The following is a 57,398-nucleotide window of genomic DNA, read 5'->3' as shown; positions in this document are numbered from 1 at the left end:
TTTTTGCTTTAGTTTCATGTTCATCAGATGATTCATCAACTTCAACAGAAGTAACACCTACTCCAACTACAGTTGATTGGATTCCAGGTCAGATTAGCTTAATGAGTGGTTCGACAGCTTTGTTTTCAGAATCTTATCCACACGCAGAAGGATGTGATAAAGATTATATTCGACTTGAAAATAATACATCTGCAACTTTATTTGAACACGAACCTGGAACTTGTGCTATTACGGAAACGGATCAACCTTGGAATCGTAATGGAAATCAAATTTCATTAGTTATTTTTGACATGCCTGTTACTGGGACAATTATATCTGAAACAGCTACTCAGTTAACAGTTGAGAGTGATGTAAGTCAATATTCAGCAATGATTTCGCTTTTATATCCAGAAATTGCAGATTATCTAGACCTAATTCAAGGAGCGAAAGTGCGATTAGTTCTTGATAAAAAATAAAAAACACAGACTCTTAACATATTATGCTTAAGAGTTTTTTTTATTTCTTTTTTTATTGTATTTTCAGCATTAATTTTAAAATAAAAAATGCTATGATTCCTTATTATGTAATAATTGCGATTTTTATAATCCTGTTTTTAAGTGCCTTTTTTACAGTTAAGCAACAAAGTGCTGTTATTGTAGAACGTTTTGGAAAATATAATTCCATTCGTCAATCAGGTTTACAATTAAAAATTCCGATTATAGATCGTATTGCTGGTCGAGTTAATTTACGTATCCAACAATTAGATGTCATTATCGAAACTAAAACTAAAGATAATGTTTTCGTAAAACTAAAAGTTTCTGTTCAATTTAAAGTAGTTCAAGATCGTGTTTACGAGGCTTTCTATAAATTAGAATATCCACATGATCAGATAACTTCTTACGTTTTTGATGTTGTTCGTGCCGAAGTTCCGAAATTAAAATTAGATGATGTTTTTGAACGTAAAGATGACGTTGCGGTTGCAGTGAAACGTGAATTGAACGAAGCGATGATTGCTTACGGATATGATATCATCAATACTTTGATTACTGATATTGATCCAGATATTCAAGTGAAAAACGCAATGAACCGTATCAATGCTGCAGATCGTGAAAAAACGGCTGCTGAATACGAAGCTGAAGCAAGTAGAATTAGAATTGTTGCAAAAGCAAAAGCAGAAGCAGAATCTAAACGTTTACAGGGTCAAGGTATTGCAGATCAACGTAGAGAAATTGCTCGTGGATTAGTAGAAAGTGTTGATGTTTTAAATAGAGTTGGAATCAATTCTCAAGAAGCATCTGCCTTGATTGTTGTAACTCAACATTATGATACACTACAAGCAATTGGTGCAGAAAACAATTCCAATTTAATTTTATTACCAAATTCGCCTCAAGCTGGTAGCGACATGTTAAATAATATGGTTGCTTCATTTACAGCGAGTAATCAGGTTGGAGAGGCAATGAAAAGCGCTGGTTCAGCTAAGCGAAAAGATAGTAGAATTGATGATTTCGAAAAACCTTCTCAAGATACTTATTCAGATGATATTTAATTTAAAACAAAATCCACCTTTTAAGGGTGGATTTTTGTTTTTGATATGTTGTCTTTAAAGATTAGGATAAACTCTTTAAATTAAGTTTATTTTCTTTTAAAAAGCTTTCTAATTAAGAATTTTAAAACAGTTGTAAAAAGAAAAACTTTTAATTGCTTTGATTGACCTAAAGAACTACTAATTGTTGTACCTATCGTACCTAATCCCATTTTTATAAGATTTGGAGCGGTCAAACTTTTAGAAATTGATGAAGTTGATTGCATCAATCTATGAAAACTAATTTCACGTTCAATTTTTAAAATCTCTAAATGTCTGTTGATTTCTTCATACGAATTATATGATTGTTTCATAACTAAAATTTTAAAAATTAATTTTCATAAAAAATATTCGATAATTTTTTAATTACCGGAATGTCAATAAGTGCTTTTCTATTAAAATAGAAGATTAAGCATAATATTAAATAAAAAGCTCCGATAATTAAAAAGCCTAAGGTATAACTTTTTAATAAAGCACCTAAAGCAAAAGCGCATGCAACTGAAATAAACAATAACGCAATTGAAAGAAAAAGAGCTAAAAGAAAAATCTTTAGTAATAAACTAAAGGCTTTTGAGCTTATTTTCAACCCTAAAAGTTGATAATATTCAACGTTTTGGTCAATAAAAGCTTTGGCATCTACTTTGATTTTCTCAAAGTCTTCTTTTAAATCTTTATTTAAATCCATTTCAATTATTTTGTGTTAATTGCTTTTGCTTCTTTTTTTAATTCAGCTAATTTTTTTTCTAAAACTTCAATTACGTTTTCTGTTTTATCACCAGCTTTTTCTACGTATGAATTGATTGTAGATTCTAAATCAACTTTTTTAGAATTCATTAATGATCTTACTTGATCTTTTAAATCATCAAATTTATGAGCAATTTCATCGCCTCCAGATTTGATTCCTCTTCCTAATCTTTTGCGAGTTTTAGAACCTTGATCTGGTGCTAATAAGATTCCTGCTACTGCTCCTACTGCAGCTCCAGCTAATATTGCTACGATTGTTCCGCCTGTTCTTCCCATAATTTTTATATTTATAGTTTAATATTCACTAAAGTTAATAAAAAAAAGATTTTTTAGCAATTTTAAATTCTAAAAAATCTTTTTTAAATCTATTTGGTTTCTAATTTTGCCCAAGTATCTTTTAATCCTACGGTTTTATTAAAAACTAATTTGTCGTTTGTAGAATCTTTATCAACAGCAAAATAACCTAAACGTTGGAATTGAAATTTATCTCCGTCTTTAGCTGTTCTCAAGCTAGGTTCTAAATAACCTGTAATCACTTTTAAAGAATCAGGATTGATAAATTCTTTGAAATCAACTTCTTTATTACCATCTGGATTTTCGTTTGTGAATAAACGATCGTATAAACGAATTTCAGCAGCAATTGCATGCGGAATAGAAACCCAATGAATCGTACCTTTTACTTTTCGTTTAGAAGCTTCACTTCCACTACCCGATCTCGAATCTGGATCGTAAGTTACATGAATCTCGATGATGTTTCCGTTTTCGTCTTTAACTACGCTTTCACCTTTGATGATATAGGCGTTTTTTAAACGAACTTCTTTTCCTAAAGTTAAACGGAAGTATTTACTGTTAGCTTCTTCTAAGAAATCATCTCTTTCGATGTATAATTCTCTTGAGAAAGGTACTTTTCTGTAAGTTACTTCTTCTGCTTCCGGATTATTTTCTGCATCTAACCATTCTTCATGTCCTTCAGGATAATTTGTAATTACTAATTTAATCGGATCAAGAACTGCCATTACTCGATCAGTAATTTTATTTAAATCTTCACGAACGCAGAATTCTAATAACGAAACATCAATTAAATTATCGCGTTTAGCAATACCAATCGTGTCAGCAAAATTACGAATTGCAGCCGCTGTATAACCTCTTCTGCGCATTCCAGAAATGGTTGACATACGTGGGTCATCCCAACCATTTACATGTTTCTCTTGTACCAATTGTAATAATTTACGCTTAGAAACTACTGTGTGAGATAAATTTCTACGAGCAAATTCACGTTGTTTTGGACGAACTTTGTTTTCATCATAAACTTGATTTAAGAACCAATCGTATAATTCTCTGTGAGGCAAAAATTCTAACGTACAGAATGAATGTGAAATTTGTTCTACATAATCACTTTCACCATGAGCCCAATCGTACATTGGATAAATACACCATTTATCTCCTGTTCTATGATGCGATGCATTAATAATTCGATACATAATCGGGTCACGCATTAACATGTTTGTAGAAGCCATGTCAATTTTTGCACGTAAAATATGTTCACCTTCTTTGAATTCACCATTTTTCATTCTTTCGAATAAATCTAAGTTTTCTTCAACTGAACGGTTTCTGTATGGAGAATCTTCACCAGCTTGAGTTGGTGTTCCTTTTTGTTTTGCTATTTCTTCTGAAGATTGGCTATCCACGTAAGCTTTACCTTTTTTGATAAATTCTACCGCCCAATCATATAATTGTTGGAAATAATCAGAAGCATAAACTTCTTTATCCCATTTAAATCCTAACCATTCTACGTCTTTCTTAATCGCATCAACAAATTCTTGCTCTTCTTTTGCAGGATTTGTATCGTCGAAACGTAAGTTTACTGGCGCATCATAATCAATTCCTAAACCGAAGTTTAAACATATTGATGAAGCATGACCAACGTGTAAATAGCCGTTTGGTTCTGGTGGAAAACGAAAACGTAATTTATCTTGTGACAAACCATTTTTAAGATCTTCTTCAATGATTTGTTCTATGAAATTCAATGATTTTTCTTTTGTTGACATATTCTTGAATTAAGGCTACAAATTTACCAAATTTTGTTGATTTATTTGGTATTGATTTTTGCTAGTTTTGATTCAAATATACTAACTTTGAGTTTATAAATTATAGAAATGGGAATTATCAGATTAAAAAACATTCGTACGTTTTCGTATCACGGTTGTTTAGTTGAAGAAAGTAAAATTGGATCCGATTATCGAGTAGATTTAGAAATTAAAGCTGATTTAAGAAAATCTTCAGTTTCAGACGAACTTGCAGATACGGTTGATTATGTTCATTTAAACAAGATTGTTGTCGAAGAAATGGCAATTCGATCTAAGTTGCTAGAGCATGTGGCAAAACGCATTATAACTAGAATTTTTAAAGAAATCCCTGAAGTTTCAAGAATTGTTTTAGAAGTTTCAAAAATTAATCCTCCGATTGGTGGTGATGTTGAACAAGTTACGATTGTGATGGAAGAATACCGTGCATAATTTTACAAAAACGTTTTGATATTAAAAAAAATGTAGTAGATTTGCACTCGTAATACACAAGGCATCGTGGCCGAGAGGCTAGGCAGCGGTCTGCAAAACCGTCCACAGCGGTTCGAATCCGCTCGATGCCTCAAAGTAAAAGCTCCTAAGAAATTAGGAGTTTTTTTTATGGCTTTTGTCAATAAAAAAGTCTTAGTAAAAACTAAGACTTTCTAATGTATTGTATCTTTTTGTTTATTTTCTGTTGAAAGAATAGTATCATTTATAAATTTTGAATCGTTTGGAATGATTGATTTCGACATAATTGCAATTCCAAAAATTATCAATAAAAGCGAACTAATTTTTTTTACTTTTAATATATTTTTTGGTGTTAGCTTACTTTGTAATTGTTTAGCTAAAAATATCTTGAAAATATCTGTTATCAAATAAGCTAGAATAACATAAGAAAAAAACAAAAACAATCTATCAGGAACCATATCCATCTCTGGTCCCATTGTTATGATTATTGCTAACCAGAAACCTAAAACACCAATGTTTATAAAGTTTAATAAATAACCTTTAGCAAAAAGAGAAAAGTAATTATTTTTATAATTAGATGTTTCAATATGGATTTCTGCTTTGTTTAATTTTTTTAATTTCACATAAGAAACAACTCCATAAGTTGCCATAATTCCACCTCCAAAAATAAATAATGCTGGGTCGTCTTTGATTTTACTAAGTAATTTAAAACTACTGTAATAAGCAATTAAAATAAATGTTATATCTGCAAGAATAACTCCTAAATCAAACGTTAATGCAGCTTTAATACCTTTGGTTATACTGGTTTCAATTAATATAAAAAAAACAGGTCCTATCATAAAACTTAAGAAAAAGCCCAATGATATTGCTGTGATAAAATCGTCCATAATTCTAGTTTAAAACAAATGCCAATATAAGAATTGGCATTTATATTAAGTCTTGCAAGTTACAAAAAAATTATTTCACACGGTTTATGTTTCCGCCTGCAGTCGTTTTTTCTACAACTGTTTTTGGGTTTCCGTAAATATTTACACTTCCACCAGCTCTTGTTGTTGCATTAACTGTTTCTGTTGCTTTAACATCGATTTTTCCACCAGCATTTACTGTAGCATCAACAGTTATAAAATCAAGGTTTTTTGCATCAATAGCTCCTCCAGCATTTGCGATTAAAGTTCCTGTATCAGATTTACCTTCTAATTTCATCGTTGCTCCAGCAAACACTTTCGCTTCAATGTTTTTTGTTTTCATTTTAATATCAATTTGAGAACCTGAGTTTGCGTTCAATTTTAATTTAGTAGTTTCTAAATTTTTAGAACTAAAAACATAACTTCCAGATTCGGCCTCAATACTATTTAAATTCTTATAATATACTTTTACAGAAACTTTATAATCGCTATCTGAAACCAATTCTTTTAACGTGTTTTTAATAGCAAGTTTTCCATTTTTATTAACTAAAGTAATATTACTTTCATCTTTAGAATCCAAAACTACTTTACTTTCAGAACTTGGAATTAACTCAACTTTGATTCTGTTTGTTGTTCTAATTTCTGAAAAATCGCCCATGTCTTTCGTAACCTGAGCTTGTGAATTAAAAGCTATTAATCCAACAACTGTAAATAATAAATTTTTCATAACTAAGCTTTTCTAATAAAATTAAAATCTAATTGTTTTTTAACTAAATCGGCGTTTTTCACTTTTACAATTACTTCATCTCCAAGTTGTAAAACATCTTTAGTAGTTTCGCCAACCATTGCATATTGCTCTGGGTCAAAAACGTAGTAATCACCTTTTATTTCACGAATACGAACCATTCCTTCGCATTTGTTTTCTACGATTTCAACATAAATTCCCCATTCAGTTACACCAGAAATCACACCTAAAAATTCTTCATCTTTATGGTCTTGCATAAACTTCACTTGCATATATTTTACGCTATCACGTTCTGCACTCGATGCTAAACCTTCCATTTGTGAACAATGAACTGCTTTTTCTTCGATTTCATCTTCGTTAACAGAAGCTCCGTTATCTAAATAATGTTGTAATAAACGGTGCGCAATAACATCTGGATATCTACGAATCGGCGACGTAAAATGTGAATAATAATCAAAAGCTAATCCGTAATGACCGATATTCTCTGAAGAATAAACGGCTTTACTCATCGTACGAATCGCTAAGGTATCAACCATATTTTGTTCTTTTTTACCGTTCACATTAACCAGTAATTCGTTTAATGATTTAGAAATAGTTTCTTTTGATTTGAAATTTAAACTATAACCAAAACGATTTATTACCGTTTGTAGATTAAACAATTTATCTGTATCTGGTTCGTCGTGAATACGATAAATGAAAGTTTTCTTTTGTTTACCGATGAATTCAGAAACTTTACGATTTGCCAAAAGCATAAATTCCTCAATCAGATGATTCGCATCTTTCGAAACTTTAAAATAAACTCCCGTCGGTTCGTCTTGTTCGTTTAAGTGAAACTTCACCTCTACTTTATCAAATGAAATCGCTCCGTTTGCCATTCGTTTCGAACGTAAAATTTTAGCTAAGTCATCCATTTTTAGAATAGCATCAACGATTGGTTTTTCAATGATTTGCTCCTCGCCTGTTATCGAAATTTCTGCTGGAATTGTATTTCCTTTTGTTTCGATAATTACCTGAGCTTCTTCATAAGCCATTCGTTTGTCAGAATACGTAACCGTTCTGCCAAACCATTTATTTACAATTTCAGCTTTGTTGTTTAATTCAAAAACAGCTGAGAATGTGTATTTTTCTTCATTTGGACGTAACGAACAAGCAAAATTCGAAAGTACTTCAGGTAACATCGGCACTACTCTATCAACTAAATAAACTGAAGTTGCACGTTGATAAGCTTCTGCATCTAAAACGGTTCCTTCTTGGACGTAATGCGAAACATCGGCAATATGAATTCCAATTTCGTAGTTTCCATTTTCTAATTGCTGAAACGATAAAGCATCATCAAAATCTTTTGCATCACGTGGGTCGATTGTAAAAGTTAAGACATCGCGCATATCTCTACGTTTTGCAATTTCTTCTTCGGTAATTGAAGTGTCTAAACGTTGTGCGTAGGTTTCAACATCAATTGGGAAATCACTTGGTAATCCGTATTCAGCTAAAATAGCGTGAATTTCAGTGTTATGTTCACCTTGTTTACCTAAAACTTTAATGATTTTTCCATACGGATTATTCGCTTTTGCTGGCCAATCAGTCATTTCAACTAAAACGACATCACCATCTTCTGCCCCATTAAATTTTTCTTTCGAAATAAAGAAATCCGCATACATTTTTGGATTTGCATTGACCACAAATCCAAAAGTTTTATTGACTTGTAATACACCGACAAATTCAGTTTTATGACGTTGAATAATTTCAACAACTTCAGCTTCAGGTTTTTTACCTTTTCGCTTGTTGAAAATATATGCCTTAACGGTGTCTTTGTCTAATGCTTTGTTTAGATTATTTGTTGGAATAAAAACATCTTCTTCTAAATCTGGTGAAACCAAATAAGCTGTTTTTCTAGAAGTCATATCAATTTTTCCTTCGATATAATCAGTTGTTACAACAATTTGGAACTTTCCACGTTCGATTTCTTCAACCTTTTCCTTAGAAGTTAAATACTTTAATTCTTTGATGATTTCGTTTCTACTTTTGGTATCATCAACCTCAAAAGCAGCTGCAATTTGTTTATAGTTATAAGCTTTGCTTGGATTTTTAGATAGTAATTTCAGAATCTTTCCTGAAAAATCTTTATCCTTTTTGCCTAATTTTTTTATTTGTTTTGTCATTTTTTCTGTTAATCAATGAATATCAATACGGAATTAAAAGTGACATTCATTTTTCTATTATTTTTTAAAATTACGAAAATAAAGTTGAAATCTCGTTTTTATCAAGTTAACCTTATTTTAAAATTATCGGAATGTTTGTATCATAAACCATTCCAATGTATGTTTTTCTAGAATTGAATTTGAATCTATTTTTTAAAAATCACATATTTTTTTAGTTATATTTTTGTGAAATTTTCAGTGTTAATTCCGTTGTCTTGCTAATTGTTTTTTGTAATTTGACATATAATAAAAAACAATTAGTTATGAATACAATCTCTTATGTTAACGGAATTTCCGAAATTTCTTTGTTAGGTGAAACAATCGGACAAAATTTAAAGAAAATTGTAGAACATTTTCCTACAGCCGATGCATTAGTTAGTGTTCATCAGAATTATAAAGCAGATTATAAAACTTTTTATAACGATACCACAAAAGTAGCGAAAAGTTTAATTGCAGCTGGTATTTTAAAAGGTGATAGAGTAGGGATTTGGGCTCCGAATTGTTTTGAATGGACTTTATTACAATTTGCAACAGCACGAATTGGAGTTATTTTAGTAAATGTAAATCCTGCATATCGTCCGCACGAAGTTCAATTTGCAATCAATCAATCTGGAATTTCATTAATGGTTTCTGCCGTAACACATAAAACAAGTAATTATAAAGAAATGCTTTCTTGTGTTATCGAAGAATGTCCAACTTTAACTCAAGTTGTTTATCTTAATGAACAATGGGATGGATTTCTACAATCTGCAGAAACTATTTCTGATGAAGAATTAGAATCTTTCGAAAAAGCAGTTCAGTTCGATGATCCTGTGAATATTCAATATACATCCGGAACAACCGGATTTCCAAAAGGAGTTACTTTATCGCATCACAACATTTTAAACAACGGATTTTTTATTGGCGAACGTTTGAAATACACCACAAAAGATCGCGTTTGTATTCCCGTTCCGTTTTATCATTGCTTTGGAATGGTCATCGGAAATTTAGCTTGCGTAACTCACGGTTCTTGTATGGTAATTCCGAATGAAGGTTTTGATGCTACCAAAACTTTAGAAGCCGTTCAAGCAGAAAAATGTACTTCGTTATACGGAGTTCCAACGATGTTTATTTCTATGTTAGGCGTTCCGAATTTTAAATCATTTGATTTGAGTTCATTACGAACAGGAGTAATGGCAGGTTCGCCTTGTCCAGTAGAAGTAATGAAACGCGTACAAGCGGAAATGAATATGCACGAAATTAGTATTTGCTACGGAATGACTGAAACGTCACCGGTTTCTACACAAACTAAAATCGGAGTTCCTCTAGAAAAGCAAGTTTCAACCGTTGGTACAGTTATGGATCATTTAGAAATCAAAATTATTGATTCTGAAACTGGTAAAATAGTTCCTCGCGGCGAATCAGGGGAGTTGTGTACGCGCGGCTATTCTGTGATGTTAAAATATTGGAACGATCCTATTAAAACGGCTGAGGTTTTAGACGAAGGGCGTTGGATGCATACCGGTGATTTAGCTTCTATGGACGAAGAAGGTTACATCACGATTACGGGTAGAATCAAAGATTTAATCATTCGTGGCGGTGAGAATATTTCTCCAAAATGGATTGAAGATTTCTTGTACACACATTCCAAAATTGTCGATGTTCAGGTAATCGGAGTGCCAAGTGAAAAATACGGCGAAGAAGTGATGGCTTGGGTAAAATTACACGATGGAGTAGAAGCAACCGGAGAAGAATTACGTGCATATTGCGATCAAAAAATTGCACATTACCGTATTCCTAAATATTGGAAGTTTGTCAATGAATTTCCGATGACCATTTCCGGAAAAATAAGAAAAGGGGAGATGCGTGAAATTTCTATAAAAGAGCTTGGTTTATAGTTTTTTACGGAGCTATTTCCAGCTTTTCGCTATATCTTTTGCTTTTTACTAAAAGCAAAAGGATGCCGCTTCAATCTGGGCTAAAATAAAGTGTAACCTGATTGAATTAAAATTTTCAGAGGCCAACTCCGACAGAGTTTAAAAAAGTTTGTTTTATTTCTTTCGCATCGAGATGTATTGCCGTACATACGTGAAATGAAACTGAGCTTGCGACTGAACGAAGATAATCAAGTTTAGGATGATACGTTTCAATTCAATATAGATTTTGACTTTCTAACTTTAGACTTTAAGACTATCCAACTTTTCATTATCTTTGTTCCAACAACACAACACATAAATCATGAAAATTGCCATCGGAAACGACCACGCAGGTCCAGAGTACAAAAAAGCTCTTGTAGCTATGTTAGAAGCTAAAGGAATTGAAGTAATCAACTACGGAACAGATACTTTTGATTCTGTTGATTATCCAGATTTCGGACATAAAGTAGCTCAAGATGTAGAAGATAAAAAAGTAGATTTCGGAATTGTAATTTGTGGTTCTGGTAACGGAATTGCCATGTCTGCAAACAAACATCAAGGTGTTCGTTGCGCACTTTGTTGGACTAAAGAAATCGCTGTTTTGGCTCGTCAACATAACGATGCGAATGTAATTTCTATCCCGGCACGTTTTACTGCCATTCCGCAAGTAATAGAAATGGTTGAAGCTTTTCTTACAACTGAATTCGAAGGTGGGCGCCACGCAAATAGAGTAGGGAAGATTGCTTGTTCTTAATGCGTTCTTTAACTCAAATATTATTTCTTATTTTTTCTATTTCTGTTAATGCTCAGTCAATTTCAGAATATGAGAAACAACTAAATATTGAACCAATTTCAAATAATGCTAAAGAAATTAGAGTTTATAAAAAATACGCTATTTCAACAGGATTAGAATTGTTTATATTTTATTTTGATGATTCTTCTAATAAATACAAGGCTGAATATTATTACGTAACAGTTGATAAAAAAAATAATAAACTTGTAAAGAAGTTAGATTTAGAATCTATTTATAACATGGAGTTCAATGCTTTAAATTTATTTTTATCTCATGCGAAATATCTTCCATCTGAACAAAAAATCTGGTATAAATTTATTCCTAAACCTGATATTTTTATTGAAGATGGATATATCTATCATATAATAGGAAAGCCAATGTCAATTATAGATGGGATAAGTTATTCTATTCAAATTCAAGATAATGATAGTTATAACGAAGTTGAATATTCTAATCCAGAAAGTTATTTAAAGAATTATCCAGAAATTGATGAACTTCAAACAATTAATGAGTTTTTAGATTTTATTAAATCAAGTTTTGGAATTTATAAAAATTAAACCGATTCAGAAATGAATCGGTTTAATTTTTATAAAAGTCTTGATTTTGTTAGCTTTGACACAAATGTCGGGTAAATGTCGGCTTTGTGACGTAAGCATCTTCTCGTTATGAAATTAGTTTTGCTAAACAAAATTTAATCTATTAATTATGGAAACCATTGGAATTAAAATTTCTCAAATCAGAAATCAAAAAGCTTTATCTCAAGAGCAATTAGCAGAACTTTCTAAAGTGAATGTAAGAACCATTCAACGTATCGAAAACAACGAAACTACACCTCGTGGAGCAACTCTTAAATTATTATGCGACGCTTTAGAAATAACACCAGATGAGATTGTGAATTTTGACAAAATACAAGATAATTCATTTATCGTTTGGTTGCATTTATCTGTATTATTAGGTTATGTTTTACCTTTAGGAAATATTATTGTTCCACTTATTTTGTGGATTAAAAATCGAAATAAAATTGATTGTGTTGATTCTCAAGGGAAAAATATAATTAATTTTCAAATTATATTTTCCATAATCCTTTTTGTAATAATCCTTTTTAGTATTTCTACTATTTTAATTTTTTCAAAAGCAACTGATATTTTGTTTTATTATCAGTTTGGATTTTTACTAACAATGCTTTTACCCATATTAAATTTTATTTACCCTATTATAAATGCAATTCGAATTTCTAAAGGAACGATTAGGAATTTTTATCCTACAATTATTCGTTTTATTAAATAAATATAAAACCGATTCTTTTTGAGTCGGTTTTTTATGATTGATTATTAAAAAAAGCTATTTCTAATTGGTCAAATTCTAAATGATTGAAATAAGTTGTTTTATTATTTTTAAGCATATATATTCCTTTACAGTTTTTATATAAAACATCGATAATGTGAGAAGAAATTATAATTATTGAGGTTTTTGATTTTTCTTTTAAATAATTCAATAAAATATAATTTGCTTCGATATCTAAACCATTGAAAGGTTCATCTAGAAAATAGACTAAAAAATCTTTTTGAAATAGCGCATTCAAATACGTTTTTTTCTTCATTCCTGTAGAAAATTGCTTGATAAGTTTATCTTTTGGTAAGTCAAATAAATAATCTTTTGAAGGTTCAAGCATAAATAATTTTGCGTAGAACTTATTGAATTCTTCAGTAGTTAATTCATCGTATAAAATAGGTTCTGCAGGGCAAAATGCTGTATTAATTAAACTAACTTTTTCTTTTCCTAAATAAGATTTCCCTTCATATTTTTCTAAACCTAAAGCACATTTGAATAATGTTGTTTTACCTTGACCGTTTTTACCAATCAATCCATAAAGACCTGGTTCTGTTATTTCTAATTCTAAATTTTTTAAAACAATGTCATTAGAATAAGTTTTGCTTTTAATTTCTATTTTCAACATTTTTTATTTCGTTTAAATTTTTTAATGCTTTATTAAGTAAAAAAGGTAAGCTTAATATTGGAATTCCAAGACTTACTATCATAAAAACTAAGAATAATTGTTGTTTAATAGGATGGTGAAAAAAGGCATATTTCGAAATAATATTTACTAATGGTAAAACATATACGACTAAAATTAATGAACTAATTAGTAAATTAAAAGTATTAAATAATATAAAAACAGCAATCGGAACAATTATAAAAGAAGTGTTGATTAAACTATTTATAAATTGTGATTTTAAATAGTTTTTTGAATTATTTGAATGGTACTTTATTTCCTCAATTCGTTCTCTTTCAAATGAAGGAATACAAATTATTATAGCAATTATTAAAAGGACAAAATTTTGAATATTTGGATTTTGATGTTTAATTCCCATAAAACTTAAAACTAATAATAATGGAAACCAAAGAATTATTTTATAATTTCTAAAAGTAATATGCCAATGCGGATTAAATAAATCAAACGGATATTTGATGTTTTTCATTTGTAATTTAGGAATATGAATTACAATGAAATTAACCATTAAAACCAATATTAAGCCGTAATATTTTTGTTTTATTATTAATACAATTAAGTATGGAAAAGTGTAAATAATGTATTCAACGAATAAAATCCATTTGTAGTTTTTTCGAATCTTTAAAAGCTCTAAGTCATTTCTTTTTTGTTGGTAAAGAATTGGGTCTAAAAAAAGCAGATAAAAATACAATCCAATTTCATTAAATTTTGAATAGCAAATTAAGGCTACTGCAAGGAATAATAAAACAACCAATGCACTTGCTGTTTTATCATTTCTTGAAATATGTTTTCTGAAACGTATTGTAATTAAGCTAGAAATAATGTAATACATTTATTTTCTGAAATAAAGGAGATGAAAATTATTTGAATAATCATACAAATTATATAAACTATACTGATTTTTGATTTTTTAATGTATTTTCAAGTATAGCTGAATATAAAGGAGAAGAACCTAGAGTTTGAGCCATAAAAGAAGCAGCGGAACAAGTTAAAATTAATGGTAAGATTAACATATAACCATTAGTCATTTCCATTACGATTACAATTCCAGTAAGTGGAGCTCGAATTGTTGCGGCAAATAATCCTGCCATTGCTAATATTGTAAATGTTGCAAGATTTATGTCATAATTTGGAAAAAAATCCTGAATGATGAAACCAAATAAAACGCCTATAATGGCACCTAGAGCCATTGTTGGAGAAAAGATTCCACCAGGAGCTCCAGAGCCAAATGAGATAATAGTAGCAAAAAATCTAAAAATCAAAATCAGAAATAAAGGGTAAAATCCATATAGGCCTTCAACTACTTTTGGAATAACATTAAAACCATCTCCAGCTAATTCTGAACGAAATGAAAATAATAGTCCAAAAGTACCGGCTAGAACTGCGCCAGTTATTATAAAATTGAATTTATTCTTATTGTAAAAAGACGCTAAAAAACTGCGAGTTTTTAAAATTAAAAAATTTGAACAAGAACCTATAATACCTAATACAAAACCAAGAATAATAAAAAGCCACAAACTATTTAGTGGTACTGAATTAGGCGTTGAAATAGTTAAAATAGGTGCCGAGTTTATGATTAATTGATAAGTTAAACACGCAGAAATACATCCAATAAAAACTGCCAAAATGGATGATTTAGTGTAAGAAAATTCGGCACGCATTTCTTCTATTACAAATAAAATTCCACCAAGTGGAGCGTTAAATGCAGTTGTGATTCCTGCACCAGCACCTGCTGAAATCAGTGTATGTTGCGACTCTTTATTTTCAAGTTTACAAGTATCAGAAACCATTTTTCCTAAATTAGCTCCAATTTGAACTGTTGGACCTTCTCGACCTAAAATCATTCCACTACCAAGTGCCGCTAGACCTCCAACAAACTTTACTGGTAAAACGCGCTTCCAACGAATAGGTCTTAAATCCATTAAAGCTCCTTCGACTTCGGGAATTCCAGATCCACTGGTTTCTGGTGCATATTTTCTAACTAAATAAAAAGAAATTGCACCCATAAGTGCAGGGATTATAAATAGTAAAAAGTATTTTAGATAATAAGGAATTTCCAGTGAATATTTAGAAAAGTTTTCATGCCAATTAAGGATGAAATTAAGAGAAAGTTGAAATAATGAACCTATTAAACCTGTGAAAGTACCAACAACAGCAGCAAGAATAAAAATTAAAAACGGTGCCCGTTTTTGCCAACTTATTATCTTTTCTGTTATTAAAGTAATCATTTTGTTATTCATATCACGTAAGATCTTTTTTCTTATTAGGAATTCATTATAATTTATAACTTTTCTAGATTTGAATAAATAAAAAATTTATATCATTTTTATAAATCAATCATACTCAAATTACATAGTTATATGAATAATATCTAAAGCTAAGAAAACGATATTAAATATGCAAATAAGAAGTTTGGATGAAGTTACATTATAGTGGATTTTCTCAAAAAATGTTTACCTTCTAAATACTAAAAATAAAATTACAGTTTGTATAACTACAATAATATAAAACGGAATCTTGAAACTAGTTTTACTGGTTTTATGATTAAAATTCTTCATCGCTAACCAAGCGCCAAAAGTGCCACCAAAAGCACAAATGGTTAACAAGTTTTTTTCAGAAATACGTTTCATGTTTTTTCGAGCACGTTTCTTATCTAAATGAAACATACTAAATGCGATGTAATTAATTATAATTAAATATAGGAATACGTATTTCATATTTGGTTTAATTGCTGCAAAGGTAGTATTTTCGCTTTTTAAATCCGACCTAATGAATGTAATTCAATATATCCAACAGTTTTTAAAAACTGCTCCAAAAAATATAGAAAATACTCTGAAACTTTTATCTGAAGATGCTACCATTCCGTTTATTTCTAGATATAGAAAAGACCAAACCGGTAATTTAGATGAGGTTCAGATTGAAACGATTGCCAAAACTTCGGCTCGTTTTGAAGAAATCATCAAACGTAAAGAAGCTATTTTAAAATCAATTGAAGAGCAAAATCAATTAACTGACATTTTAAAAGCTAAAATCGAAGCTAGTTACGATTTAACAGAATTGGAAGATATTTACCTTCCGTACAAAAAGAAGCGCAAAACTAAAGCCGATACAGCTCGTGAAAACGGGTTAGAACCTTTGGCTAAAATGTTGATGTCGCAAAATGTAAACGATTTAGATTTTGTTGCATCGAAATATTTGAATGATAAAGTAGCGAATGAGGACGATGCTTTGCAAGGAGCGCGTGATATTATGGCTGAATGGATTAACGAAAATATGTTTGTTCGTAAAGCTTTACGTAGAAAATATCAACGTAATTCAACCGTTTCAACCAAAGTTGTTAAAGCTAAGAAAGACGAAGAAGGAGCTTCTAAATACGAGCAATATTTTGATTGGAGCGAATCGTTAGTAAAAGCTCCATCACACCGCTTATTGGCTATGTTACGTGCAACTAACGAAGGTTTTGTTAAGTTGGATGTGGCTATCGATAAAGAAGAAGCTTTGGCTTTTATGCAAGAAACGATTATTAAAAATCCAAATCACGAAACAGCTGTTCATATAGAAAAAGCCATTGCCGATTCATACAAACGTTTATTAGAACCAACGCTTTCCAATGAGGTTTTGCAAGAAGCTAAATTAAAAGCAGATTTGCAATCTATTGGTGTCTTTTCAGAAAATTTATCACAGTTGTTATTATCCGCTCCGTTAGGTGAAAAACGCGTGTTAGCTATCGATCCTGGTTTTAAAACAGGTTGTAAAGTGGTTTGTGTTGATGAAAATGGAAACTTGTTGTATAACGAAACTATTTTTCCACATGCACCTCAAAAAGATACTACGATGGCTATAAAAAAAGTGCGTTCTATGGCTAACTCGTATAAGATTGATGCGATTGCAATTGGAAATGGAACGGCTTCTAGAGAAACCGAATTTTTTATTAAAAAGATAGCTTTCGATAATCCTATTCAAGTGTTTGTGGTTAGTGAAGCTGGAGCTTCGGTTTATTCAGCTTCTAAAATTGCTCGTGACGAATTCCCGAATTACGATGTAACGGTTCGTGGAGCGGTTTCTATTGGTCGTCGTTTACAAGATCCGTTGGCAGAATTGGTGAAGATTGATCCAAAATCAATTGGAGTAGGGCAATACCAACACGATGTAGATCAAACCTTATTGAAAAATGAGTTAGATGCTGTAGTAATGCGTTCGGTGAATAAAGTTGGTGTAAACCTAAATACGGCAAGTAAGTCCTTATTGAGTTATGTTTCGGGTATTGGTGAAAAGATGGCGGAAAATATAGTGAATTTCCGTGCAGAAAATGGTGCTTTTACCAACAGAAAACAATTAAAAAAAGTTCCTCGTTTAGGTGAAAAAGCATATCAGCAAGCGGCAGCCTTTGTTCGAATTTTTAATGCCGAACATCCGTTAGATAATTCATCGGTTCATCCAGAAGCTTATGCATTGGTTGAAAAGATGGCAAAAGATTTGAAAGTTTCTTTAGCTGATTTAATCGGAAATAAAGATTTGATTGCTAAAATAGATTTACAAAAATATGTGTCTAACGATTTTGGAATTTTGTATTTACAAGATTTGGTTAAAGAGTTAGAAAAACCAGGAATTGATCCGCGTAAAAACGCTAAAGTTTTAGAGTTTGATGCGAATTTAAAAACCATTAACGAGGTGGTTGTTGGAAATATTTACAACGGAATTGTGAACAACATTACCAATTTTGGTTGTTTTGTTGACATAGGAATTAAAGAAGGTGGTTTGGTTCACATTTCGCAACTTAAAGATGGTTTTGTAAGTGATGTAAACGAAGTGGTTAAATTACATCAACACGTTCAGGTTAAGGTTTTGGAAGTTGATGTAGCTAAAAAACGTTTGCAGTTAACGATGGTTATTTAGTCTTAAAGATGAAAGATGAAAGTCGAAATTTAGATTGAATTTTAAAAACTTTAAAACTTATAAACTTATAAACTTTTGACTTTATGACTTATTTCGCATTAGGGATTGCAGCGGCATCCTTTTAATGTTGACTGAGCGGAGCCGAAGTAAACATAAAAGATATAGCGAAAAGCCTGACCGAGCAGTTGGGCTTTTTCTATTTTTGAGATAAAATGTTTTCTGCGAGGGAATGCCCAAAAAATGAATTCTTCAAAAATTATTTTGAACTATTGCTATTGTTTTATTGTTTTTTGAAAAATACCTAGAATAATCGAATGTATTCTTTTTTGTGTTGATGATAATGTAAAAATATTATACTTTAATTTTTAAATATGTTTTTTTATAGTTAATATTTTAAAATATTTTCTATATTTGTTTTGTAGATGATTCAGAAATTATTTGCAAACTATTAAAAAGTAGTGTTTTTATTATGTTTTATAAGGGAAATGCCCATCTAGTGATAGATGGGTGTTTTTATTTAAAAATGTTTGAAAGTAAATTTGTGTTTATTTTGAAATTTTTCACTTGAAACTTTTCTGTTTTTAGGAAATTCTACGGTTTTAAAACTGGCTAATGATAAGTTTAATTCATTTGCTGCTTTATTATAGAAAATTTCTCGGGTATCGTATTGTGGATAAACCAAGTTGTAAATTTCGTTTTCGATTGGTTTTTCAATTACCGTTAAAATGGCATCAATTGCATCGTACAAATGCAACATATTCACAGGTTCGTTTCCGTTTTCGTTAACTTCTTTTTTAGCTAAGAATTTAACTGGATGTCTTTCTTCTCCGAATAATCCACCTAAACGTAAAATGGTTGTTATAAAATTTACGTTTTCAAGTAAGTTTTCTTCATTGATGATAATTTCATTAGCACGAAGATTATCTTCTTTTAAAATGGTTGTTTCATCAACTTCGTTTTCTAAACCATCATAAACCGATGTAGAACTGGTGTAAATAACTTGTTTAATTTGATGCTTTTCTGCCTGTGAAATAATCCAATTCATTTTAGAAACATATTCCATTGCTTCGCTTTTTTTGCGATTTGGTGGAATAGTTATAATCAGAATATCACAATTTGAGAAAAAATTGTTCGTTGTAATTTGTTCGTGTGACGGAACTTCCAACAAAAAAGGTTTTAAACCAGCTTCAGAAAACAAGGTTAATTTATTTTCTGAAGTGGTACTTATTTTAACTTGATGTTTTTTAGCTAATTGTTTTCCTAAAGGAAATCCCAACCAGCCGCCACCAAGAATACTTATATTTTTCATTTGGCTCTTAAATTGTATAAATCGGTACGGCGGTCTTTTTTAATTCGAACGCTACCGTGTTCGTGTAATTCTTTTAGCAAATTTAAGTCAACATCTACAATTAATGTCATTTCTGTATTCGGAGTTGCTTCTGCTTTTACACCATTTGTAGGAAAAGCAAAATCTGATGGAGTGAAAACAGCTGCTTGACCAAACTGAATATCCATATTATTTACTTTTGGTAAATTACCTACACAACCTGTAATTGCTACATAACATTCGTTTTCTATTGCACGAGCTTGTGCACAATTTCGAACTCTTGTATAACCATTTTGTGTATCGGTTAAATACGGAACAAATAAAATTTCCATTCCTTGATCGCCCATTAATCGTGAAAGTTCTGGGAATTCGACATCGTAACAAATGATAATTCCAATTTTACCACAATCGGTATCAAAGGTTTGAATGACATCGCCGCCTTGCATTCCCCAGTACATTCGTTCGTTTGGAGTGATATGAATTTTGCGATACATTTCTGATGAACCATCTCGTTTGCAAAGAAATCCAACATTATAAAGCATTTCGTCTTCATCGTCTAAAAACGGCATACTTCCAGTAATGATATTGATGTTATATGAAATTGCAAATTCTTGAAATTTTTTACGAATCGGTTCTGTGAATTTAGATATTTCACGAATGGCTTCTGATTCGCTCATATGATTATAATCAGCCATTAACGGTGCAATGAACAATTCTGGGAAGCAAGCAAAATCACTTTCGTAACCCGAAACAGCATCTATAAAGAATTCAGCTTGATCAAAAAATTCGTCTAAATTATTTAGCGAACGCATTTGCCATTGTATCAAACCTAAACGAACCACACTTTTTTTAACGTTAATTAAGGTTGGTGTTTTTTCGTAAGCAATATTGTTCCATTCCAATAAAACTGCATAATCTTTCGAACTATGGTCGCCTTCGAGATAATTTCGGAGTAAGCGTTTGATATGAAAATCATTGTTGATTTGAAAGGAAATTACCGAATCGTGAATTTCGGTATTCTTTACTTTTTCTAAATATTGTTTCGGAGTTAATTCTGCTGAGTAATTGTGATAATTTGGTATTCGTCCTGCGAAAATAATTGATTTTAAGTTTAAGGTTTCGCATAATTCTTTACGCGCATCGTACAAACGACGACCTAAACGTAAACCACGATATTCTGGATTTATGAAAACATCAATTCCGTATAAAACATCGCCATCGTCGTTATGCGATTTAAATTTACTATCGGTAATGATATCGTTGTATTTGTGATTAGATAGAGCTAAAGTTTCATCAACAATTAAAGAAAGTGCCGCTCCAACTACCACATCATCAACTACAATAACAATTTGTCCTTCAGGAAAAATTTTCAGTAAACGTTTGATTTCATCTTTTTTCCAATATAAATCTTCAATGTCTTCATCTTCGTAAGATTGAACCATTGATTTTTTAAGCTCGATATAATCTTCAATTTCAAGATTTCGTAGTTCTACTTTATTTATTTGTCTTTCCATTTTTTATAGCATATTTATCTAAATTACTAAATTTCAGTATATAGAAAATAAATAATTAGGCTAAAAATTAGTTAATTCTAAACTTCTATAATTCGGACGATGCGTTAATGGAGAAAATGACCAAGGAATGGAGCTTAAAATGATGATTAATATAAGGATGAATCTTTTTGAGAAATAAGTAAATGCTTCTTTTGTGTTGATTTTATTTCGGATTTTAAACGTGAAACAATTGAATAATAAAATTCCAAGAATCATCATCGACGGATGTTCTAATCCGAAGAAACGAGGTTGACGTAATTTTACGGTTTCTTGAAAATTGTCCCAAAATAATAAAGCTAATTGACTTTTTGAAAATAGTAAAACACCTAATATAAATTGAATATTTAGAATCAAACAAACCACTTGCAAGAAACGATAATCTTTTAGGCTTAGTATTTTATTTGTAAAGTGTTTGTAAACAAAAAGAATACAAGTAGCAAAAAGAGCGGCCAAAACCAACCATCTGAAAATGGAATGGAAAGCTAATAAATTTGTAAACATTTACGAATTTCGTTTTACTAAAATAAACCAATCATTTTCGATTAACATATAACCTTGGTCGTAAACGAAAAAATAAGTTGTTGCATTTTTGGTTGTGTAAATGGAAGTGAAGTATTCAAATTCAAAACCCATTTGTAAAAGTTTTGAACGTGTAGTTTTTGATTTTTCTTCAGGATTTAATTCGCACAGAATACGATAATTTTTGCGTAATCGATTGTTGATATTACGCATCAAATTGGTGGCATCTTTGTTTTGTTTGTTGTTAAACGTGTTTCTACAACTGTCGTTACAAAACTTTTTGTCTTCTCTGCCAATTATTTTATCACCACATTCTAAGCAAACTTTACTCATTTTTTCTTTTAAAATTACAAAACAAATTTCAATTTGACGAAAAAAAAAGCGAAGTCATTTCTTCGCTCGTTATTAACTATTTTAAAAGTTCTAAATGTTGTGTAATTTGATTTCGAACTTCCATATAATTTTTCATATATAAACTCGACATTACGGCAACAGATTTATTTTCTTTAATCAAATATAAATGTTCTTGATGTTGACCACGAGTCACAAAACTTCGAATCACAAAACCTTGAAGGTCTTTCCAATTGTGTTGGCGTTGCGTCCCGATTCCAAGTAATTGTTTAATGACAATTTTTTCGTCGTCCAAAATAAACTTTGCCATACGAACATTCATTTCTACAAAAAATCCCCAAATCACAACAGCTAAAATTAGAATAGCAGCAAAAACTAGAAATAAAATAATTTGCCAATTGTAATCTCCGTTTGTAAAGCCCAAAATTTTTCGAACAAAATATGCTGAAATAATTGGAAATGAAATAACAAGAATACTATAAAAATAAGCTGTATTTGAAAATTTTGAAGTAATCATAAATTTAATTTTCACAAAAATAGCTATTCTCGTTTAGAACTTTTAATAAAATTGTATTAAATCTTTTTTCAGGTACAAGTTTGATTTTTGTTGAGGTTCATCAATAAAATCCAACAACAACAAACGACAACAAATACTTACATTCGATTTTAAATGATTATTAACCGAATAAAATTTGAGAACTGTTGCAACTTTGCTCCAGAAACAAATCAAATGTTTAATATCAAAATTTATAAGCCATGAGTACATTAAGAAACAGCGTTAGATTAATTGGACGTGTAGGAAACAATCCAGAAGTTAAAAACTTTGATGGAGGAAAAAAAGTTGCAACCCTAACTTTAGCAACAAATGAAGTTTATTATAACGATAAAAATGAGAAAGTAGAAAATACGCAATGGCACAATTTGGTTGCTTGGGGTAAAGTTGCCGAAATCATTGAAAAATTTATCGAAAAGGGAAAAGAGATTGCAGTTGAAGGGAAATTAACCTATCGCACTTATGATGATAAGGAAGGAAATAAACGTTATGTAACTGAAATTGTTATCAATGAAATTGTATTGTTTTAAATATTTCATTGATTAAACAAAACGAGTCCGAAATACATCGGACTCGTTTTTGTTTTATTTAAAATATTTTATCTGATTTTGTTCCATTCCTCCAGGTTCCGATTCATAAGGAATGATAAGTTCCGTTTTTTTAGTTTCGATATTTACTTCGACAATTCCATTAATTGAAAGATAAATGAGGTTGTTTTGGTTGTTTATTTCGATGTTTGAAATTGGAGCCAGATTTTTGTCAGTTGTTGGTAATTCAAAAAGTAGTTTTCCATTTAGGTCAATCATAAAAAGCTTATCATTCGTAAAAGCAGTAATCTTATCGTTGACCAAATGCCAATTTTCTATTTGTCCTTCGTTTTCATAAATCCAAGCTTCCTTGCCGTTTTCAATGTTTAAAGCAATGATTGCATCGTTTTGTTCATTTTCTGCACGCAGATTCACAATATAAAAATCCTTGGTTAAAACTGTGTTTAAATTATAAACATATCGATATTTTTCAGACTTATATTTCCATTCGAATAAATCCTTTCGGTCGATGAAATTATTTTTTGGGTCAGAAATATCACCTTTCTTTTTAAGTCCAATTTCACCAACTGCCAAAGCGTAAATCACACCTTTATCATCTCCAAAAAACAACCTGTTTTTGTTTGCTTGAATTTGAATGTAAAGTGGATTTTCAAAAGCGGCATCTTCATATAAACCGTAACCAGCAAAAGTTCCATGCTTGTAATGCATGTCTAAATAAACCGCTGAGGTTGTATAAATGTTGGAGTTATTTTCTACTGGTTTAAAAAAGTTATAATGTGTCGAATTTTCATCAACAAGGTGCGTGCTGCCGTCTTTTTTGTTGAAAATATAAAATTTAGATTTATTCGTTGCGTCTCTTTTGCAAGAAGCGATGTAAACAAATTCGTCATAAATCAAAGGTTGACTCATGAAAACGACATATTCACTCGATTGTTCATCAAATTGAATTTCACCATTTTCATCCATTGAAGCATCCATAATTTGGTTCATGTAACTTGTAGTATGTGGTGCAAGATTCCAGTTTAGTTTGCCCGAATTGATTTGAGCAGATATAAACCGACCACTTTCAAACGGTAGATAAATATTTTCGCTGTCGTATGAAAACAAGTTTCTGTTTAGATTCAAAGCAGCATCTTCTTTTGAAACATATTCCCAAGTTATTTTTTTGGTTTCTAAATTGAAATTTGCCAATCTTCCTTTACTCGAAACAAGTAAAGTTTCGTTGGGAACATCGACTTTGACTTCTCTTGAAGAACCAGATTGTTGTGTATTATCACAACTCACCAATCCTAAAAGAATTAACAATTTTAGCAAGAGCTTTTTCATTTTTCATTTTTTTTTTTTTGATAAAAATAAGACTTTTTAAGTTAATTGATTTATGTTATTTTGTATTTTTAGTATTTTATAAAATAAAAACAAGATAATTTAGTTATATGTTTAACCAACTTTATAAAAAAATGAAAAGAATTATAATTTTTTTTCTGTTACCGATTTTTTGTTTTTCGCAGATTAACAATATCAAAATCACGTACGATATAAAACTTATAGAAGAGAATTTTAAAATCACAGATGACCCAATTTATAGAAGATTAGAAGAAAATGCTGAGAATACAGAGTTACTATTTGAAAAATATAATAACGTTTCTATTTGTTCTTTAGTTAATGATATTCAACAAGATCCAGTTTTATATTCTTTAATTGACTTATTTAACCCCGATTTTTATGATTACATTAAAAAGAATAATTATTCTCTTTATAATTCAAATTATATTTATTCAGCATCTGATTATTTGTTAAGTACGAATATTAAATATATATGGGAATTTTATGATGAAACTAAAGAAATAGGAGGCTATTTATGCTATAAAGCAGTCTCTAATAATATTGAAAATTCAAAAGGTAGTTTTTATCCTGTGACCGTTTGGTATTGTCCAGCTATACCACTTGAAGCTGGTTTTAAAAATTATAACAATTTACCTGGTGCAGTGTTGGAATTACAAGAGCAATATATAGCATATTTAGCAAAAAGTATCACTTTTAATGAAGTAGAAAAGTTTGAATTACCTAAATTACCTATTATTTCTATTGAAGAATATTTGCAAAAAGTAGAGCAAGCTAAAAAAGACAATCCCGAAATGTTCCCTGATTTTAAATCAAATAATTAACAAAATCAATTGAAACCATCAATCCAAATTTTTTTATTTTTTGCCTTGCAATCTCAAGCGCAAACGCTTACCGTAAAAGACCAAAACGAGCAACCCTTAGAAAACACCAACGTAATGGCAAAACCATTGGGTGGCAAAAAGTGAATGAAGTTTGCTATTGCCGAATATTATAAATTTCTAAAAAAACATAATAAAATATATTATTTAACGTTTTTAACATAAAATGTTGTATTTTTCATCCGTTAAATAGTATTCTACCATTCTTTAAAAGTTCTGTTTTATAGAAAAACATTCAACTATTTTAAATGTTAAAACAGTTTTGTTTTTAAAATTTTCAAAACAATATTAAAAGTACAGATTTTTTATCTAATTTACTGATTGTTATTGTTTTGTATTATTATTATTGGCTATCTGAAATTTCCGGAAAAAATTAAGATAGTCGGTAAATTTAGGTTACGACTTTAAGAATAAACCTAACTAACCTAAATTTTTATAAAATGAAAAAAATGTTATTTTCTGTTATCGCAATGGTTGCGTTTACAGTAAGTACGAATGCGGCTAATGAAGTTGTTGAAAGCGTAGAATTTTCAAGAGAAGAAGATTGTTCTAAAATTTGGTTATTGTCTTATACACTAAATCGAAGTGAAGGTAAATCAATAGAAGATTCTAGAGCAGAGGCAGATAATGCAAAAAAAAATTGTATTGATGGAAGCGGTGTGAATGGACCGGTAACTGGTGAAGATAAAGGAAGTAAAACTACAACAGGACCTAAAGCTAAAGTGATATCTCCTAGATAGATTTTAAATAAACCGATAGAATATTTCTATCGGTTTAAACTAAAAAATAATGAAAAATAAAATTATTTTAATGTTGTTTTTTTTAATAACAATCAAAAATTTTGCTCAAATTATTTCTGGAAAAATAACTTATAAAGTAACAAAAGAATATAATACGGAAAGTGAATCATATAAATTTTTTAAATCTCAAAATCCAGATTGTTTTTATGATGAATTAGCAGATGAAATTAGTTATGAAATGCAATTTTCAAACAAGCAATATTTATTTTACGCTGTTATAGATAATTTATCGAACATCAGATGTGCTGATAAAATTTTAACCGTATTAGGAACAATGAACCCAGATGATTTTAATTTATTTAATGAAGATACTTTTTATAGATATATGCATCATCTAGGTAGTCATCTTATCATTTCCAAAAAACCATATGAATGGATAATTACAGAAGAAACTAAAACTATTCAAAACTTCACTTGTTATAAAGCTTATTTCATTGAAACTATCGATTTAGGTGACGAAGTTAAAACAAACACACATATCGTTTGGTTTACTCCAGATTTACCATTTTCATATGGACCAGGAAATTATTACGGTTTACCAGGAGTGATTTTAGAAGCTAATAATATGGGAGGAAAATATACATATGGCGCATCTAAAATTGAATTAAATATTGAGAATCCTAAATTAGAAAACAACATAAAAAAACTTAAAGAAATTTCTAAAGAAATAACTTTAGAAGAATATATGAAAATGTAAAAATTTACTTGAATTTTGAAACCACCAATCCTAAACCTTTTATTTTTCTTTTTTGCCTTGCAACTACAAGCGCAAACAATTACTGGTACCGTAAAAGACCAAAACGAGCAACCTTTAGAAAACACTAACGTAATGGCAAAAACATTAGGTGGTAAAAAAGGGAATGAAGTTTGCTATTGCCGAATATTATAAATTTCTAAAAACACAATAAAATATATAATTTAACGTTTTTAACATAAAATAATGTGTTTTAAATCTAAAAATGATGTTTTAGTATTCTTTAAAATTTCTGTTTTATAGAAAAACATTCAACAATTTTAAATGTTAAAACAGTTTTTGACTTAAATATTCCATGACAATATCAAAAAAATAGATTTTTTATCTAATTTGTTGGTTGTTATTGTTTTGTATTATTATTATTATTGGCTATCTGAAATTTCCGGAAAAAATTAAGATAGTCGGTAAATTTAGGTTACGACTTTAAGAATAAACCTAACTAACCTAAATTTTTATAAAATGAAAAAAATGTTATTTGCAGCTATCGCTATGGTAGCGTTTACAGTAAGTGCGAATGCACAAAGTGATTTTGAAGATAGTACAGTTTGTGCAGATTTGATGAATAAATATAAATCCAAAATTAGAAAAGAAGGTAAACAAACAGAAGCAGAAATCAAAAATGCAGGTGTAATTTATTATATAGGCTGTATGGATGGAAGAAAAGCAATCCGTGCAGACTTGCAACAACAAAAATATGGTATGTCTCGCTATTAGTGTATAACATGAACATTTAAATGTACCTAAATAAATTACTATGAAAACAATTCTTTTTTTATTATTCTTCTTTAATACCATCTATGGTCAAGAGCAAGTAAACAAAGCAACCTATACTTTTCAAATGATTCTAGAAAATGTTTCTGAACAAAGAAAAATGAGTGGAGAAGAACTTAATCAATTTGCTGAATATGCTGAGCTGAATGTCTATTTCGACTCAAACTATTCTTTTTATATGTTGAGTGGTAAATTAAACAACGATGATATCTATCAAGAACAATTTGAAATGGTTCCTTTTATGATTGGTGCATTTTATCCAATTTTTTATAATAAAAAAAATAATTTTTTTTTATATGAAAATGCACTTTTAAAAGATGAAGTTATCTTAGATGATAATGTTTACAAATGGGTTTATGAAGATGAAACTCGTATGATAGATGGATATTTATGTTACAAAGCTGTAGGTAAATCGAAGGATTATTACACAAATGATTCTGATAAATTTTTTACTGCTGAAGTTTGGTATTGTCCTGAATTACCCTATCCGTTTGGACCAAATATGTATCAAGGGTTACCAGGATTAGTTGTATTAGCAATTCAAAACAACGAAATTGCTTATAAACTTGAAAAAATTGAGTTCAATGTACCAGAAAAACTTCCTTTAAATATATTAGAAGCAAAAACTATAAATGTTGCTGAATATCATAAGTTTACAAAAGAATTGTTTGGTGAATAATAAAAAATGATGATAGTCGCTAAATTAGGTTACGACTTTAAGAATAAACCTAACGAACCTAAATTTTTATAAAATGAAAAAAATATTTTTTATAGCAATTGCAATGATTGCATTTACAGGAACAATGAATGCACAAACAAAACCAGAAACAAAACCAGAAACAAAAAACGAAGATAAGGACTGTGCAGCCAAAAGAGATAAATTTATTAATGAAAAATATAAAGATAAATCATCTCCTGGAGCTAAATTAGCAGGTCAAATTTACTACGAAGGATGTGTTGAAGGAAAGAAAGCAAATTATATTGCACCACGTCCTAAAAATGATACTATAACTGTAAGTTAATTTAAAAGGCACGTAAAAGTGCCTTTTTTAAAACATTTAAATATGAAAAAAATTATCATTTACTTAATGTTTCTAAGTTGTAGTAGTATTTTACCTCAAGAAAAAGTAAACAAAGCAACCTATACATTTAAAGTTTTAGCTAGTGATACTTCTAGCTTTACAGAAAATTTTACCCAAGAGATTAATGAATTTGCAGAATTTTCTGATTTGATTGTTTTATTTAATTCAAAATACTCGTATTATGGTTTAGAACCGAAAGAGGATTTTGCTTCATTTGCAGATGAACGTTTCATATACACTCCAATAACATTAAACGCTTATTATTCGGTATTATATTTAAAAGAGAAAAATGTATTTTATAGTCATGCTCCCTTAATTGGTGATAAAGTTGTTATAGATGATAATGCTTGTGTATGGGAATTACTAGATGAAAGTAAAATTATTAACGGATATACCTGTTTTAAAGCTATTGGTAAAATAAAATCAATTAGTAAAGAAAATCCAAATCTTTTTTCTAAAATAGAAGCCTGGTATTGTCCAGAATTACCATATAGTTACGGACCGTCAAAATACAATAACTTACCAGGTTTAGTAGTTTTAGCAGTTAATCAAGATGAAACTATTTTTCAATTAACCAAATTAGAATTCGATGTTAATTATGAAATTCCATTAGATCTTTTAAAGAAAAAGTCGATGACCATTTATGAATACGATGAAATCGAATATTAAGAATCAATAACTAACCCCATCCTTCCCTTGAAACCACCAATCCTAATCCTTTTATTATTCTTTTTTACCTTGCAACTTCAAGCGCAAACTATTACTGGTACCGTAAAAGACCAAAACGAGCAACCCTTAGAAAACACCAACGTAATGGCAAAACCATTGGGTGGTAAAAAAGGGATGAAGTTTGCTATTGCCGACCATTTGGGGCGTTATAAACTGGAACTTGAAAAAGAAACCGATTACGAAATATCGGTAAGTTATATTGGTTTTGTTGGTGAGAAAATCACGTATTCCAACGAAAACCCAATAACAACCTACCATTTTGTGTTGCAAGCACAAGAAACCCAATTAGATGAAATTGTTATTGAATACGATTATCAACCCGTAATTGTAAAAAAAGATACGTTAATTTATGATGTAGCTGCTTTTGTAAACGGTAATGAACGCAAGCTTAAAGAACAGTTAGAAAAACTTCCCGGTGTTGAGGTTTCTGATAACGGACAAGTAAAAGTTCAAGGTAAAACCGTAACGCAATTTATGGTGGAAGGTAAAAGCTTTTTTGGTGGCGGAACTAAAATTGGCGTAGAAAACATTCCGGCAGATGCGGTGGATAAAGTAGAAGTTATCGATCATTTTAACGAGGTAGCTCACATGAAAGAGGTTTCGGGTTCTGATGAATTGGCGATGAACATTAAACTTAAAGAAGATAAAAAGCAGTTTGTTTTTGGTGATTTGCGTTTGGGTTATGGCAATAATAAATATTACGAAACGCACGCTTCGTTGTTTTATTATGCACCAAAAATTAATTGGAGTGCCTTTCTAAACGTAAACAATTACGGCGGTCAGGTTTTAGATTATGGTGATATTGCCCGATTTGAAGGCTTTAAAAGTTTGTATCTCAAAAGTAACAATTCGTTAATTAATTTATATAATTACACAACACCAAACACCAATGTAACCGAAAATAAAAATCAGTTTTTAGCTACCGATTTTCGTTATTCGTTTGGTAAACGTTGGGATGTAAAGGCTTTTGTTTTGGCAAACAAAAATTGGATTCGTTCACAAAGTGACCAATCAATTGAGTATTTACAAGAAAACGAAATTAGTTTTGAAAACAGAAATACGTTCGGAAAAGCCAAAACAAGTTTGGTTTCTGGAAGAATTTCTGCAGATTTTCGTCAGAATAAAACAACCAATTACAGTTATAATTTTCAAACTTCATTATCCAATAACAACCGAAACAACAGCATTCAAACCCAAAATAATTTAAGAGAAACGCTATTTGAAACCCATTCTAAAGCCGATAATTTTGCTATTGCGCAGTTGTTTGAATATCAGAAAACTTTTAATAAAAAACACAAAGGTTCGTTTGCTTTTAATCATAATTATTCAAACGAGAAACCAACCTATCAATGGGGAGCAGACCAACCTTTTTTAGGAGAATATATTCCGTTGCAAGCTGCCGATTTTTATTTGTTACAACAAGTCGAAAAAGTACAAAACAATCAAATTCAAACCAGTTTTAAACATTTCTGGATTGCAGGTAAACGTCATCATATTTACACAACCTTGGGTTTAAATGCTAATTTGACCAAGTTGCATTCAGCAAGTAATCAACTTTTGGAAAACACTTCGCAAAGTTTATTCGATGCAGGTTTTGGAAACGATTTAGATTATAAGTTGTTCAACTCCTATTTAGGGTTAGAATATAAATTGTTGTACAAGAAATTAACCACAACTTTTGGTTTACAACTTAATAATTACAATTTACATAACAAGCAAATTTCTGATAGACGAACATTCAATGAATGGTTTTTAGAACCAACAGTAACAGCTATTTATGATTTTAATAAATCGGAAAGTTTAAATTTTAATTATAATCTAACTAACGATTTTTTAGATGCGAATAGTTATGCAAACCGTTATCAAATTTACTCCTTTAATTCTATTTATCAAGGAAATGCGTTGTTGCAAAGTTTGCGTTATCACAGCTTGAATTTGCGATATTCAAAATTTAATCTGTATCAAGGTTCAAGCATTTGGGCTTCGATTAATTATAATAAACAGAATAATACCATCAGAAATCAGGTTCAGGTTACCAATACCGATTTATTCTACCAAACGGTTATGACGAATAATCCGGATGAACGAGTGAGTATGTACGGAAGTTTTTCGCAACGTGTTAAGAAATGGGAATTTGGCGTAAACGGAAATTTGAGTTTCAATAAATATGTTCAGAATACCAACAATATAGATATTCCAACACAAAGTAATAACCAATCAATTGGTTTGTCTGTAAAAACGTTTTATAAAGAAATTCCAACTTTCAGAATTGGTTACAATAAAAGCTTTTCACAATTAAAATCGTCTTATGACAATAAATCAACAGCAGATAATTTAAGTTTCGGAGTGGATTACAAATTCTTAAAAGGTTTTGTTTTTAAAGGTGATTACAATTACAATATCAGTAAATACAATACTTCAAATATTAAATACGAGCAAGCTAATGTTTCGTTAGAATATAAAAAAGAAAACAGTCCGTGGTTGTTTATGATTCAAGGAAATAATTTGTTTAATACAGGATTAATAAATAATATTTCATTTTCAAACTTTCAGATTGTGAATTCGAATACTTATATTTTACCAAGAGTTTTCTTATTTTCGGTTCAGTATAAGTTGTAAGGATAAAAAGTAAAAGTTATAACGAAATAATAGTTTAACTCCGACAGAGTTTCGAACTCTGTCGGAGTTGATTGTTCTATAATGTCGAAATAAAATAAAACCTGCAAAACGAATTATTTTGCAGGTTTTAAGTTTTAGCCCAGATTGTAGCGGCATCCTTTTAATGTTGCCTGAGCGGAGTCGAAGGTAACATTAAAAGATATAGCGGAAAGCTGGAAATAGCTTCTAATTAAAATTAGCTATAATTTTATCAACGATAACTTGTGCTAATTTACGTTTGCTTTCGATTGTCCAACCGGCGATGTGTGGTGCTAAAAGAACGTTTTTTGCAGTGATTAAGTGTTGCATTGGTTCAGGAAGTTCGTTATCCGAGAACATATTTTCGAATGACGATTTTTCATATTCGAGAACATCTAAAGCGGCGCCCAAAACTTTATCGGTTTTTAAAGCATCAACTAAAGCTGCGGTATTAACCGATTTTCCTCTTGCAGTGTTCACAAACCAAAACGGTTTTTTAAAGTTCGAAATGAACGATTCGTTAATCAAATGGTATGTTTCAGGAGTTTGCGGTGTGTGTAAACTCAGAATGTCTGTTTGTTCGAATAATTCGTTTAACGAAACTTGTTTAGCGTTTTTATTGCCAACGTTTGGTTTGATGTCGTAACATATAACATTGCAATTAAAACCTTGTAAACGTTGTGCTAAAGCTTTTCCCATATTTCCGTAACCGATGATTCCAACGGTTTTTCCTTCGATTTCAAAACCTCGATTTTCTTCGCGTAACCAAATTCCATTTCTCACTTCTTGGTCCACTAAATTGAGTTTATTCATCAAGCAAAGTAACATTCCCAAAGCATGTTCACCAACCGAAGTACTGTTTCCTTCTGGAGCGGCAATCAATTTGATTCCTTTACTTTGCGCATATTCACAATCGATGTTTTCTAAACCAGCTCCAACACGTCCAATGAATTTAAGGTTAGTTGCAGCGTCTAAAAAGGTTTTATCTATTTTGAATCTGCTTCTTAAAATGATACCATCATAGTCGGCAATTTTTTGTTCAATTACTTCTTTTGATGAGCTGTAATCTTCGTGATTTTCAAAACCAGCTTGCGCTAATTGTTCAAGCATTAATTCGTGATTGGTGTCTAAATGGAGTATTTTCATTACTGATTTTTTTACAGTTTAAAAGTAATGAAAATTTTATTTTATTTATGTACTAATAGTTAGAAATGATTTTTTAGATAAAAAAAATGAACCTTTTTATTCTGAAATCTTTAATTTGTTGAGTGATTTTATCTGTCAGAAAATTCAATTAAAGATTATTTGAAGTGTAAATTTTTTTATACAATGTTAATTTGTTATGATTTGTATTTTATTTAGAATTTTAATCTAATTTATTGATTTCTATTGTTTTGTATTATTATTATTATTATTGAAAAGTTAAATTTTAACAAAATTATTTAATAAAGCGCTTTATTAAATAAAAAAGTATATACAATCAAATGGGTTGTATAATCAATAACTAATGTTTTGGTTTAATTGACCAAATTAAAAATTTATCTTTTATGAAAAAAATTAATAATTTTATTCTTAGTATTACGACAATTTCAATTTTGTCATTTGCTTTTTATTCTTGTAGTAATGAGAGTGAAGCAGAAATTATATCGAAGGATTTTAAGAGTCGTGAAATTTTTATAAATCCGCAAGAAAATTTTGGTATTCAACATAATGAAATTTTAGAAAATTCCTTTTTTTATTCTGAGGAAAATTTAGATGGGATCATTGAAAATATTAATAATTATACATCATCTAATGTTGTGTCAATAAACGAATTGGAAAAAGTTGGTTATAATTTTACTGAAAAAACTTTTACTTTTGATAAAAAAAGTTTGATTAATTCAGGTCTATCAACAAATGCACAGGATTTTGCATTCGAATTTATTACTTCTATTTCATCTAAACAGGATATAATTACATTCCAACAAGCAATTGATTATGCTAAGGCTAAAGAAATTGAAGTGAACGATTCTAATTTTTCTCATTACGATAAAGAACATTTATTTAAAATGATTGCTACTTTTAAGAATAGTTCTGATTTTTGGTATAAATACGACCAATCACCTCCTGAAAATACTATTTATAAGAGAAAATTAGGGTGGCTAAGATGGGTGGCAGCTGCATTAGTTGATACAGCAGCTGCAATTATTACTGCACCTGCGACACCAGCTGTGCAGATTGGTGTTACAGTTGCTGCTTCAGGTGCAGTTCTTCTTGTTGATACTGTTAAAATAGGGTGGGAAGTTTCTACACATTAGAAATCACTTTATGTATCCCGTTGAATAAAACGACGGGATACATATTATAATTAATTCATTATGTCTAAATTGAAATATTTATTGTTTTTTTTGAGTTTTCACTCTGTTTATTCTCAAACTAGTTTTAATTATATAAATGGTTTTCCAGCTATTTTTGATTCAATTAATAACATTACTTATAGCTTTGATACGGCTGCTCCAACTTTTGTTTCTACTGAAAAAAAAATTGGTGACAAAACTTTAGGATTTATGTTAATTAAAGATATCAATAATAAAAAACAATTCAGAGGAAAGCAAAAATTAGATCTTAATCTTTTCGGTTTTGGACCTTTAAAAACGAAGGCTTTAACAATTGGTAAAATGAAAGACTGTTTAGATATTGATGTTTTTTTAGGAATTGATGCATTAGATGAAAAAATTTTATTTTTCAACTTTGAAAAACAAGAATTTAAAGTTTTAGAAGACTTGAGTTTATTTGATGATAAAGATTATATTGAAATACCATTAACTTTTGATAGTTTTAATTATAGATATAAAATTAAAGCAAGCTTAGCTGGAGAAAAAATTAATTTTTTATTAGATTTAGGATTTAGTGCTGAAATTCTTATTAAGAATAAAATTGTAAATTATAATAATTCAATTGATTATGTCGATATTACTTATTTTGGAGCTAATGGTTCAAATGTTAAGACAATTGAATTTTTAAAAGATATTGAGTTGATTTTTTTTAATAATAATTTGTTAACTAATGATATAAGATATTCTTCATCCGCAAATCATAATCTAATTGGGATTGGTTTTTTTAAAAAGTTTCAAAAAGTTATTTTTGATTTTAGAAAGAGTAAAATTTATATTTCAAAAAATAAAATTGATTTCAAGATTAAAGATGAGGGAATTTATTTTGATGTAAATGATTCCAAAATTATGATATCCACTATAAATCATAATAGTTTATTATACAAAAACGGATACAGAGCTGGAGATTTTGTTTATTTAAATGATAAGATATTAGAAAGAGATATTTTGAATTCTCCGTGTGATGTAAATAAATTAATAAAAATATGGAAAAGTGAAAATCCAACGAAGTCTTTATTTGAATTAAATTAACCAAAAACGCTTCTATCGAGAAGCGTTTTGTATTTAAAATCCTAAAATGATTTTTGCAATTGAGAAATAAATAAAAATTCCGAAAATGTCATTACTTGTTGTGATGAAAGGTCCGGTTGCAATTGCTGGGTCAATGCCGTATTTGTTTAATAAAATAGGTACAAAGGTTCCAATTAAACTTGCAATTACCATTACCATTACCAATGCAGTTCCGATCGTGAAAGACATTTCGTAAGTGGTTTCCATTAAAAAATGAGTTCCAAATAAAAGAATAACCGCCAAAATGGTACTGTTAAATAAACTAAGTAACATTTCTTTTGTTAATCGTTTAAACAGCGAACCAGTTAATGAATTGTTTGCAATACCTTGAACTATAATCGCAGAAGATTGCACGCCAACATTTCCAGCCATAGCGGCAATTAATGGCGTAAAGAAAAATAGAATTTTATATTCCTCCATCGCGTCACTAAATGTTTGCGAAACACTTACGGCAACAAAACTTCCTATCAAAGCTAGCATTAACCAAGGTAAACGAGCTTTTGTTAATTCCCAAATACTGTCATCGGCTTCAACGTCTTGCGAGATACCGGCAGCCATTTGGTAATCACGGTCGGCTTCTTCTTTGATGACGTCAACGATATCGTCAATGGTAATTCGTCCAACTAAGCGATTGGTTTCATCAACAACTGGAATAGCTTCTAAATCGTATTTCTGCATAATACGAGCTACTTCGGTATCTTCGGTGTCAACTTTTACTGAATCAACTTTTGGAATATAAATGTCTAATACTTTTGTGGTTGTCGAAGAAGTAATTAAATCTTTTAAAGATAAACGACCTTTCAACCTTTCTTCGTCATCAACTACGTAAATTGAATGTACTCGAGAAACGTTTTCGGCTTGTTTACGAATTTCTTGAATACACGTTAAAACATTCCAGTTTTCGTTAACCTGAATATATTCTTTCGCCATCAAACCTCCGGCGGTATCTTCATCGTAACGCAAAAGTTCAACAATATCTTTGGCGTGTTCGAAATCTTCAAGTTCGGAAATTACCTCGTCTTTCATTTCTTCAGAAAGTTCGGCAATAATATCTACCGCGTCATCGGTATCCATCTCATCCAACTCTTCAGCAATTTCTTTTGCCGAAAGTTCACTTAAGATTTTTTCACGAACTTCATCATCAAGTTCCAAAAGAATTTCTGAACTGATTTCTGAATCTAAAAGCTTAAACAGATAACCTGCATCTACACTTTTAAGTTCGTTCATCAATTCGGCAATATCAGCAAAGTGAATATCTTCGAGTAGCTGAAGTATCGCCTGCTCGTTTTTTGCAGAAATTAAAGATTCAATTTCCGTGATAAATTCTTTACTGATTTTGAATTCCATACGCTTCTATTTTTTGAGTGATGGTTATAAATTCTTCGAATCCTAATTGTTCTGGGCGTAAGTTAAAGATTTCGTCGTCTTTAATTTCGTCATTGATTAAACTTTTGATGCTGTTTCTTAACGTTTTTCGTCTTTGATTGAAAGCTGTTTTTACAACCGTAAAGAATAATTTTTCACTACAAGGTAAATGATAGTTTTCTTTACGTTTCATTCGCATAACTCCAGATTTTACTTTTGGAGGTGGTGTGAAAACGTGTTCAGAAACTGTAAATAAATATTCTACATCATAGAAAGCTTGGCATAAAACAGAAAGAATTCCGTAAGCTTTACTTCCTTTCTTTTCACAAATACGTTCTGCAACTTCTTTTTGGAACATTCCTGCAAATTCTGGTATTTGGTTACGCATTTCTAAGGTTCTAAAAACAATTTGCGTAGAAATATTGTAAGGGAAATTTCCGATAATGGCAAACGGTTCTTCGTTGAAAACCTTTTTGATATTATATTTTAAGAAATCTTCGCCAATTATATGATCGTGAAGTTTTTCGTAATTTTTTTCTAAATAAACCACAGATTCCTTATCGATTTCAACCACAAAAGTTTCGATAGGTTTGTCTAATAAATATTTGGTTAAAACTCCCATTCCTGGTCCAATTTCCAGAACTTTTGTATAACCTTCTAACGTAAGTGCATCGGCAATATTTTTAGCGACTGATTCGTCATTCAAAAAATGCTGACCCAAATGTTTTTTTGCTCTTACTTTTTCCATTTTAATTTTTTAGGCGATTAATGTTCGCTGATGATTTCTAATTCGGTACAGAAAGTCAACATCTTATCAGCAAAACGTTTACGAGCTTCCATATCTAATGCTGCTTCGTTTTCTTTATAATAGGCGTCTAAAGTTTCTTTGTCAGGAGATGCATATTGAACCGAATAAGTAACGCCACCCATATCTTCATTTACTAAAACTTTCACCAAACGCGCCGAGGTAAATTTTCCAGTAGCAATCATATTGGCAATATGTTCGTTTTGCATCCATTCTAACCATTCGTTATGAACGCTTTCGTCAATATTTACAGTAATATTATAAATAATCATTGCTTTTGTTTTGATAAAAAAACACCAACTTTTGATTGGTGTCTTTTCTATGTTAGTTAATGATATCGAATCCTGTGTATTTTCTTAATACTTCTGGAATTACGATACCTTCTGGAGTTTGATAATTTTCTAAAATACCAGCTAAAACACGTGGTAAAGCTAACGAACTTCCGTTTAATGTATGTGCTAATTGGGTTTTTCCGTCTTTTCCTTTGAAACGTAATTTTAAACGATTTGCTTGGAATGTTTCAAAGTTAGATACTGATGAAATTTCTAACCAACGTTCTTGAGCTGTTGAATATACTTCAAAATCATAAGTTAAAGCTGAAGTGAATCCCATATCACCACCACATAAACGTAAAATACGGTAAGGTAATTTTAATTCGTCTAAGATCGATTTTACGTGTTCAACCATTCCGTCTAAAGCTTCGTAAGATTTTTCTGGATGTTCAATACGAACGATTTCTACTTTATCAAATTGGTGTAAACGGTTTAATCCGCGAACGTGAGCTCCCCAAGAACCTGCTTCTCTACGGAAACATGGCGTATAACCTGTTACGGTTACAGGCAATTCGCTTTCTTGTAAAATTACATCGCGGTAAATGTTTGTTACTGGAACTTCAGCCGTAGGAATTAAATATAAATCGTCTTTAGCATCGTGATACATTTGACCTTCTTTGTCTGGTAATTGACCTGTTCCGTAACCAGAAGCTTCATTGATTAAATGTGGAACTTGAACCTCATTGTAACCAGCTTCTGTATTTTTATCTAAGAAATAAGAAATTAAGGCACGTTGTAATTTTGCTCCTTTTCCTTTGTAAACAGGAAAACCAGGTGCTGTAATTTTTGTACCTAATTCAAAATCAATGATATCGTATTTTTTAATTAAATCCCAATGTGGAACTGCGCCTTCGTGTAATGTAGGAATTTCGCCAGATTCGAAAACGTTTAAGTTATCGTCTGCAGATTTTCCTTCAGGAACAATATCCGATGGTGTATTAGGTAATTTATATAATTCTTGTGCTAATTGCTCGGTAACTGAGTTTAAAACTTCGGTAAGGTTTTTCGTCGTTTCTTTAAAATCGGCTGTTTGCTCTTTGATTGCAGCTGCTTCTTCTTTCTTACCAGCTTTCATTAATTCACCAATTTCTTTGGATAGCTTATTCGATTCAGCAAGAAGGTTATCTAATTCTACTTGAGTACTTCTACGTTTTTCGTCAAGTTCAACAACTAATGCGATTGATTCCGTTGCGTCGAAATTTCTCTTAGCAAGTGCTTTAATCACTTTTTCTTGATTTTCTCTGATGTATGCTATCTGTAACATGATAAAATTAAGTTATTTATAGAAAGCAAATTTAGTAAAAAATGTTGGAAAATGAGTTTTTGGTTCGGTTTGTTTTTTAGAGTAGTAATTAAAATTGTATTCAAATAGTTTTATGAGTTTTTTTCGATAATTAATGCTATTTTTGATTTAAATATCAAAAGGTTATGAAATTTAAATGGCTTGTTTGTTGTTTGCTTGCATCGGGATTAACTTTTGCGCAAACAGCCAATATCGATTCTGATTATCAAAAAATGATTGAAAGAGAAATGCAATCTGCTCAAAAGAAGATGGCGTTTCAATTAAATCCCAATACACAAAATTACGACGTTCGTTATCATAAAATTGAATTAACCGTAAATCCTGCTGTTTATAACGTTTCAGGAAAAGTGACTACACGTTTTAAAGCCATTTCAGGAACCATGAATTCAGTAGTTTTTGATTTGAGCAGTCCGCTTGCGGTTTCAACAGTTAAACAAGGAAATCAGATTTTGAATTTTACGCACATAAATAACGAATTGAATATAACTTTGGCTCAAGCTGTTGCTTTAAATCAAATTGGTGAAGTCGAAATTACATATTCAGGTTCGCCAACTTATGTGAATGAAGCTTTTACAACAAGTCAACATCAAGGAACGCCTGTTATGTGGACGCTTTCCGAACCTTTTGGTGCTCGAGATTGGTGGCCGTGTAAACAAGATTTGTCAGATAAAATTGAAAATATTGACTTCTATATTACTGCTCCTTCAGCTTATAAAGGTGTTGCAAACGGTTTGGAAGTTTCAGAAATAGCAAATAACAATGGGACAAAGACAGTTCATTACCAACATAATTATGCAATCCCGGCCTATTTAGTTGCTTTTGCAGTTACCAATTATCAGATTTATCAGCAAACTGCCGGAACAGCTCCAAACACTTTTCCGATTGTAAATTACATTTATCCAGAAAATTATAATACAGCGGTAAATCAGGTTGCGGTTACGTTACCGATTATGAATTTGTTTGAAGATTTGTTTGAAACTTATCCGTTTCACGAAGAAAAATACGGTCACGCACAATTTGGTTGGGGCGGTGGAATGGAACATACAACGGTTTCGTTCATGGGGAGTTTTTCTCGTGATTTGATTGCTCATGAATTAGCTCACCATTGGTTTGGAAACAAAATAACTTGCGGAACTTGGAAAGATATTTGGTTAAATGAAGGTTTTGCAGAATATATGTCAGGTTTGGTTTATGAACATTTAGATGGAGAAACTGCTTTTACTAATTGGAAAAATGGTAAGATTCAGAACATCACAAGTTTGCCAAATGGAAATTTATATTTAACAGATGCACAAGCAGAAGATTCAAATCGTATTTTTAGCGGAAGATTGACTTACGATAAAGGTTCGATGGTAGTTCATATGTTGCGCTATGTTTTAGGTGATACAGCTTTCTTTCAAGGAATGCAAAATTATTTAGCTGACCCAAATTTAGCGTATGATTTTACAGTTACTACACAATTAAAAACACATTTAGAAACCGCTTCAGGGCAAGATTTAACTGAGTTTTTTAACGATTGGATTTACGGTCAAGGTTATCCAATTTACGATGCAGCTGTTTCGGTTTTAGATAATAATCAAGTGCGAGTGATTTTATCACAAACGACTTCTCATAATTCAGTTTCGTTTTTTGAAATGCCTGTGAAAATCAAATTTGTTGGACCGAATAATCAGAGTGAAACGGTTATCTTAAATCACACGCAAAACAATCAAGAGTTTATTGTTGAGTTGCCTTTTTATGCTCCAACCAATGTGATAATCAATCCAGATAAAGACATTATTACGAAAAACGAATCTTATACTTTAGGAAATGATGACTTTGAAAAACTTTCTAATGCGATTCAGGTTTCTCCAAATCCGGTTCAAGATTTATTAACCATCGAAAAACAAGGCGAATTTCAAATTCAATCAATTGATGTTTTTTCGTTAAATGGACAAAAAATATTAAAAAACGTAAGTAGTCCAATAGAAGTTTCGCATTTATCAAGCGGTAATTACATCGCTGTTATTGCTACAGATTTGGGAACTTTTCATAAAAAATTTATAAAAAAGTAATAGTTTGAAAATAGATTGATATATAGTTCAACTAAAATCTTACTTTTGCTAACTTAAAAATAAATCTTATTTATTAGAATGGATATTGTAATTAAATTATCTCAGTTTTTACTGAGTTTATCATTATTAATTGTACTTCACGAATTAGGACATTTTATTCCTGCTAAATTATTTAAAACTCGAGTTGAGAAATTTTACTTGTTTTTTGATGTGAAATTTTCACTTTTCAAAAAGAAAATCGGCGATACCGTTTACGGAATTGGTTGGTTACCTTTAGGAGGATATGTGAAAATCGCTGGTATGATTGACGAAAGTATGGATACCGAACAAATGAAACAAGAGCCACAACCTTGGGAATTTCGTTCAAAACCAGCTTGGCAACGTTTGATTATTATGTTGGGTGGAGTTACAGTAAACTTCATTCTGGCATTTGTTATATATATTGGAATGACTTATTTCTACGGAGATAAATACATCGCAAACAACAGTTTGAAAGATGGTGTTTGGGTTACGTACGATGTGTTAAAAAATGCAGGTATGCAATCTGGAGATAAAATCGTTTCTGTTGATGGCGAAAAATTAGAACGTTTCGATCAGGCTCAAAATAAAATGTTGACAGCTAAAGAAATTGTTGTTAATAGAGGTGGTGAAGAGAAAATCATTCAATTACCTGTTGATTTTGTAAAGGGAATTGTTGAAAATAAAGACGAAAAATTAGTAATGCCTCGTATGCCTTTTATTGTTGGAGGTTTTTCTGATGATTCTACAAATAAAGAAAATCTAAAAGAAAAAGATTTCTTAGTTTCTGTAAATGGTGAAGAAATAAAATATTATGACCAGGTTGAGGTTGTTTTGAAGAAATATGCTAATCAATCAATTCCTGCAAATGTTAAAAGAGATGGTGTTATTACAAACATTTCTTTAAATGTAAATGCTGATGGAAAAATTGGTGTTGCACCAGCGATACTTAATCTAAACGACGCTGAAAAGTTAGGTTTGTTTAAATTAAGTGCTGATCAATATTCTTTAGTAGAATCGATTCCAGTTGGTCTTCAAATGGGAGTTGATAAATTGGTAGGATATGGAAAACAATTAAAATTGATTGCTTCTCCAGAGACCGGAGCTTACAAAGGAGTTGGTGGATTTAAAGCTATATTTGATGTTTTTCCACAAACTTGGAGCTGGGAAGCGTTTTGGAGTATTACGGCTTTATTATCAATTATGCTTGGTGTAATGAACTTATTACCGATTCCGGCATTAGACGGAGGACACGTAATGTTTTTATTATATGAAATAATTTCAGGACGTAAACCAAGTGATAAATTTATGGAATATGCCCAAACAGTTGGTTTTGTAATACTTATCGCATTGCTTTTGTTTGCTAATGGTAACGACATTTATAAATCGATTGTAGGCAACTAAAAAAGATTGATTTTTTTTCGGCTTAGGCTTTGCAGAAATGAAAAATCGTTCTATATTTGCATCGCAATAAAGGTAACACACCTTCCTCCTTAGCTCAGTTGGTTAGAGCATCTGACTGTTAATCAGAGGGTCCTTGGTTCGAGCCCAAGAGGGGGAGCAAAATGCCTAAAGCACGTTCTTATTTATTGCACATAAAAAAGAAACTGAAAAGTTACAGTTTCCTCCTTAGCTCAGTTGGTTAGAGCATCTGACTGTTAATCAGAGGGTCCTTGGTTCGAGCCCAAGAGGGGGAGCAAATTACGCAAGTAATGATCTTTTATTTATTGTTTTTAGAAACTTAAAAATTTAAAGTTTCCTCCTTAGCTCAGTTGGTTAGAGCATCTGACTGTTAATCAGAGGGTCCTTGGTTCGAGCCCAAGAGGGGGAGCAAATTACGCAAGTAATGATCTTTTATTTATTGTTTTTAGAAACTTAAAAATTTAAAGTTTCCTCCTTAGCTCAGTTGGTTAGAGCATCTGACTGTTAATCAGAGGGTCCTTGGTTCGAGCCCAAGAGGGGGAGCAAATTACGCAAGTAATGATCTTTTATTTATTGTTTTTAGAAACTTAAAAATTTAAAGTTTCCTCCTTAGCTCAGTTGGTTAGAGCATCTGACTGTTAATCAGAGGGTCCTTGGTTCGAGCCCAAGAGGGGGAGCAAATTACGCAAGTAATCAAAATTTTTAAATTCTAAGTTTCCTCCTTAGCTCAGTTGGTTAGAGCATCTGACTGTTAATCAGAGGGTCCTTGGTTCGAGCCCAAGAGGGGGAGCAAAAACACGAAAGCCTTACAGAAATGTAAGGCTTTTTTTGTTTATAGAAATAACCATTTTCCGATTCAAACAGAAAGGACAAAGGCAAGAAATTTTTTGCCTAATAGAAAAAACATATAAATAGCCTTACAGAAATCTAAGGCTATTTAATATATGTTTTTTGATTCTTTAAGCTAATTTAACTTCCTCTATAAGTTGAATATCCAAAAGGTGACAATGTGATGGGAACATGGAAATGTTCTTCACTTTCAATTTCAAAAACAACCTCTATAAAGGGATAAAATGTTTTTAAACCTTGTTGTTCGAAATACGGATTTGTATAAAAAGTTAACTTATAAATTCCGTTGTTATTTTTATTATTTTCTTTTTCCAAAAAATCAGAAATTCTGCCTTGAAGATCTGTTGTTTTTTGATCTATTTCTACCCATTGTGAATCTTGTTTTTGTTTGGATAAAGTAACTTTTACTCCTGCCGCTGGTAATCCATTTGTAATGTCTAAAATGTGGCTAGATAATTGAAATTTTTTTTGTTGTGACCATCCTAAACCTGTTAGAAATACACATAAAAGAATTAATAGGTTTCTTTTCATTTTTGTTATTTTTAATGTTAGTACTAAGTTATATTTTTTCAAAAAAACTAATCAGCATTCGAACTTGCTAAATACAGTGTCAAATAACTGGATTAAAAGTTATTACATTTGTCTTTTGTTAAACAATTATCTATTTTTTTTCTTACATTTATTCTCATATAAATTTGTTTTGGTAAACCTTGGTTCATAATTGATATTTTTCATTTCTCCATCAATACCCGAATCGTTATTTGTAACATTAATAGAAAGAAAAAATAAAATTTTTAATTATGTTGATAAAATATAAACCGTTCAAATTTTATTTTCAGTTGCTTTTTAAATGTATATTTTCAGTTATAATTATTTCTTCATGTGAGAATCTTAAAACTGAAAAAATGGTAAAGTTTACTGAAAATTCTCCGTATGAAATATTTTTTAACCAACTAAAAATAAGTCAATTGACAGATACTATTCTTGTTCAAAATAAGACAAAAATTTTTGGCTGTGGTACTGGATATGTTATGTATCATGAAGATTTAAAAGAAAGCGGACTTTCTAAATTTTATGAAAAGTACGGAACCGTTTTAGATAATCAAGAGCTTTTGAAGGTATTTGAAAAGAATAATAATTTAAAGATTTTATGGATTGAAAGAGGAAATGAAGGAGAACTTTTTCAATTAGAAGATAGTGTTTTACATAATAATAAAAAACTTGAAATACGTTTAATGTCTGAGAAAGCGTTTCTTGTTTTTGATGAAACACCTAAATCTTTGGATAGTTTAAACATAACTGTAACGATTGAATTTAGTAATACGAATAAAATATTGCTAAAATCATTTGATCTATCACAAAATAAATATTGGAAAATAGATAAACAAACGGAACAAGAGTTCAAAAAAGATTTATAAAAACTGCTGAATGGTTTGATGAAATTCTCACATTTCGTCTAACTACGACTAATGGGCTATCAGGAAAATTAAAATTGTAATCATTTTTTATATGTTTAACAGCTTCAATTTAACGCAAAAGATCATAATGTTATTTTTTGGTTTATGTCTTATTCTCAATATTTATTATGAGTACGACATAAATGACCAAAAAGTAATCGTAAATCCTACGCCATGGAAAAGTTTTCCTAATGAGCAAGATAATCAATGGGCAAACGCAGTTTTTTTTGAGTTAAGAACTTATATGACTGAGGTAAAGCCTTTTCATAAAAATAATTTTTTTGGATTAACCTATGACGTATTTTGTGAAGTCAGATATAAAGCGGAATATCATAATCAACTTAGCGATAAAATTGATTTATATTACACACAACAATCTCTTTTAGAAGCGCAATCTATCCAAAACGCAAAGCATATTAAATCGGATTATGAGAATATTTCTTTTTCAGAAAACGCTTTTGGAGAAAATTTACACTTTTATAACTCGAAAAACGATGATGAATATTATAAATCTAATTCAGGCCTAAATATCCAATTTCATACATCATACTTCACACCTAAATACATTAAATTCAATATCGATAATAATATTGCAGTTTGGGTAAAAACTAATCCATTGTTGGTTTTTAATAGTGACATAGTTTCAATAAGCTTATTCGGATTAGGTTTTGTATTATTGCTTGCATTGGCTGTTTCTGGAGGATTTGAGTCATTTTTATTTTTAATTGTTCTTTTGTTTTACTTTTCTTTTAGCGATTACTTTATATGGTTTTATTTCTTTTTTCTTTTTAGTTTGAGCATTTTCTTTAAGATTAAAATGAGAACTGTTACTGTAAAATGGTTAGATTTACCTTTTGTATATTGGAAAATTCTACTTTTAGTTTTTGTAAGTCTAGTTCTATATATTCATAGATGGGAAAATCCGTTTAGTTGGAGCGAGTTGTTTTTTGAATCGCTTGTGACTCTTATCTATCTATTTTTGATTTGGCTTATGTTTTATGTAAGTTCAACAAGTATTTATTCTCTTTATATTTATATTTTCTGTAAAGAGAAGGATATTGAACAGCTCAAATTTATAAATTTTACGTCCAATATGGATTCAGGAAATACAGGTAAAAGAATTCCTTATTTTAGTGCAACAATTGAATTAAAAGGTAAAACGATACAGAATGTTTTGATGAATTTTACTTTATATTCCAAGGTTAAAAATAATAAGGTTATTAACCTCACTAAATACAAGACAGACAATAAAGGAAACTACATATTTTATTAGCATTGCCGAAATTTCAACTAAGTATTTCCAAATGCGGACTAAATGCTAAATTTAAAGTTTGTGATTCTAAAATTTGTCTGAACGAATAGTATTGGTTTTTATTAAATGAAAAACGTTTTGTTTAACTTATTTCAAAAATGATGGAGAAAACCCGCAAAATTGGTTTACAGAATTTGATATTTTTCCTATTGACGGAATTGAATTTAACGATCCTAATATTCGTTAAAATTGGTAAAATCTTCTAAAGACAACGTTCCAATTTATACTTTCAGAATTAACAAATAGAAAAGGAACAGATTTCATTATCATTGTTTTTATTTATGAAGATTAAAAAACATTGTTAAGTTAGTTTTTATTATCCTGATAAGTCCATTAAGCTTCTATGTGCTAGTATTAATTTTAAACCGACCATTTATGACAAACCAATTATTCATCGAAATCAATAAATTTGACAATTGGGCTCAATCTCAGTTTGACTTACCACAAGATGACATTGGTGGCGAATGGGAATGTAACTATGAAAAATGGGATGATATTTATAAACCGTTTGAGAATTTTATTGCGACCATTGATCCAAAACAGTTGACAAATAAACAAAAAAACAGACTTCTTTATATCATCGCAAGGGATAATGAAAGTCAGTATTTGTCAAGTATTTTAGATGACCATTTTTTGACCATTCTAACAGAACAATCGATCTCAACTGGACATAAAGACGACAAATGGCAATTAGCTGTCCAACTTTATAAGCTTACTGATAAACGCAAGGCTTTAAAACTTTTGGAAATTCTAGTAAACGACGAAAACGAATATGTTAATAGACGGGCGTTAATGGAATTAGCGAAGTTGAAATCCGAAAAAGTTGAATTTTACGCAGAAAAATTTTGGTTTAAGAACAAGTACGGACAAATGGAAGAGTATCAAAAAATTGCTGTTCTTTATTCATTAAAAACTATTAACTCAAAACTTTTGGATCGTTATATTAAATTAGCAAAACAAAGTGAATACCCATATTTGGAAGAAAATGCCATAAAAATTGCAACCAATAAAATCTAATACCGACACAAAAGTTTACCTAATGATAAGCAAAGTCAAATTATTAAGTTGGTTTTCTTTCTTTTGAAAGTGGTATTTATTTTAAAAAAATATGTTACTTAGTTTTTACTTTTTTATTCACGAATTGGATAAAATATTTTCTACTAATTGGTAATTTTAATAAAATGAAACAAAATATAATACCAGTCGAATCAATAAAAGAAAGAGATATTGATATAATTCTACTTGAAGAATTATCAACTGATATATCATTTTGCAAGTGGTTTACTAGCCAACTTTTATTACCAAGACTAACTTTAATTGATATTGCTTTAAGAAGTATTTCTGATTTTGGTCTTGGTGAAACAGACCTATTTTTTTCATACTTTTCTGGAGATCATAAAATTTTTATTCTTATTGAAAATAAATTAGATGCGAACTTCCAAAAAGAACAATTTAATAGATATCAAAGTAGGGCTCAACAATATATAAACAATAATGTATGTGATGATGCATATTGTGTCTTAATTGCTCCTAAGGATTATTGTAAAAATCAGAATGAGTTTGAAAAATATTTAACTTATGAAGATATTGCAATAAAATTAGAAAAAAAAGGTACTAAACGAAGCTTATTTAAAAGTAAACTATTTCAAATTGGAGTTGAGAAATTAAGAAGAGGTTATCAACCAATAAATTCAATTCCTGTTCAAAATTTTTGGCTTTTATATTGGGGTTTTAAAGAAAAATTTTATCCAAATTTTTATATGAAAAAACCTACAATCGTTCCTCATAATAGTGATTGGCCGATGTTATTTGATGGTGAATTGCCGAAAATAGTTTTCTACCACAAACTTGCTCAAGGAAATGTAGATGCAACTTTTAATGAGTTTGATAAAGAAGCAGAATTTAATATTAAAAATATATTACCTGAATGGATTAAATTTCAGAAACATAATAAAGCATTCTCTTTGCGTATTTTCGTTGAGAAAACAGATAGATTTTCAAGTTTTAACTCACAATTGAACTCTGTGAAAAACGGTTTAGATGAAATGTATAAGTTAAGAAATTGGATTTTAGTAAATAAAAAGTTCTTTTAGAATATGCAAATAAAGGATTTTGGGACATGAAATACCCCGATCACAAACTACCAAAATTCAGATATAACCTGATTATAAATCAGATTTTAATGTTTTTTTTCTTCTTTTGTTTTTTTTCTTTTGTTATAAAAAATGTATACAATAATTTTAAAAAAAAATCCAGAAGAAAACCTCTGGATTCATTTTATATCTATTTGATAACTATATTATATTTTTCTAACAAGCCAAAAACTCCTGGAACAGAAAATTTAGCTTTTTTGATGTTGTTATTTTCTGGATCGATGTTGTAATCTTTAGCTGAATTGAAATTTGCTTTTTCTAGATTGGTTTGCTGAAAAATAGCTCTTCTTAAATCGGATTCTGAAAAATCAGCCTCAACTAAATGCGCTTGTGCAAAATCAGTTTCAACCAAACTACAATTTTTAAATATTGCTTTTCGAATTTTCATTTTGTAAAACGAAGCCAAATTCAAATAACAACTTTCAAATTCCACTTGAAATAAAAACGGACTACAAGTATCAAACCGAATTCCTAATAGCTTACAATCAAAAAACTTAACATGTTTAAAAGCCGTATTTCCAACTTCAACCATATCTAAATTGCAGTTGTTGAAAACGCAATCAATAAAACTAAATCCGTTTAAATTTTGCTTGGTAAAATCTACCGATTCAAAAGTACACGATTCATATTCTGCAAGGGTTAAACTTTCAATTCGTTCAAATTTTTGATTATATATATTTTCCATTAATCTTCGATATATAAAACCAAACCTTTAAGGTACGAACCTTCTGGATGGAACATATTTACCGGATGATCTGGTCCTTGAGATAATTTATGTAACACACGAACTTTTCTTCCTGATTCAATTGCTGCAGCTGCAACGGTGTTGTAAAACAATACATCATCGATAACTTGCGAACAAGAGAACGTAAATAAAATTCCATTTGGTGCTAAAGCTTTCATTCCGGCAATATTTAAACGTTTGTACGCTTGCGTTGCCGTGTGTTTACTCTTAATGCTTTTAGCGAAAGCTGGTGGATCTAGTACAATTAAATCGTATTGGTGTTTGTTTTCTTTAAGAAAATCAAAAACATCAGATGCAACCGCTTGGTGATTTGAACCAGGGAAATTTAATTCCATATTATCAGCAGCTAAGTCAACCGCTTTCTGAGAAATATCAACAGATGTTACCAATTCAGCTCCTGCGCTCATTGCGTAAATAGAGAAACCTCCAGTATAACAGAATGTATTTAAAACGCGTTTTCCTTGAGAATAATGTTTTAGAAGTTTTCTGTTTTCACGTTGGTCTAAGAAAAAGCCTGTTTTTTGACCTTCAACCCAATTTACGTTAAATAAAATATTGTTTTCTTTTGCAACTGTTTTTTCATTAGTTCCAAAAAGAAAGAAATCGGTTCCAGTTTTAGGAAGTGTTTGAGCACTTTTGCAATAAATGGTTTCACAATATTCAGGAAAAGCTTCTTGAATGGCTTTAGCGATATTTTTTAATTGGAAATAAATTCCTGTAGAATGCGCTTGAACTACAAAATTGTTGTTGTAAAAATCGATAATCAATCCCGGAATATCGTCACCTTCACCATGAATTAAACGAAAAGCATTCGTTTCTTCTATAGAAAAAAGTTGCGTACGCAATTTCCAAGCAGCTTCTAGGCGTTGTTTCCAATAATCATCAGAAAAGGTTTCATTTCCGAAAGTCAAAATACGAACAGCAATACTTCCTTTATCGCTGAAATAACCTGTTCCTAGTAGTTTGTCATCTATGTCAACTACTTGAACCATTTGCCCGTCTGTTAACTCTTCACTAATACTTTGAACAGCTCCGCTAAAAACCCACGGATGTTTTCGTTGAATTGAACGTTCTTTTCCTTTCTTTAATCTAACTATTGCGTATTCCATTTAATTAATTTTTTGCAAAAGTAAGAAAGGATTGTAGAAATTAAATCAATCGATTGCAAAAAAAATCATATTTTTACTTAACAACTAAATCAATAATTATGAAAAATGTATTACAAAAAATTATCTTTTGTTTAGCTTTATCTTTTACTTTTGGATGTAGTAGCGATGACAATACAACTAAGAAAAATGAATTGATTTTTGAATTTGATAAAGATAAATTTGAAATGAATCGCAAAGCTTGGTTATCAAATGATTTCCAAAATTATAATTATTTCGAATATCACATGTCATCTTCTACTGGACCGTTAGAATATCAAATCGAAGTTCGTGATGGAATAGCGAAAAATATAACTGAACCTAATGTAAAGGCTAAATCAATTTCTCAGATATATGAAGATATTCAAAGTACGGTAAATTTTTATACAAGTCCTGATTATAAGCCATCGGGTAAAGAACATTATTCTTTATTTGTTCTTTATGACGCCGAATTTCATTATCCAACGTATTATTCATTGACGCTTTATGATGCTCCTCCTGGAGGCGGTGGCTTTTCAAAAGAGTTTTCTGAATTTGAACTAATAGAATAAAAAAACGTTCGATTGATTTCGAACGTTTTAGTTTTATAATACATCTTGAATGCTTGAATCTTTATCGAACGCTGCTTTGGCAAACGGACATAACGGTAAGATTTTTATCTGATTTTCACGAGCGAAATCAACTGCTGCTAAAACCATTTTTTTTCCAACTCCTTGTCCACCAAAAGCTGAATCAACTTCGGTATGGTCAATAATTATTAATTTTTCACCAGCTTTCGAATAGGTCATTTCACCCGCTTTTTTTCCTTCAGATTGTGCAATAAAAGCACCTTTGTTCTCAAATTCTTTATGTATAATTTCCATATTTTTAGTTTTTATCTTCTAAAGATACGAATTATTTCGAAGATTTATTTTGTTCAACAATTTTATAAGTCACAAATAAAATAGCTAACCAAATTGGAATCAAAATAACTGAAACTTTCATTCCTGTGATATACATAATTACTAAAATTGCTAATAAGAAAGCAATGCAAATGTAGTTTGAAATAGGAAATAAGAATGATGGAAATTTTGTTTTAATAGATTCTTTGTTTTTAGCATTTCTGAATTTTATATGCGTTAATGAAATCATTACCCAGTTGATAATCAAACAAGAAACAACCAACGACATTAATATTTTAAATGCGTGTTCTGGCACAAATTTATTAATGATGATACATAATCCAGCGAAACAACTCGAAACGATAATTGCACGAGTTGGAGAAGCACTTTTGTTTAAATGTTTTAAAAATTTTGGAGCATTACCTTGTTCTGCTAATCCGTACAACATACGACTATTGCTATAAACAGATGAATTGTAAACCGATAAAGCAGCGGTTAACACAATTAAATTTAAGGCATTTGCAATTAGATTTGTTCCTGAGATTTCATTTCCAAAAAGATTAAATTGTAAACCTTTTAAGTTATCAAATACGGTCACAAACGGACTTGTTTCTGTGGTAATATTTGCCCAAGGAGTAAGTGAAAACAAAATAATTAAAGCTCCAACATAGAAAATCAGAATTCTATAAATAACTTGATTTGTAGCTTTTGGGATGTTTTTTTCTGGATTCTCAGCTTCAGCCGCAGTGATTCCAATCAATTCTAAACCACCAAAAGAAAACATAATAATTGCCATTACAGAAAGTAATCCTTGATAGCCATCCGCTGTTTTTTCAAACCAACCTTTAGGGAAAAAACCGCCATTGTTAGTCAAGTTAGAAAGCGTTGCTTGTTCACCGCCTGTTCCAGAAATTAATAAGTAACTCCCGAAAATAATCATTGCAACAATAGCTACAACTTTAATGATTGAAAACCAAAATTCAGCTTCCCCAAACATTTTTACAGAGCCTAAATTCAATGCTGTAATCGCGACGAAGAAGAACGAACTTGAAGCCCATAATGGAACTTCAGGCCACCAATATTGAACATAAATTCCAATAGCTGTAAGTTCGGACATGGAAACAAGAATATATAGAATCCAATAATTCCAACCCGAAGCATAACCTGCAAATGTTCCCCAATATTTATAAGCGAAATGTGAAAAACTTCCAGAAACTGGTTCTTCTACAACCATTTCTCCAAGTTGACGCATAATAAAAAAAGCAATAATTCCAGCTAATGCATATCCTAAAATAACTGACGGACCAGCTAAAACGGCTGCAGGTCCAATTCCTAAGAAAAGACCAGTACCGATGGCGCCTCCTAAAGCAATTAATTGAATATGTCGGTTTGAAAGTCCACGTTTTAATTCGTTACTTTCTTGATTTTTTAAATCTTTCAAAATTTAGTTTTATTTGTTCGTTTGGTATTTGCGAAAATAAAGGTTTATTTTAAAAAATCAATAAAAAAGAGAAGCTTTACTTGTTTAATATTTTAAAATAAATATCCATTTTGAATTATCAGTAAATCCGCCATCCAAGTTTTGCTTAAAATAATAAACCTTAGAGGTCGTGTTTTGAAGTCCCCATCTGACGGTTTCTAAATTTTGAATTGCAGACCATTTTGTTTCTACTTCTGTTAAATCAGATGGGCCGTTTGTTAATTCAATTGAGGTTGTTGGTAATGAAACATAATCGTTTGTTAAAACAGGCGGAAAATGTGATGAGTCGTATATTGGATTTGGAATTATGATAGTTCCATTGCCATTGAAAATTTGTGTAGCATAATAAATCAATTGGTTTCCTTCAACAAAATTCACTTTTATAAAACCAGCATCTTGAGCAGGCAAATTTTCTACAGTTAAATTGAACGTATTGTATTGTTCATTGTAGTTGTAAATGTTTCCTCCTTCAAACATATTTGTAGCGTCGTCAACAATTAACACAACAATTTTATCCGTTTGTTCAACAGGTTCAACAAAGTCATCTTCTTCTCCACAACCACACATCCAAGCGCAAAGAGGTAAGAAAACCATTAAAATAATACTTTTAAAACTCATCATAGTTAATTGATTTTGTATTGGTTAAATCAAATATAAATAAAAAGTGCTAAAAATAAATTTAGCACTTAGTTAATTTTTAAACTATCCTTTTCTACGTTCTAAAAGAACCATCATTTTTAAACTCAAAACCAAAAGTTCTTCTGGAATTTCCGTCGTTCCTGCTTTTGTAACTTCGAATTTTCTTCCAAAAAAAGAAGGTTTTTTGTGTAATGTCATTAATACCTTTCCATTCAAATCTTTTAAATCGTATTTTGGATTTAAAAAATAACCTGTAAACATCCCGACAATTGGAATTTCTCCAATCATACTATCCCATACTTTAACCCAAGCATTTCGTTCTCGAATTTCGTATTTATGTTGGTCTTTATCATCGAAAATATCATACTTAGTTTTCCACATCGAAACCCAACCTTTTCGGGCAACTTTCCCTAAATGCTTTCCGGATTTGTCAGTAAAATTGTAGGCAGTATTAAAATCAATCCATTTGTTTGCATTGATTTTATAGATTAATTCAGATTTGTTCTGATTGTTGAAAACCTCAATTTCTTCAACGAATTTAAACATCTTTTGGCGAACATATGAAATTGTTCGGTTTGAAGCATCAGTCACTTCAAAATCATTTGATAGCGTGGTAACCTTGAAATTAAAATTCAAAGGAAATTGTAATTGATTCATAAGCATTGGTTTAGAAGTTTAAATATAATATTTTTTTTGATTCGAATGTAGTTTATCTTTGTGAAAATTTTTTTATGAAAGATTATATAAAAGTAATTGGTTTCGATGCCGATGATACCTTGTTTATAAACGAACCTTATTTCGATGAAGCTGAAGAAAAGTTTTGTGCTTTGTTTGAAGATTTCCTTTCAAAACAAAGTATTTCGCAAACGCTTTTTCAAACGCAAATCAATAATTTACCTTTTTATGGATACGGAATCAAAGGTTATATTTTGTCGATGATTGAAGCGGCAAATAAGATTTCTGACGGAAAGGTTTCGATAAAAGTAACCGAAAAAATTCTCGAAATTGGAAAAGAATTACTTCAGAAACCCATTGTTCTTTTAGACGGAATTGAAGATACGTTGAAACAATTACACGGAAAATATAAATTGATTGTGGTTACAAAAGGCGATTTAAAAGACCAACATCGAAAAGTAAGTTTGTCGGGTTTGGGACCGTATTTTCACCATATTGAAGTTTTAAGTGAAAAAGATGAAATCGATTATGAAAAGCTTTTGAAGCGTTTGGATATCGATGCTTCTGATTTTTTGATGATTGGTAATTCATTAAAGTCTGATGTGCTTCCGGTGTTAAATATTGGCGGAACAGCGATTCATATTCCGTTTCATACCACTTGGGCACACGAACGTATTGACCATGAAATCGTTCATGATAAATTTTATACAGCGATAACAAACGCTGAAATTTTACCTTTACTTTTATAATGAAACAAATAATTGACCTAGAAAACTGGAATAGAAAAGAACATTTTGAGTTTTTTTCTGCGATGGAAGAACCTTTTTATGGCGTGGTTACCGAAGTTGATGTAACCATTGCTTATAAGGAAGCCAAGCGTAAAAACATTCCGTTTTTTAATTATTACTTGCATAAAGTTTTGTTTGCGATTAACGAAACCGAAAATTTTAGATTGCGAATTGAAGACAAGCAAATTGTTTTACACGATGTAATCGATGCATCGGCAACTGTAATGCGCGCCGATAAAACCTTTGGATTTTCGTTTATGAAATACATCGCAGATGAAAATGAATTCTCTGACTATGCAATTAAGGAAATTGAGCGCGTACAAAACACAACAGGTTTACTTTTGAATAGTAATTGGAAAGAAAACATCATTCATTTTTCGGCGGTTCCGTTTGTGAATTTTACCGGATTAACACACGCAAGAAGTTTTACTTGGCCAGATAGTTGTCCGAAAATTTCTGTAGGAAAAGTTTTTGAGCGCGATGGTAGAAAAATTTTCAATATCGCCGTTTATGTCCATCACGGTTTGGTTGATGGTTATCATATTGGTTTGTTTTTAGAAAACTTACAAAATAGTTTAGATAAATAAAGTTGAAGTTAATTTTCAGTTTTATTTAATCTCAAACTTTGCTTTGATACTAAATTTTACAAGAATTGGCTTTAAACCAATATCATTTTTTTGTTCAAATTCACTTGTTAAAACAGCATTAGGCCTTCCTATGATGCTATTTCCTTCAGAAACTTCGATTACTTCTAAAGCATTTCCAACTTTTTGATTGATGCTTTCTAATAAATAAGTCGCTTTGTTTTTTGCTGCTTGTAAGGCTAGAATTTTCACTTCTTTTCGATACAATTCAATATCAGAATGAGACATTTCTTCAATGTAAAATGATTTGATTTTAGCATCATCAAAAGCGTCTAACGCACGATTAATTTCTTCGATTGTATTAAGTTTTAAGGTGAAATTCTTTTGAGTTACCAATTCATTAGTTTTTTTTCGAACGCGTAATTGATAAGCATTTGCGTTGTCGAATGTTAATTTATTTAACGAAATCGATTGCTTTTTTAACTCATTAAGCAAAAGTGTTTCTTGTTGTTCAATGGTAATTTTGTTTCTACCTTCAGCTTGTTCTTTTAGTGTAATTGCAATTAAAATTTCATTCGGGATGATTTCCTTTTCAGCAGTTCCAACTATTTCAATAAATGGAGAAGTTTCCAAGTTCTGCGCTTGAATGATTGTTGTAAAAAACAAGATGATAATTAAATATTTTTTTTTCATTGGAGAATATTTTTAGTGAATCGTAAATATATAAAAATAAAAAAGCTGAAGATTATCTTCAACTTTTAATTGCTTGTTTGGTTTCGAATTGACCATAAAGTTGTTTGTTGTTTTCAAACGCATTCACATAAAAAACTTCATTTTTAGTTGTGTTGATTTTAATGCGTTCGCTTTTCAAAAACTTTTGAGGTAACAATAACAATTCTTTAATGTCATTAAACTGAAAATCGTAATTGCATTGTTGATTTCCTTTTAATTTGTCAACAAAACAGATGCGTTTGTTTGTAACATACAAATTACCATAAATCCAATGGAACTTGGTTTGCTTGATTGAAACATAGAAAACAGATTGAATTTCTTCGCCTTGTTTCAAATCGAGATTTAAATCTTTAATTGGTTTGTTACTTTTACTCATTAATAAACTTGTCAAAAGACCCGCTAACAACGCCCATAAAAAATTCGAAATCGAATAATCTAAAGTAAAATCATTTAAGAAAAATTTAATTAAGAAAAAAAGTAAAAATCCGACAATAAAATAAGTGTAGTTTATTTTCATACGCAAAGAATAAATAGTTAGTTTAAGTAAAAATACATTTTTTTAACAACGAACCAAATGTTTTTTGTAATATTTTAATTAAATTATATAAGTAAATCTAGTGTTGTTGTTTATGAATTGATTGTCAATACATTTAAAATCTAATTTTTCACAAATTGCAATCGAAGCTTTGTTACGTTGATTGATATTTGCAATAATGGACTCAACCTCAAATTCTGATTTAATTATTAAAATTGCTTTTTTAATCAATTCTTTTGCGTAACCTGAACCCCAATATTTTGAATTTAAAATATATCCTATTTCTACTTTTTTATTTGTGTTAAAACTATCAAAAACAGAAAATTCACCAATGATATCAGATGTTTCTTTTAAAATAATTGCATGAATTGTAAATAAATCGCAAGTTGAAAATTTCACAATCTTCTCTAACAGTTGTGTTTCTGACCAATCATAATTTCCGTTTCCAACGAATCTCATAACTTCTTCTTGATTGTAAAAATCTAGAAATCTGGATATGCAAACAAAAAGTTCAGTATAAGTTAAGCTACATTTTTGTAAACATTATTTAAGT

62 protein-coding genes and 7 tRNA genes (1 of these 69 running past the window's edge) are annotated in these 57,398 nt (G+C 30.3%); 37 read left to right on the top strand and 32 right to left on the bottom strand.

What is annotated here, in order from left to right; all coding sequences use genetic code 11:
• Together EG240_RS08665 and EG240_RS08660 are read left to right on the top strand one after the other, a co-directional pair.
• On the top strand, positions 1-455 hold the 3' portion of the coding sequence (locus EG240_RS08665; protein ID WP_125018998.1) for a hypothetical protein. The gene continues 37 nt to the left of window position 1, outside the view; the window shows 455 of its 492 coding nt (coding positions 38-492); its start codon lies beyond the left edge, outside the window; its stop codon occupies positions 453-455.
• 92 nt (positions 456-547) lie between these two features.
• Positions 548-1,525: an SPFH domain-containing protein gene (locus EG240_RS08660; RefSeq protein ID WP_125018997.1), complete on the top strand. Its 978-nt coding sequence runs from the start codon at positions 548-550 to the stop codon at positions 1,523-1,525.
• Between the two features lie 86 nt (positions 1,526-1,611).
• Here EG240_RS08660 and EG240_RS08655 read toward each other — a convergent pair whose 3' ends face one another.
• The 4 genes from EG240_RS08655 to EG240_RS08640 all read right to left on the bottom strand — a co-directional run bounded on the left by EG240_RS08655 (position 1,612) and on the right by EG240_RS08640 (position 4,353).
• On the bottom strand, positions 1,612-1,875 hold the full coding sequence (locus tag EG240_RS08655; RefSeq protein ID WP_125018996.1) for a DUF6327 family protein: 264 nt from the start codon (positions 1,873-1,875) through the stop codon (positions 1,612-1,614).
• Positions 1,876-1,892: 17 nt separating this feature from the next.
• Positions 1,893-2,246 carry a competence protein gene (locus EG240_RS08650; RefSeq protein ID WP_125018995.1) on the bottom strand — a complete coding sequence of 118 codons (354 nt, stop codon included), beginning with the start codon at positions 2,244-2,246 and terminating at the stop codon, positions 1,893-1,895.
• A gap of 5 nt (positions 2,247-2,251) precedes the next feature.
• Entirely contained in the window at positions 2,252-2,581 is a 330-nt protein-coding gene (locus EG240_RS08645; RefSeq protein ID WP_235830358.1) for a YtxH domain-containing protein, read from the bottom strand.
• Positions 2,582-2,670: 89 nt separating this feature from the next.
• Positions 2,671-4,353: a glutamine--tRNA ligase/YqeY domain fusion protein gene (locus EG240_RS08640; RefSeq protein ID WP_125018993.1), complete on the bottom strand. Its 1,683-nt coding sequence runs from the start codon at positions 4,351-4,353 to the stop codon at positions 2,671-2,673.
• Positions 4,354-4,461: 108 nt separating this feature from the next.
• Here EG240_RS08640 and folB point away from each other — a divergent pair, with 108 nt between their 5' ends.
• Together folB and EG240_RS08630 are read left to right on the top strand one after the other, a co-directional pair.
• Positions 4,462-4,821 (top strand): dihydroneopterin aldolase, encoded by a 360-nt coding sequence (gene folB, locus EG240_RS08635; protein WP_125018992.1) that lies wholly within the window; start codon positions 4,462-4,464, stop codon positions 4,819-4,821.
• Between the two features lie 60 nt (positions 4,822-4,881).
• Positions 4,882-4,952 (top strand) — tRNA-Cys (locus EG240_RS08630).
• An 81-nt stretch (positions 4,953-5,033) separates the two neighbouring features.
• Here the strand turns inward: EG240_RS08630 and EG240_RS08625 are convergent.
• From EG240_RS08625 to rnr, 3 genes are all read right to left on the bottom strand, one after another.
• Entirely contained in the window at positions 5,034-5,729 is a 696-nt protein-coding gene (locus EG240_RS08625; RefSeq protein WP_125018991.1) for a LysE family translocator, read from the bottom strand.
• A gap of 67 nt (positions 5,730-5,796) precedes the next feature.
• Positions 5,797-6,471 carry a head GIN domain-containing protein gene (locus tag EG240_RS08620; RefSeq protein ID WP_125018990.1) on the bottom strand — a complete coding sequence of 225 codons (675 nt, stop codon included), beginning with the start codon at positions 6,469-6,471 and terminating at the stop codon, positions 5,797-5,799.
• A 2-nt stretch (positions 6,472-6,473) separates the two neighbouring features.
• Positions 6,474-8,648, bottom strand: coding sequence for a ribonuclease R (gene rnr / locus EG240_RS08615; RefSeq protein ID WP_125018989.1), 2,175 nt, complete (start codon positions 8,646-8,648; stop codon positions 6,474-6,476).
• Positions 8,649-8,950: 302 nt separating this feature from the next.
• Between rnr and EG240_RS08610 the strand changes: the two genes are divergently transcribed.
• The 4 genes from EG240_RS08610 to EG240_RS08595 all read left to right on the top strand — a co-directional run bounded on the left by EG240_RS08610 (position 8,951) and on the right by EG240_RS08595 (position 12,662).
• Entirely contained in the window at positions 8,951-10,564 is a 1,614-nt protein-coding gene (locus tag EG240_RS08610; protein WP_125018988.1) for an AMP-binding protein, read from the top strand.
• Between the two features lie 340 nt (positions 10,565-10,904).
• Entirely contained in the window at positions 10,905-11,336 is a 432-nt protein-coding gene (rpiB, locus tag EG240_RS08605; RefSeq protein ID WP_125018987.1) for a ribose 5-phosphate isomerase B, read from the top strand.
• Positions 11,336-11,932 carry a hypothetical protein gene (locus EG240_RS08600; RefSeq protein WP_125018986.1) on the top strand — a complete coding sequence of 199 codons (597 nt, stop codon included), beginning with the start codon at positions 11,336-11,338 and terminating at the stop codon, positions 11,930-11,932. The genes rpiB and EG240_RS08600 overlap by 1 nt, the downstream gene beginning before the upstream one ends.
• Before the next feature lie 148 nt (positions 11,933-12,080).
• Positions 12,081-12,662: a helix-turn-helix domain-containing protein gene (locus tag EG240_RS08595; protein WP_125018985.1), complete on the top strand. Its 582-nt coding sequence runs from the start codon at positions 12,081-12,083 to the stop codon at positions 12,660-12,662.
• A 31-nt stretch (positions 12,663-12,693) separates the two neighbouring features.
• Here EG240_RS08595 and EG240_RS08590 read toward each other — a convergent pair whose 3' ends face one another.
• From EG240_RS08590 to EG240_RS08575, 4 genes are all read right to left on the bottom strand, one after another.
• Entirely contained in the window at positions 12,694-13,332 is a 639-nt protein-coding gene (locus EG240_RS08590; protein ID WP_125018984.1) for an ATP-binding cassette domain-containing protein, read from the bottom strand.
• A complete protein-coding gene (locus tag EG240_RS08585) occupies positions 13,313-14,218 on the bottom strand; it encodes a hypothetical protein (RefSeq protein WP_125018983.1) in 906 nt (301 codons plus the stop codon). Before EG240_RS08585 ends, EG240_RS08590 begins: the two co-directional genes overlap by 20 nt.
• 58 nt (positions 14,219-14,276) lie before the next feature.
• On the bottom strand, positions 14,277-15,614 hold the full coding sequence (gene clcA, locus EG240_RS08580) for a H(+)/Cl(-) exchange transporter ClcA (protein ID WP_158612012.1): 1,338 nt from the start codon (positions 15,612-15,614) through the stop codon (positions 14,277-14,279).
• Positions 15,615-15,839: 225 nt separating this feature from the next.
• A complete protein-coding gene (locus EG240_RS08575) occupies positions 15,840-16,103 on the bottom strand; it encodes a DUF1294 domain-containing protein (protein ID WP_125018981.1) in 264 nt (87 codons plus the stop codon).
• A gap of 52 nt (positions 16,104-16,155) precedes the next feature.
• Here EG240_RS08575 and EG240_RS08570 point away from each other — a divergent pair, with 52 nt between their 5' ends.
• Entirely contained in the window at positions 16,156-18,282 is a 2,127-nt protein-coding gene (locus EG240_RS08570; protein WP_125018980.1) for a Tex family protein, read from the top strand.
• 517 nt (positions 18,283-18,799) lie between these two features.
• On the opposite strand, the gene EG240_RS08565 is transcribed toward EG240_RS08570, so the two are convergent.
• The 5 genes from EG240_RS08565 to EG240_RS08545 form a co-directional block, all read right to left on the bottom strand.
• The gene (locus EG240_RS08565; RefSeq protein ID WP_125018979.1) at positions 18,800-19,591 is read right to left on the bottom strand and encodes an NAD(P)H-binding protein; all 792 of its coding nucleotides are present in this window, start codon (positions 19,589-19,591) and stop codon (positions 18,800-18,802) included.
• The gene (locus EG240_RS08560; RefSeq protein WP_125018978.1) at positions 19,588-21,123 is read right to left on the bottom strand and encodes a bifunctional GNAT family N-acetyltransferase/carbon-nitrogen hydrolase family protein; all 1,536 of its coding nucleotides are present in this window, start codon (positions 21,121-21,123) and stop codon (positions 19,588-19,590) included. The genes EG240_RS08565 and EG240_RS08560 overlap by 4 nt, the downstream gene beginning before the upstream one ends.
• 60 nt (positions 21,124-21,183) lie before the next feature.
• A complete protein-coding gene (locus EG240_RS08555; RefSeq protein ID WP_125018977.1) occupies positions 21,184-21,663 on the bottom strand; it encodes a hypothetical protein in 480 nt (159 codons plus the stop codon).
• Positions 21,664-22,014, bottom strand: coding sequence for a hypothetical protein (locus EG240_RS08550; protein WP_125018976.1), 351 nt, complete (start codon positions 22,012-22,014; stop codon positions 21,664-21,666). It lies immediately after the preceding gene.
• Positions 22,015-22,090: 76 nt separating this feature from the next.
• Complete coding sequence (locus EG240_RS08545; protein ID WP_125018975.1) at positions 22,091-22,549, bottom strand: hypothetical protein; 459 nt, start codon at positions 22,547-22,549, stop codon at positions 22,091-22,093.
• 239 nt (positions 22,550-22,788) lie between these two features.
• Here EG240_RS08545 and EG240_RS08540 point away from each other — a divergent pair, with 239 nt between their 5' ends.
• Complete coding sequence (locus EG240_RS08540; RefSeq protein ID WP_125018974.1) at positions 22,789-23,115, top strand: single-stranded DNA-binding protein; 327 nt, start codon at positions 22,789-22,791, stop codon at positions 23,113-23,115.
• A gap of 54 nt (positions 23,116-23,169) precedes the next feature.
• On the opposite strand, the gene EG240_RS08535 is transcribed toward EG240_RS08540, so the two are convergent.
• Positions 23,170-24,459: an outer membrane protein assembly factor BamB family protein gene (locus EG240_RS08535; RefSeq protein ID WP_125018973.1), complete on the bottom strand. Its 1,290-nt coding sequence runs from the start codon at positions 24,457-24,459 to the stop codon at positions 23,170-23,172.
• A gap of 131 nt (positions 24,460-24,590) precedes the next feature.
• Between EG240_RS08535 and EG240_RS08530 the strand changes: the two genes are divergently transcribed.
• The 10 genes from EG240_RS08530 (at position 24,591) to EG240_RS08490 (ending at position 32,110) form a co-directional block, all read left to right on the top strand.
• Positions 24,591-25,298, top strand: a complete 708-nt coding sequence (locus tag EG240_RS08530) for a GLPGLI family protein (protein WP_158612011.1) — start codon at positions 24,591-24,593, stop codon at positions 25,296-25,298.
• Between the two features lie 9 nt (positions 25,299-25,307).
• The gene (locus EG240_RS16960; RefSeq protein ID WP_262674703.1) at positions 25,308-25,442 is read left to right on the top strand and encodes a hypothetical protein; all 135 of its coding nucleotides are present in this window, start codon (positions 25,308-25,310) and stop codon (positions 25,440-25,442) included.
• 353 nt (positions 25,443-25,795) lie between these two features.
• Positions 25,796-26,095, top strand: a complete 300-nt coding sequence (locus EG240_RS08525) for a hypothetical protein (RefSeq protein WP_125018971.1) — start codon at positions 25,796-25,798, stop codon at positions 26,093-26,095.
• A 49-nt stretch (positions 26,096-26,144) separates the two neighbouring features.
• Entirely contained in the window at positions 26,145-26,852 is a 708-nt protein-coding gene (locus EG240_RS08520; RefSeq protein ID WP_125018970.1) for a GLPGLI family protein, read from the top strand.
• Between the two features lie 15 nt (positions 26,853-26,867).
• Positions 26,868-27,044: a carboxypeptidase regulatory-like domain-containing protein gene (locus tag EG240_RS08515; protein ID WP_125018969.1), complete on the top strand. Its 177-nt coding sequence runs from the start codon at positions 26,868-26,870 to the stop codon at positions 27,042-27,044.
• 324 nt (positions 27,045-27,368) lie between these two features.
• Positions 27,369-27,623 (top strand): hypothetical protein, encoded by a 255-nt coding sequence (locus EG240_RS08510; protein WP_125018968.1) that lies wholly within the window; start codon positions 27,369-27,371, stop codon positions 27,621-27,623.
• 40 nt (positions 27,624-27,663) lie between these two features.
• Positions 27,664-28,359, top strand: coding sequence for a GLPGLI family protein (locus EG240_RS08505; RefSeq protein WP_125018967.1), 696 nt, complete (start codon positions 27,664-27,666; stop codon positions 28,357-28,359).
• Between the two features lie 73 nt (positions 28,360-28,432).
• Positions 28,433-28,702, top strand: a complete 270-nt coding sequence (locus tag EG240_RS08500; RefSeq protein ID WP_125018966.1) for a hypothetical protein — start codon at positions 28,433-28,435, stop codon at positions 28,700-28,702.
• A 42-nt stretch (positions 28,703-28,744) separates the two neighbouring features.
• The gene (locus EG240_RS08495) at positions 28,745-29,431 is read left to right on the top strand and encodes a GLPGLI family protein (RefSeq protein ID WP_125018965.1); all 687 of its coding nucleotides are present in this window, start codon (positions 28,745-28,747) and stop codon (positions 29,429-29,431) included.
• Between the two features lie 27 nt (positions 29,432-29,458).
• Positions 29,459-32,110, top strand: a complete 2,652-nt coding sequence (locus tag EG240_RS08490) for a carboxypeptidase-like regulatory domain-containing protein (protein ID WP_158612010.1) — start codon at positions 29,459-29,461, stop codon at positions 32,108-32,110.
• Between the two features lie 225 nt (positions 32,111-32,335).
• On the opposite strand, the gene EG240_RS08485 is transcribed toward EG240_RS08490, so the two are convergent.
• The gene (locus tag EG240_RS08485; protein ID WP_125018963.1) at positions 32,336-33,274 is read right to left on the bottom strand and encodes a 2-hydroxyacid dehydrogenase; all 939 of its coding nucleotides are present in this window, start codon (positions 33,272-33,274) and stop codon (positions 32,336-32,338) included.
• Positions 33,275-33,675: 401 nt separating this feature from the next.
• On the opposite strand from EG240_RS08485, the gene EG240_RS08480 reads away from it, so the two are divergent.
• The gene (locus EG240_RS08480; RefSeq protein ID WP_125018962.1) at positions 33,676-34,425 is read left to right on the top strand and encodes a hypothetical protein; all 750 of its coding nucleotides are present in this window, start codon (positions 33,676-33,678) and stop codon (positions 34,423-34,425) included.
• Positions 34,426-34,515: 90 nt separating this feature from the next.
• Positions 34,516-35,532 carry a hypothetical protein gene (locus EG240_RS08475; protein WP_125018961.1) on the top strand — a complete coding sequence of 339 codons (1,017 nt, stop codon included), beginning with the start codon at positions 34,516-34,518 and terminating at the stop codon, positions 35,530-35,532.
• Between the two features lie 33 nt (positions 35,533-35,565).
• Here EG240_RS08475 and mgtE read toward each other — a convergent pair whose 3' ends face one another.
• From mgtE to serS, 4 genes are read right to left on the bottom strand one after another with little or no spacing between them, the layout of a single operon-like run.
• Complete coding sequence (gene mgtE / locus EG240_RS08470; RefSeq protein WP_125018960.1) at positions 35,566-36,918, bottom strand: magnesium transporter; 1,353 nt, start codon at positions 36,916-36,918, stop codon at positions 35,566-35,568.
• Positions 36,899-37,684 carry a 16S rRNA (adenine(1518)-N(6)/adenine(1519)-N(6))-dimethyltransferase RsmA gene (gene rsmA, locus EG240_RS08465; protein WP_125018959.1) on the bottom strand — a complete coding sequence of 262 codons (786 nt, stop codon included), beginning with the start codon at positions 37,682-37,684 and terminating at the stop codon, positions 36,899-36,901. Before rsmA ends, mgtE begins: the two co-directional genes overlap by 20 nt.
• 17 nt (positions 37,685-37,701) lie before the next feature.
• Positions 37,702-38,013: a DUF4286 family protein gene (locus EG240_RS08460; RefSeq protein ID WP_125018958.1), complete on the bottom strand. Its 312-nt coding sequence runs from the start codon at positions 38,011-38,013 to the stop codon at positions 37,702-37,704.
• Positions 38,014-38,065: 52 nt separating this feature from the next.
• Positions 38,066-39,337, bottom strand: a complete 1,272-nt coding sequence (serS, locus tag EG240_RS08455) for a serine--tRNA ligase (RefSeq protein WP_125018957.1) — start codon at positions 39,335-39,337, stop codon at positions 38,066-38,068.
• A gap of 164 nt (positions 39,338-39,501) precedes the next feature.
• Here serS and EG240_RS08450 point away from each other — a divergent pair, with 164 nt between their 5' ends.
• The 8 genes from EG240_RS08450 (at position 39,502) to EG240_RS08415 (ending at position 43,660) form a co-directional block, all read left to right on the top strand.
• Positions 39,502-41,430 carry a M1 family aminopeptidase gene (locus tag EG240_RS08450; protein WP_125018956.1) on the top strand — a complete coding sequence of 643 codons (1,929 nt, stop codon included), beginning with the start codon at positions 39,502-39,504 and terminating at the stop codon, positions 41,428-41,430.
• Between the two features lie 78 nt (positions 41,431-41,508).
• Positions 41,509-42,852 (top strand): RIP metalloprotease RseP, encoded by a 1,344-nt coding sequence (rseP, locus tag EG240_RS08445; protein ID WP_125018955.1) that lies wholly within the window; start codon positions 41,509-41,511, stop codon positions 42,850-42,852.
• An 83-nt stretch (positions 42,853-42,935) separates the two neighbouring features.
• A tRNA-Asn gene (locus EG240_RS08440) sits at positions 42,936-43,009 on the top strand.
• Positions 43,010-43,071: 62 nt separating this feature from the next.
• A tRNA-Asn gene (locus EG240_RS08435) sits at positions 43,072-43,145 on the top strand.
• 60 nt (positions 43,146-43,205) lie between these two features.
• A tRNA-Asn gene (locus EG240_RS08430) sits at positions 43,206-43,279 on the top strand.
• A gap of 60 nt (positions 43,280-43,339) precedes the next feature.
• Positions 43,340-43,413: transfer RNA gene (locus EG240_RS08425), tRNA-Asn, on the top strand.
• A 60-nt stretch (positions 43,414-43,473) separates the two neighbouring features.
• Positions 43,474-43,547: transfer RNA gene (locus EG240_RS08420), tRNA-Asn, on the top strand.
• A gap of 39 nt (positions 43,548-43,586) precedes the next feature.
• Positions 43,587-43,660 (top strand) — tRNA-Asn (locus EG240_RS08415).
• A 179-nt stretch (positions 43,661-43,839) separates the two neighbouring features.
• Here EG240_RS08415 and uraH read toward each other — a convergent pair.
• A complete protein-coding gene (uraH, locus tag EG240_RS08410) occupies positions 43,840-44,250 on the bottom strand; it encodes a hydroxyisourate hydrolase (RefSeq protein ID WP_125018954.1) in 411 nt (136 codons plus the stop codon).
• Between the two features lie 437 nt (positions 44,251-44,687).
• On the opposite strand from uraH, the gene EG240_RS08405 reads away from it, so the two are divergent.
• The 4 genes from EG240_RS08405 to EG240_RS08390 all read left to right on the top strand — a co-directional run bounded on the left by EG240_RS08405 (position 44,688) and on the right by EG240_RS08390 (position 48,581).
• Positions 44,688-45,137: a hypothetical protein gene (locus tag EG240_RS08405; protein ID WP_125018953.1), complete on the top strand. Its 450-nt coding sequence runs from the start codon at positions 44,688-44,690 to the stop codon at positions 45,135-45,137.
• A gap of 127 nt (positions 45,138-45,264) precedes the next feature.
• Positions 45,265-46,449 (top strand): hypothetical protein, encoded by a 1,185-nt coding sequence (locus EG240_RS08400; protein WP_125018952.1) that lies wholly within the window; start codon positions 45,265-45,267, stop codon positions 46,447-46,449.
• A 414-nt stretch (positions 46,450-46,863) separates the two neighbouring features.
• Positions 46,864-47,505 carry a HEAT repeat domain-containing protein gene (locus EG240_RS08395; RefSeq protein WP_125018951.1) on the top strand — a complete coding sequence of 214 codons (642 nt, stop codon included), beginning with the start codon at positions 46,864-46,866 and terminating at the stop codon, positions 47,503-47,505.
• A gap of 164 nt (positions 47,506-47,669) precedes the next feature.
• Entirely contained in the window at positions 47,670-48,581 is a 912-nt protein-coding gene (locus EG240_RS08390; RefSeq protein ID WP_125018950.1) for a PD-(D/E)XK nuclease family protein, read from the top strand.
• 190 nt (positions 48,582-48,771) lie between these two features.
• Here EG240_RS08390 and EG240_RS08385 read toward each other — a convergent pair whose 3' ends face one another.
• Positions 48,772-49,326 (bottom strand): pentapeptide repeat-containing protein, encoded by a 555-nt coding sequence (locus EG240_RS08385; protein ID WP_125018949.1) that lies wholly within the window; start codon positions 49,324-49,326, stop codon positions 48,772-48,774.
• Complete coding sequence (locus tag EG240_RS08380; RefSeq protein ID WP_125018948.1) at positions 49,326-50,495, bottom strand: class I SAM-dependent rRNA methyltransferase; 1,170 nt, start codon at positions 50,493-50,495, stop codon at positions 49,326-49,328. The genes EG240_RS08385 and EG240_RS08380 overlap by 1 nt, the downstream gene beginning before the upstream one ends.
• Positions 50,496-50,593: 98 nt before the next feature.
• On the opposite strand from EG240_RS08380, the gene EG240_RS08375 reads away from it, so the two are divergent.
• A complete protein-coding gene (locus EG240_RS08375) occupies positions 50,594-51,082 on the top strand; it encodes a DUF6174 domain-containing protein (RefSeq protein WP_125018947.1) in 489 nt (162 codons plus the stop codon).
• A gap of 33 nt (positions 51,083-51,115) precedes the next feature.
• On the opposite strand, the gene EG240_RS08370 is transcribed toward EG240_RS08375, so the two are convergent.
• The 4 genes from EG240_RS08370 to EG240_RS08355 form a co-directional block, all read right to left on the bottom strand.
• Positions 51,116-51,394, bottom strand: a complete 279-nt coding sequence (locus EG240_RS08370) for a GNAT family N-acetyltransferase (protein ID WP_125018946.1) — start codon at positions 51,392-51,394, stop codon at positions 51,116-51,118.
• 31 nt (positions 51,395-51,425) lie between these two features.
• Entirely contained in the window at positions 51,426-52,853 is a 1,428-nt protein-coding gene (locus tag EG240_RS08365; RefSeq protein ID WP_125018945.1) for an amino acid permease, read from the bottom strand.
• A gap of 84 nt (positions 52,854-52,937) precedes the next feature.
• Entirely contained in the window at positions 52,938-53,513 is a 576-nt protein-coding gene (locus EG240_RS08360) for a hypothetical protein (RefSeq protein ID WP_125018944.1), read from the bottom strand.
• 81 nt (positions 53,514-53,594) lie between these two features.
• Complete coding sequence (locus tag EG240_RS08355; RefSeq protein WP_317127005.1) at positions 53,595-54,188, bottom strand: LURP-one-related/scramblase family protein; 594 nt, start codon at positions 54,186-54,188, stop codon at positions 53,595-53,597.
• Between the two features lie 74 nt (positions 54,189-54,262).
• Between EG240_RS08355 and EG240_RS08350 the strand changes: the two genes are divergently transcribed.
• Together EG240_RS08350 and EG240_RS08345 are read left to right on the top strand one after the other, a co-directional pair.
• The gene (locus EG240_RS08350; RefSeq protein ID WP_125018942.1) at positions 54,263-54,955 is read left to right on the top strand and encodes an HAD family hydrolase; all 693 of its coding nucleotides are present in this window, start codon (positions 54,263-54,265) and stop codon (positions 54,953-54,955) included.
• Complete coding sequence (locus EG240_RS08345; RefSeq protein ID WP_125018941.1) at positions 54,955-55,581, top strand: chloramphenicol acetyltransferase; 627 nt, start codon at positions 54,955-54,957, stop codon at positions 55,579-55,581. Before EG240_RS08350 ends, EG240_RS08345 begins: the two co-directional genes overlap by 1 nt.
• 21 nt (positions 55,582-55,602) lie before the next feature.
• On the opposite strand, the gene EG240_RS08340 is transcribed toward EG240_RS08345, so the two are convergent.
• From EG240_RS08340 to EG240_RS08330, 3 genes are all read right to left on the bottom strand, one after another.
• Positions 55,603-56,271, bottom strand: coding sequence for an SIMPL domain-containing protein (locus EG240_RS08340; protein ID WP_125018940.1), 669 nt, complete (start codon positions 56,269-56,271; stop codon positions 55,603-55,605).
• A 58-nt stretch (positions 56,272-56,329) separates the two neighbouring features.
• Complete coding sequence (locus EG240_RS08335) at positions 56,330-56,827, bottom strand: GRAM domain-containing protein (protein WP_125018939.1); 498 nt, start codon at positions 56,825-56,827, stop codon at positions 56,330-56,332.
• A gap of 78 nt (positions 56,828-56,905) precedes the next feature.
• Positions 56,906-57,343: a GNAT family N-acetyltransferase gene (locus tag EG240_RS08330; protein ID WP_125018938.1), complete on the bottom strand. Its 438-nt coding sequence runs from the start codon at positions 57,341-57,343 to the stop codon at positions 56,906-56,908.
• Between the last annotated feature and the right edge of the window lie 55 nt (positions 57,344-57,398).

It is taken from the genome of Paenimyroides tangerinum (assembly GCF_003865405.1).
GTDB classification, from domain to species: Bacteria; Bacteroidota; Bacteroidia; order Flavobacteriales; family Flavobacteriaceae; genus Flavobacterium; species Flavobacterium tangerinum.
This window is presented reverse-complemented; position numbering and strand designations above follow the sequence as displayed.

Excerpts from the sequence above, each read along its gene's own strand:
- EG240_RS08660 (WP_125018997.1), top strand. The coding sequence starts at position 548 with ATGATTCCTTATTATGTAATAATTGCGATTTTTATAATCCTGTTTTTA.
- EG240_RS08655 (WP_125018996.1), bottom strand. The coding sequence starts at position 1,875 with ATGAAACAATCATATAATTCGTATGAAGAAATCAACAGACATTTAGAG.
- EG240_RS08650 (WP_125018995.1), bottom strand. The coding sequence starts at position 2,246 with ATGGATTTAAATAAAGATTTAAAAGAAGACTTTGAGAAAATCAAAGTA.
- EG240_RS08645 (WP_235830358.1), bottom strand. The coding sequence starts at position 2,581 with ATGGGAAGAACAGGCGGAACAATCGTAGCAATATTAGCTGGAGCTGCA.
- EG240_RS08640 (WP_125018993.1), bottom strand. The coding sequence starts at position 4,353 with ATGTCAACAAAAGAAAAATCATTGAATTTCATAGAACAAATCATTGAA.
- folB (WP_125018992.1), top strand. The coding sequence starts at position 4,462 with ATGGGAATTATCAGATTAAAAAACATTCGTACGTTTTCGTATCACGGT.
- EG240_RS08620 (WP_125018990.1), bottom strand. The coding sequence starts at position 6,471 with ATGAAAAATTTATTATTTACAGTTGTTGGATTAATAGCTTTTAATTCA.
- rnr (WP_125018989.1), bottom strand. The coding sequence starts at position 8,648 with ATGACAAAACAAATAAAAAAATTAGGCAAAAAGGATAAAGATTTTTCA.
- EG240_RS08610 (WP_125018988.1), top strand. The coding sequence starts at position 8,951 with ATGAATACAATCTCTTATGTTAACGGAATTTCCGAAATTTCTTTGTTA.
- rpiB (WP_125018987.1), top strand. The coding sequence starts at position 10,905 with ATGAAAATTGCCATCGGAAACGACCACGCAGGTCCAGAGTACAAAAAA.
- EG240_RS08600 (WP_125018986.1), top strand. The coding sequence starts at position 11,336 with ATGCGTTCTTTAACTCAAATATTATTTCTTATTTTTTCTATTTCTGTT.
- EG240_RS08595 (WP_125018985.1), top strand. The coding sequence starts at position 12,081 with ATGGAAACCATTGGAATTAAAATTTCTCAAATCAGAAATCAAAAAGCT.
- EG240_RS08590 (WP_125018984.1), bottom strand. The coding sequence starts at position 13,332 with ATGTTGAAAATAGAAATTAAAAGCAAAACTTATTCTAATGACATTGTT.
- EG240_RS08585 (WP_125018983.1), bottom strand. The coding sequence starts at position 14,218 with ATGTATTACATTATTTCTAGCTTAATTACAATACGTTTCAGAAAACAT.
- clcA (WP_158612012.1), bottom strand. The coding sequence starts at position 15,614 with ATGATTACTTTAATAACAGAAAAGATAATAAGTTGGCAAAAACGGGCA.
- EG240_RS08575 (WP_125018981.1), bottom strand. The coding sequence starts at position 16,103 with ATGAAATACGTATTCCTATATTTAATTATAATTAATTACATCGCATTT.
- EG240_RS08570 (WP_125018980.1), top strand. The coding sequence starts at position 16,156 with ATGAATGTAATTCAATATATCCAACAGTTTTTAAAAACTGCTCCAAAA.
- EG240_RS08565 (WP_125018979.1), bottom strand. The coding sequence starts at position 19,591 with ATGAAAAATATAAGTATTCTTGGTGGCGGCTGGTTGGGATTTCCTTTA.
- EG240_RS08560 (WP_125018978.1), bottom strand. The coding sequence starts at position 21,123 with ATGGAAAGACAAATAAATAAAGTAGAACTACGAAATCTTGAAATTGAA.
- EG240_RS08555 (WP_125018977.1), bottom strand. The coding sequence starts at position 21,663 with ATGTTTACAAATTTATTAGCTTTCCATTCCATTTTCAGATGGTTGGTT.
- EG240_RS08550 (WP_125018976.1), bottom strand. The coding sequence starts at position 22,014 with ATGAGTAAAGTTTGCTTAGAATGTGGTGATAAAATAATTGGCAGAGAA.
- EG240_RS08545 (WP_125018975.1), bottom strand. The coding sequence starts at position 22,549 with ATGATTACTTCAAAATTTTCAAATACAGCTTATTTTTATAGTATTCTT.
- EG240_RS08540 (WP_125018974.1), top strand. The coding sequence starts at position 22,789 with ATGAGTACATTAAGAAACAGCGTTAGATTAATTGGACGTGTAGGAAAC.
- EG240_RS08535 (WP_125018973.1), bottom strand. The coding sequence starts at position 24,459 with ATGAAAAAGCTCTTGCTAAAATTGTTAATTCTTTTAGGATTGGTGAGT.
- EG240_RS08530 (WP_158612011.1), top strand. The coding sequence starts at position 24,591 with ATGAAAAGAATTATAATTTTTTTTCTGTTACCGATTTTTTGTTTTTCG.
- EG240_RS08525 (WP_125018971.1), top strand. The coding sequence starts at position 25,796 with ATGAAAAAAATGTTATTTTCTGTTATCGCAATGGTTGCGTTTACAGTA.
- EG240_RS08520 (WP_125018970.1), top strand. The coding sequence starts at position 26,145 with ATGAAAAATAAAATTATTTTAATGTTGTTTTTTTTAATAACAATCAAA.
- EG240_RS08510 (WP_125018968.1), top strand. The coding sequence starts at position 27,369 with ATGAAAAAAATGTTATTTGCAGCTATCGCTATGGTAGCGTTTACAGTA.
- EG240_RS08505 (WP_125018967.1), top strand. The coding sequence starts at position 27,664 with ATGAAAACAATTCTTTTTTTATTATTCTTCTTTAATACCATCTATGGT.
- EG240_RS08500 (WP_125018966.1), top strand. The coding sequence starts at position 28,433 with ATGAAAAAAATATTTTTTATAGCAATTGCAATGATTGCATTTACAGGA.
- EG240_RS08495 (WP_125018965.1), top strand. The coding sequence starts at position 28,745 with ATGAAAAAAATTATCATTTACTTAATGTTTCTAAGTTGTAGTAGTATT.
- EG240_RS08485 (WP_125018963.1), bottom strand. The coding sequence starts at position 33,274 with ATGAAAATACTCCATTTAGACACCAATCACGAATTAATGCTTGAACAA.
- EG240_RS08480 (WP_125018962.1), top strand. The coding sequence starts at position 33,676 with ATGAAAAAAATTAATAATTTTATTCTTAGTATTACGACAATTTCAATT.
- mgtE (WP_125018960.1), bottom strand. The coding sequence starts at position 36,918 with ATGGAATTCAAAATCAGTAAAGAATTTATCACGGAAATTGAATCTTTA.
- rsmA (WP_125018959.1), bottom strand. The coding sequence starts at position 37,684 with ATGGAAAAAGTAAGAGCAAAAAAACATTTGGGTCAGCATTTTTTGAAT.
- EG240_RS08460 (WP_125018958.1), bottom strand. The coding sequence starts at position 38,013 with ATGATTATTTATAATATTACTGTAAATATTGACGAAAGCGTTCATAAC.
- serS (WP_125018957.1), bottom strand. The coding sequence starts at position 39,337 with ATGTTACAGATAGCATACATCAGAGAAAATCAAGAAAAAGTGATTAAA.
- EG240_RS08450 (WP_125018956.1), top strand. The coding sequence starts at position 39,502 with ATGAAATTTAAATGGCTTGTTTGTTGTTTGCTTGCATCGGGATTAACT.
- rseP (WP_125018955.1), top strand. The coding sequence starts at position 41,509 with ATGGATATTGTAATTAAATTATCTCAGTTTTTACTGAGTTTATCATTA.
- uraH (WP_125018954.1), bottom strand. The coding sequence starts at position 44,250 with ATGAAAAGAAACCTATTAATTCTTTTATGTGTATTTCTAACAGGTTTA.
- EG240_RS08400 (WP_125018952.1), top strand. The coding sequence starts at position 45,265 with ATGTTATTTTTTGGTTTATGTCTTATTCTCAATATTTATTATGAGTAC.
- EG240_RS08395 (WP_125018951.1), top strand. The coding sequence starts at position 46,864 with ATGACAAACCAATTATTCATCGAAATCAATAAATTTGACAATTGGGCT.
- EG240_RS08390 (WP_125018950.1), top strand. The coding sequence starts at position 47,670 with ATGAAACAAAATATAATACCAGTCGAATCAATAAAAGAAAGAGATATT.
- EG240_RS08385 (WP_125018949.1), bottom strand. The coding sequence starts at position 49,326 with ATGGAAAATATATATAATCAAAAATTTGAACGAATTGAAAGTTTAACC.
- EG240_RS08380 (WP_125018948.1), bottom strand. The coding sequence starts at position 50,495 with ATGGAATACGCAATAGTTAGATTAAAGAAAGGAAAAGAACGTTCAATT.
- EG240_RS08375 (WP_125018947.1), top strand. The coding sequence starts at position 50,594 with ATGAAAAATGTATTACAAAAAATTATCTTTTGTTTAGCTTTATCTTTT.
- EG240_RS08370 (WP_125018946.1), bottom strand. The coding sequence starts at position 51,394 with ATGGAAATTATACATAAAGAATTTGAGAACAAAGGTGCTTTTATTGCA.
- EG240_RS08360 (WP_125018944.1), bottom strand. The coding sequence starts at position 53,513 with ATGATGAGTTTTAAAAGTATTATTTTAATGGTTTTCTTACCTCTTTGC.
- EG240_RS08355 (WP_317127005.1), bottom strand. The coding sequence starts at position 54,188 with ATGAATCAATTACAATTTCCTTTGAATTTTAATTTCAAGGTTACCACG.
- EG240_RS08350 (WP_125018942.1), top strand. The coding sequence starts at position 54,263 with ATGAAAGATTATATAAAAGTAATTGGTTTCGATGCCGATGATACCTTG.
- EG240_RS08345 (WP_125018941.1), top strand. The coding sequence starts at position 54,955 with ATGAAACAAATAATTGACCTAGAAAACTGGAATAGAAAAGAACATTTT.
- EG240_RS08340 (WP_125018940.1), bottom strand. The coding sequence starts at position 56,271 with ATGAAAAAAAAATATTTAATTATCATCTTGTTTTTTACAACAATCATT.
- EG240_RS08335 (WP_125018939.1), bottom strand. The coding sequence starts at position 56,827 with ATGAAAATAAACTACACTTATTTTATTGTCGGATTTTTACTTTTTTTC.